General features: G+C 42.2%; 47 protein-coding genes and 1 pseudogene (1 of these 48 running past the window's edge). 22 read left to right on the plus strand and 26 right to left on the minus strand.

Going from position 1 to position 57,671, the window contains the following annotated elements:
• The 5 genes and pseudogenes from V7L07_RS21925 to V7L07_RS21945 form a co-directional block, all read left to right on the plus strand.
• Nucleotides 1-123: pseudogene (locus V7L07_RS21925) on the plus strand (photosystem II D2 protein (photosystem q(a) protein)); the annotation flags it as partial.
• Nucleotides 107-1,498 carry a photosystem II reaction center protein CP43 gene (gene psbC, locus V7L07_RS21930; RefSeq protein WP_335061000.1) on the plus strand — a complete coding sequence of 464 codons (1,392 nt, stop codon included), beginning with the start codon at nt 107-109 and terminating at the stop codon, nt 1,496-1,498. The pseudogene V7L07_RS21925 and the gene psbC, both read left to right, overlap by 17 nt.
• 187 nt (nt 1,499-1,685) lie before the next feature.
• Nucleotides 1,686-2,579, plus strand: coding sequence for a DUF1963 domain-containing protein (locus V7L07_RS21935; protein WP_335061001.1), 894 nt, complete (start codon nt 1,686-1,688; stop codon nt 2,577-2,579).
• Between the two features lie 231 nt (nt 2,580-2,810).
• On the plus strand, nt 2,811-3,110 hold the full coding sequence (locus V7L07_RS21940; RefSeq protein WP_335061002.1) for a Uma2 family endonuclease: 300 nt from the start codon (nt 2,811-2,813) through the stop codon (nt 3,108-3,110).
• A 213-nt stretch (nt 3,111-3,323) separates the two neighbouring features.
• Nucleotides 3,324-3,455, plus strand: a complete 132-nt coding sequence (locus tag V7L07_RS21945; RefSeq protein WP_335061003.1) for a hypothetical protein — start codon at nt 3,324-3,326, stop codon at nt 3,453-3,455.
• A gap of 135 nt (nt 3,456-3,590) precedes the next feature.
• On the opposite strand, the gene V7L07_RS21950 is transcribed toward V7L07_RS21945, so the two are convergent.
• Nucleotides 3,591-4,427, minus strand: a complete 837-nt coding sequence (locus tag V7L07_RS21950) for an SWIM zinc finger family protein (RefSeq protein WP_335061004.1) — start codon at nt 4,425-4,427, stop codon at nt 3,591-3,593.
• 999 nt (nt 4,428-5,426) lie between these two features.
• Nucleotides 5,427-10,115 carry an SNF2-related protein gene (locus V7L07_RS21955; RefSeq protein ID WP_335061005.1) on the minus strand — a complete coding sequence of 1,563 codons (4,689 nt, stop codon included), beginning with the start codon at nt 10,113-10,115 and terminating at the stop codon, nt 5,427-5,429.
• Nucleotides 10,116-10,261: 146 nt separating this feature from the next.
• Here V7L07_RS21955 and V7L07_RS21960 point away from each other — a divergent pair, with 146 nt between their 5' ends.
• Nucleotides 10,262-10,807 carry a GNAT family N-acetyltransferase gene (locus V7L07_RS21960; RefSeq protein WP_335061006.1) on the plus strand — a complete coding sequence of 182 codons (546 nt, stop codon included), beginning with the start codon at nt 10,262-10,264 and terminating at the stop codon, nt 10,805-10,807.
• A gap of 101 nt (nt 10,808-10,908) precedes the next feature.
• Nucleotides 10,909-13,065: a polyribonucleotide nucleotidyltransferase gene (locus tag V7L07_RS21965; RefSeq protein ID WP_335061007.1), complete on the plus strand. Its 2,157-nt coding sequence runs from the start codon at nt 10,909-10,911 to the stop codon at nt 13,063-13,065.
• A gap of 172 nt (nt 13,066-13,237) precedes the next feature.
• Here V7L07_RS21965 and V7L07_RS21970 read toward each other — a convergent pair whose 3' ends face one another.
• The 5 genes from V7L07_RS21970 to V7L07_RS21990 form a co-directional block, all read right to left on the minus strand.
• The gene (locus V7L07_RS21970; RefSeq protein ID WP_335061008.1) at nt 13,238-14,470 is read right to left on the minus strand and encodes a DUF1501 domain-containing protein; all 1,233 of its coding nucleotides are present in this window, start codon (nt 14,468-14,470) and stop codon (nt 13,238-13,240) included.
• A 544-nt stretch (nt 14,471-15,014) separates the two neighbouring features.
• Nucleotides 15,015-16,550, minus strand: a complete 1,536-nt coding sequence (locus V7L07_RS21975; protein WP_335061009.1) for a DUF1800 domain-containing protein — start codon at nt 16,548-16,550, stop codon at nt 15,015-15,017.
• A 4-nt stretch (nt 16,551-16,554) separates the two neighbouring features.
• Complete coding sequence (locus V7L07_RS21980) at nt 16,555-16,998, minus strand: Spy/CpxP family protein refolding chaperone (protein WP_335061010.1); 444 nt, start codon at nt 16,996-16,998, stop codon at nt 16,555-16,557.
• A gap of 12 nt (nt 16,999-17,010) precedes the next feature.
• The gene (locus V7L07_RS21985) at nt 17,011-17,358 is read right to left on the minus strand and encodes a hypothetical protein (RefSeq protein WP_335061011.1); all 348 of its coding nucleotides are present in this window, start codon (nt 17,356-17,358) and stop codon (nt 17,011-17,013) included.
• Nucleotides 17,355-17,951 carry a sigma-70 family RNA polymerase sigma factor gene (locus V7L07_RS21990; protein ID WP_335061012.1) on the minus strand — a complete coding sequence of 199 codons (597 nt, stop codon included), beginning with the start codon at nt 17,949-17,951 and terminating at the stop codon, nt 17,355-17,357. Before V7L07_RS21990 ends, V7L07_RS21985 begins: the two co-directional genes overlap by 4 nt.
• Nucleotides 17,952-18,136: 185 nt before the next feature.
• On the opposite strand from V7L07_RS21990, the gene V7L07_RS21995 reads away from it, so the two are divergent.
• Complete coding sequence (locus tag V7L07_RS21995) at nt 18,137-18,388, plus strand: hypothetical protein (RefSeq protein ID WP_335061013.1); 252 nt, start codon at nt 18,137-18,139, stop codon at nt 18,386-18,388.
• Between the two features lie 298 nt (nt 18,389-18,686).
• On the opposite strand, the gene V7L07_RS22000 is transcribed toward V7L07_RS21995, so the two are convergent.
• Entirely contained in the window at nt 18,687-19,364 is a 678-nt protein-coding gene (locus V7L07_RS22000) for a DNA-3-methyladenine glycosylase family protein (RefSeq protein ID WP_335061014.1), read from the minus strand.
• 439 nt (nt 19,365-19,803) lie between these two features.
• Nucleotides 19,804-20,889 (minus strand): bifunctional DNA-binding transcriptional regulator/O6-methylguanine-DNA methyltransferase Ada, encoded by a 1,086-nt coding sequence (gene ada / locus V7L07_RS22005; protein WP_335061015.1) that lies wholly within the window; start codon nt 20,887-20,889, stop codon nt 19,804-19,806.
• Nucleotides 20,890-21,268: 379 nt separating this feature from the next.
• Between ada and dnaN the strand changes: the two genes are divergently transcribed.
• The gene (gene dnaN, locus V7L07_RS22010; RefSeq protein WP_179067702.1) at nt 21,269-22,432 is read left to right on the plus strand and encodes a DNA polymerase III subunit beta; all 1,164 of its coding nucleotides are present in this window, start codon (nt 21,269-21,271) and stop codon (nt 22,430-22,432) included.
• 256 nt (nt 22,433-22,688) lie between these two features.
• On the opposite strand, the gene V7L07_RS22015 is transcribed toward dnaN, so the two are convergent.
• Nucleotides 22,689-23,129, minus strand: coding sequence for a hypothetical protein (locus V7L07_RS22015; protein WP_335061016.1), 441 nt, complete (start codon nt 23,127-23,129; stop codon nt 22,689-22,691).
• A gap of 1,021 nt (nt 23,130-24,150) precedes the next feature.
• Here V7L07_RS22015 and V7L07_RS22020 point away from each other — a divergent pair.
• Nucleotides 24,151-25,662, plus strand: a complete 1,512-nt coding sequence (locus V7L07_RS22020) for a hypothetical protein (protein WP_335061017.1) — start codon at nt 24,151-24,153, stop codon at nt 25,660-25,662.
• A gap of 132 nt (nt 25,663-25,794) precedes the next feature.
• On the opposite strand, the gene V7L07_RS22025 is transcribed toward V7L07_RS22020, so the two are convergent.
• The 3 genes from V7L07_RS22025 to bchH all read right to left on the minus strand — a co-directional run bounded on the left by V7L07_RS22025 (nt 25,795) and on the right by bchH (nt 29,948).
• The gene (locus V7L07_RS22025) at nt 25,795-25,980 is read right to left on the minus strand and encodes a type II toxin-antitoxin system HicA family toxin (RefSeq protein WP_335061018.1); all 186 of its coding nucleotides are present in this window, start codon (nt 25,978-25,980) and stop codon (nt 25,795-25,797) included.
• Nucleotides 25,980-26,201, minus strand: a complete 222-nt coding sequence (locus tag V7L07_RS22030) for a type II toxin-antitoxin system HicB family antitoxin (RefSeq protein WP_114082620.1) — start codon at nt 26,199-26,201, stop codon at nt 25,980-25,982. The genes V7L07_RS22025 and V7L07_RS22030 overlap by 1 nt, the downstream gene beginning before the upstream one ends.
• A gap of 66 nt (nt 26,202-26,267) precedes the next feature.
• Nucleotides 26,268-29,948: a magnesium chelatase subunit H gene (gene bchH / locus V7L07_RS22035; RefSeq protein ID WP_335061019.1), complete on the minus strand. Its 3,681-nt coding sequence runs from the start codon at nt 29,946-29,948 to the stop codon at nt 26,268-26,270.
• Nucleotides 29,949-30,079: 131 nt separating this feature from the next.
• Here bchH and V7L07_RS22040 point away from each other — a divergent pair, with 131 nt between their 5' ends.
• Nucleotides 30,080-32,179, plus strand: coding sequence for a hydantoinase/oxoprolinase family protein (locus tag V7L07_RS22040; protein ID WP_335061020.1), 2,100 nt, complete (start codon nt 30,080-30,082; stop codon nt 32,177-32,179).
• A gap of 165 nt (nt 32,180-32,344) precedes the next feature.
• Here V7L07_RS22040 and V7L07_RS22045 read toward each other — a convergent pair whose 3' ends face one another.
• Nucleotides 32,345-33,112: an SDR family oxidoreductase gene (locus tag V7L07_RS22045; RefSeq protein WP_335061021.1), complete on the minus strand. Its 768-nt coding sequence runs from the start codon at nt 33,110-33,112 to the stop codon at nt 32,345-32,347.
• 213 nt (nt 33,113-33,325) lie between these two features.
• Here V7L07_RS22045 and V7L07_RS22050 point away from each other — a divergent pair, with 213 nt between their 5' ends.
• Nucleotides 33,326-34,891, plus strand: coding sequence for a hydantoinase B/oxoprolinase family protein (locus V7L07_RS22050; protein ID WP_335061022.1), 1,566 nt, complete (start codon nt 33,326-33,328; stop codon nt 34,889-34,891).
• A 383-nt stretch (nt 34,892-35,274) separates the two neighbouring features.
• Here V7L07_RS22050 and V7L07_RS22055 read toward each other — a convergent pair whose 3' ends face one another.
• Nucleotides 35,275-36,096 (minus strand): alpha/beta fold hydrolase, encoded by an 822-nt coding sequence (locus V7L07_RS22055; protein WP_335061023.1) that lies wholly within the window; start codon nt 36,094-36,096, stop codon nt 35,275-35,277.
• A 55-nt stretch (nt 36,097-36,151) separates the two neighbouring features.
• Complete coding sequence (locus tag V7L07_RS22060) at nt 36,152-36,544, minus strand: carboxymuconolactone decarboxylase family protein (protein WP_094350326.1); 393 nt, start codon at nt 36,542-36,544, stop codon at nt 36,152-36,154.
• 648 nt (nt 36,545-37,192) lie between these two features.
• On the opposite strand from V7L07_RS22060, the gene V7L07_RS22065 reads away from it, so the two are divergent.
• Nucleotides 37,193-38,710 (plus strand): galactose oxidase-like domain-containing protein, encoded by a 1,518-nt coding sequence (locus V7L07_RS22065; protein WP_335061024.1) that lies wholly within the window; start codon nt 37,193-37,195, stop codon nt 38,708-38,710.
• A 61-nt stretch (nt 38,711-38,771) separates the two neighbouring features.
• Nucleotides 38,772-39,704 (plus strand): hypothetical protein, encoded by a 933-nt coding sequence (locus V7L07_RS22070; RefSeq protein WP_335061025.1) that lies wholly within the window; start codon nt 38,772-38,774, stop codon nt 39,702-39,704.
• Between the two features lie 73 nt (nt 39,705-39,777).
• Here the strand turns inward: V7L07_RS22070 and V7L07_RS22075 are convergent, their stop codons facing one another.
• Together V7L07_RS22075 and V7L07_RS22080 are read right to left on the minus strand one after the other, a co-directional pair.
• Nucleotides 39,778-40,989: an aspartate aminotransferase gene (locus V7L07_RS22075; protein WP_334780288.1), complete on the minus strand. Its 1,212-nt coding sequence runs from the start codon at nt 40,987-40,989 to the stop codon at nt 39,778-39,780.
• Nucleotides 40,986-42,179, minus strand: a complete 1,194-nt coding sequence (locus tag V7L07_RS22080; RefSeq protein WP_335061026.1) for an iron-containing alcohol dehydrogenase family protein — start codon at nt 42,177-42,179, stop codon at nt 40,986-40,988. The genes V7L07_RS22075 and V7L07_RS22080 overlap by 4 nt, the downstream gene beginning before the upstream one ends.
• A gap of 346 nt (nt 42,180-42,525) precedes the next feature.
• On the opposite strand from V7L07_RS22080, the gene V7L07_RS22085 reads away from it, so the two are divergent.
• Nucleotides 42,526-42,666, plus strand: a complete 141-nt coding sequence (locus V7L07_RS22085; protein WP_335061027.1) for a hypothetical protein — start codon at nt 42,526-42,528, stop codon at nt 42,664-42,666.
• Between the two features lie 200 nt (nt 42,667-42,866).
• Here V7L07_RS22085 and V7L07_RS22090 read toward each other — a convergent pair whose 3' ends face one another.
• The 5 genes from V7L07_RS22090 to V7L07_RS22110 form a co-directional block, all read right to left on the minus strand.
• Nucleotides 42,867-43,388, minus strand: a complete 522-nt coding sequence (locus tag V7L07_RS22090) for a Ycf51 family protein (protein ID WP_335061028.1) — start codon at nt 43,386-43,388, stop codon at nt 42,867-42,869.
• A 273-nt stretch (nt 43,389-43,661) separates the two neighbouring features.
• Complete coding sequence (locus tag V7L07_RS22095; RefSeq protein WP_335061029.1) at nt 43,662-43,793, minus strand: hypothetical protein; 132 nt, start codon at nt 43,791-43,793, stop codon at nt 43,662-43,664.
• A 74-nt stretch (nt 43,794-43,867) separates the two neighbouring features.
• Nucleotides 43,868-44,386: a hypothetical protein gene (locus V7L07_RS22100; RefSeq protein WP_335061030.1), complete on the minus strand. Its 519-nt coding sequence runs from the start codon at nt 44,384-44,386 to the stop codon at nt 43,868-43,870.
• 288 nt (nt 44,387-44,674) lie between these two features.
• Nucleotides 44,675-46,099 (minus strand): O-antigen ligase family protein, encoded by a 1,425-nt coding sequence (locus tag V7L07_RS22105; protein ID WP_335061031.1) that lies wholly within the window; start codon nt 46,097-46,099, stop codon nt 44,675-44,677.
• Nucleotides 46,081-46,923, minus strand: coding sequence for a hypothetical protein (locus V7L07_RS22110; protein WP_335061032.1), 843 nt, complete (start codon nt 46,921-46,923; stop codon nt 46,081-46,083). The genes V7L07_RS22105 and V7L07_RS22110 overlap by 19 nt, the downstream gene beginning before the upstream one ends.
• 144 nt (nt 46,924-47,067) lie before the next feature.
• On the opposite strand from V7L07_RS22110, the gene V7L07_RS22115 reads away from it, so the two are divergent.
• The 6 genes from V7L07_RS22115 (at nt 47,068) to V7L07_RS22140 (ending at nt 55,512) form a co-directional block, all read left to right on the plus strand.
• Nucleotides 47,068-48,156, plus strand: coding sequence for an NAD(P)/FAD-dependent oxidoreductase (locus V7L07_RS22115; RefSeq protein ID WP_335061033.1), 1,089 nt, complete (start codon nt 47,068-47,070; stop codon nt 48,154-48,156).
• Nucleotides 48,157-48,662: 506 nt separating this feature from the next.
• Nucleotides 48,663-49,040, plus strand: coding sequence for a hypothetical protein (locus V7L07_RS22120; RefSeq protein ID WP_335061034.1), 378 nt, complete (start codon nt 48,663-48,665; stop codon nt 49,038-49,040).
• Between the two features lie 514 nt (nt 49,041-49,554).
• Nucleotides 49,555-50,379 carry an SIMPL domain-containing protein gene (locus V7L07_RS22125; protein ID WP_335061035.1) on the plus strand — a complete coding sequence of 275 codons (825 nt, stop codon included), beginning with the start codon at nt 49,555-49,557 and terminating at the stop codon, nt 50,377-50,379.
• 297 nt (nt 50,380-50,676) lie between these two features.
• Nucleotides 50,677-51,708: a 1-acyl-sn-glycerol-3-phosphate acyltransferase gene (locus V7L07_RS22130; protein WP_335061036.1), complete on the plus strand. Its 1,032-nt coding sequence runs from the start codon at nt 50,677-50,679 to the stop codon at nt 51,706-51,708.
• A gap of 84 nt (nt 51,709-51,792) precedes the next feature.
• The gene (locus V7L07_RS22135) at nt 51,793-52,251 is read left to right on the plus strand and encodes a hypothetical protein (protein ID WP_335061037.1); all 459 of its coding nucleotides are present in this window, start codon (nt 51,793-51,795) and stop codon (nt 52,249-52,251) included.
• A gap of 69 nt (nt 52,252-52,320) precedes the next feature.
• Nucleotides 52,321-55,512, plus strand: coding sequence for a HEAT repeat domain-containing protein (locus V7L07_RS22140; RefSeq protein WP_335061038.1), 3,192 nt, complete (start codon nt 52,321-52,323; stop codon nt 55,510-55,512).
• On the opposite strand, the gene V7L07_RS22145 is transcribed toward V7L07_RS22140, so the two are convergent.
• From V7L07_RS22145 to rppA, 3 genes are all read right to left on the minus strand, one after another.
• Nucleotides 55,496-55,684: a hypothetical protein gene (locus V7L07_RS22145; protein WP_335061039.1), complete on the minus strand. Its 189-nt coding sequence runs from the start codon at nt 55,682-55,684 to the stop codon at nt 55,496-55,498. The genes V7L07_RS22140 and V7L07_RS22145 overlap by 17 nt on opposite strands.
• Before the next feature lie 340 nt (nt 55,685-56,024).
• A complete protein-coding gene (locus tag V7L07_RS22150; protein WP_335061040.1) occupies nt 56,025-56,657 on the minus strand; it encodes a Uma2 family endonuclease in 633 nt (210 codons plus the stop codon).
• A 238-nt stretch (nt 56,658-56,895) separates the two neighbouring features.
• Nucleotides 56,896-57,594, minus strand: a complete 699-nt coding sequence (gene rppA / locus V7L07_RS22155) for a two-component system response regulator RppA (RefSeq protein ID WP_335061041.1) — start codon at nt 57,592-57,594, stop codon at nt 56,896-56,898.
• Between the two features lie 76 nt (nt 57,595-57,670).
• Here rppA and hisG point away from each other — a divergent pair, with 76 nt between their 5' ends.
• Nucleotide 57,671, plus strand: partial view of an ATP phosphoribosyltransferase gene (gene hisG, locus V7L07_RS22160; RefSeq protein ID WP_335061042.1) — a 1-nt sliver only. Its footprint extends 644 nt past the window's final position; just 1 of its 645 coding nucleotides falls inside the window; the start codon is cut by the window's right edge — 1 of its three bases falls inside, at nt 57,671; the stop codon falls past the right edge of the window.

The following is a 57,671-nucleotide window of genomic DNA, read 5'->3' on the forward strand; positions in this document are numbered from 1 at the left end:
ACCTTCTATACCAAAAACATTTTGCTGAACGAGGGTATCCGCGCTTGGATGGCTCCTCAAGATCAACCCCACGAACAATTTGTATTCCCTGAGGAGGTATTACCACGTGGTAACGCTCTCTAATAGACCAAATATCTTAGGCGGCGCTGGACGCGACCAAGAATCCACTGGATTTGCTTGGTGGTCTGGTAACGCACGTTTAATTAACTTATCTGGTAAACTGCTGGGCGCTCACGTTGCCCACGCTGGTTTGATTGTATTCTGGGCTGGAGCGATGACTTTGTTTGAAGTCGCTCACTTCATTCCTGAAAAGCCCATGTACGAACAAGGCTTGATCTTGTTACCTCACCTCGCCACTCAGGGCTGGGGTGTTGGTGCTGGTGGTGAAGTCATCGACACCTTCCCCTACTTTGTTGTCGGCGTACTCCACCTCATTTCCTCAGCCGTCCTTGGCTTTGGTGGTATTTATCATGCCGTTCGTGGACCAGAAACCTTAGAAGAATATTCTTCTTTCTTTGGTTACGACTGGAAAGACAAGAACAAGATGACCAATATCATCGGGTTCCACCTGATTATTTTGGGATTCGGTGCATTGCTGTTAGTGCTAAAAGCAATGTTCTTTGGTGGATTGTATGACACCTGGGCACCAGGCGGAGGTGATGTTCGGATTATTACCAATCCAACATTGAACCCAGCAGTTATCTTCGGTTATGTAATCAAGTCTCCCTTTGGTGGCGAAGGCTGGATTGTTAGCGTTGATAACTTGGAAGATGTCGTCGGTGGTCACATCTGGATTGCCTTTATCTTAATTGCTGGTGGTATCTGGCACATCTTCACTAAGCCTTTTGCTTGGTCACGTCGTGCATCCATCTGGTCTGGTGAGGCTTACCTCTCCTACAGCTTGGGCGCTCTTTCACTGATGGGCTTCATCGCCTCCATCTTTGTTTGGTTTAACAACACCGTTTATCCAAGCGAATTCTTTGGCCCTACTGGCCCAGAAGCTTCTCAAGCTCAGGCTTTAACCTTCTTGATTCGTGACCAACGCTTGGGTGCTAACGTCGGTTCTGCCCAAGGCCCTACAGGTCTAGGTAAATACCTAATGCGCTCTCCAACTGGTGAAATCATCTTCGGTGGTGAAACCATGCGCTTCTGGGATTTCCGCGGCCCTTGGTTGGAGCCTCTACGTGGCCCCAATGGTCTTGACTTGGAAAAAATCAAGAATGATATTCAGCCTTGGCAAGCCCGTCGTGCTGCTGAATACATGACCCACGCTCCTCTGGGTTCTTTGAACTCTGTGGGTGGTGTGGCTACTGAAATTAACTCCTTCAACTACGTATCTCCTCGCGCTTGGTTGGCAACTTCTCACTTCGTACTAGGATTCTTCTTCCTAGTTGGTCACTTGTGGCACGCTGGTCGCGCACGGGCTGCGGCTGGTGGTTTTGAGAAAGGAATTAACCGTGATACTGAGCCAGTGATGTTTATGAACGACCTAGATTAGGTTGTAAGGTTTATTTCATCACTGACAATTAAATGATTTAGAGGCTCTTGCATAAAAGCAAGGGCTTTTTTATTGATCGCGCTTATCCACAGGAAATCTAGGCAGCATCCTGGTAATTTTTTCCTGAAAATCACCTAAGCGTTTAAGATATTGGCTAAAATAAATTGACTTTTTCATAGAATTAGGCGTGGTAAAAAATCAGCTGAGTGACCTGAAGCGACAAGCGTGGAAACCGATTATTCTAGATGGGGAAAGCACTTTAGACGCTTCTAAAACTTCTGGTAAAGTCTGGTTTTTTAATGGAGAGACTTGGCCTGTCTGTCCTAATTGTCAAAACCCAATGAGGCTGGTTCTTCAGTTAAATCTTCAGCAGTTACCTGATAGCCTAGAAGAAATATTTGGCTCTGGTCTTCTTCAGCTTTTCTGTTGTGAAAGTAACTTTGAAATAAAAACTGGGAGCTTTACTTTAAGAGAGCCTATGGGAGGCTATTCTGATAGAGTTATATGTATAACTGCTTATGAAGATGAGTTTAGTGAGACAACAGTTATAGAAACATCAGAACTCTCTGAGGAAGAATCAGAGTTAATTCCTGGCAATCCAGAACCGATCCTTGAAGAGTTAATAGATACTTGCTGGATGCAAGCTTGTAAAGCATTTTCAACATCTCAGGTTATTAGAATCATTCAACCGAAGGGCGAAGTAAATCATGTTGAAGTTCCCGATATGGAAAAGACTTTTCCTACTAAGTTGATTGTAGGTTGGGAAGAAATTGAGGATTACCCCTGCCCTGATGAAGCAGAACAATATGGGATTTTACTAAGTGATGAAGACAAGGTTTCGAGTGAATTTATTTTATTAAACAATGTAGGAGACAAATTGGCAGGTTGGCCCTGCTGGGCACAAAATATTGACTATCCCAAATGTCCTTTGTGTAAACAAAAGATGGATCAGTTTATTTTTCAGCTAGAGGAGTGCGAAACCACAAATTTTCCTTACCCGCATTCTGGTCTGGGTGTAGGGTATATCGTGCAATGCTCAACTCACAAAAAACAAGTCGCTTTTTTTTGTCAATTCACCTAATAGGGTAAAACTATCGATACTGCTTTTTGCCCTCATGCTAGATATTATCTTAGCTACGGTCGCGCATTTTAATAAGGAACAATGTTTAAACTTTGTTTCACCCACGGGGGGCAAGGTTTTAAACCAATATTCATCAAAGAACCGTACAGAACTCATGCTGAATTCTGACTCCTGAATTCTGACTCCTGAGTTCTGAATTCTTCTTTATAAAACATTCTGGAGGTCGTAACAATGACAGTTGCCAAAAACCGGGCAGACCGAATAATGCTTTATGACATTAGCTGGGAACAGTTTGAAAATCTTCTAAAAGACTTGGGAGAGCATCGGGCATCAAGGTTAGCTTACGATCGCACTACCTTAGAAATTATTACACCTTTACCAGAACACGAACATTACAAAGAGGTAATTGGCGATTTGGTCAAAGAAATCGCTGATGTGCTGGATTTAGACTATGAAAGTTATGGTTCGACTACCTGGAAGCGAGAAAGCCGAATGGCAGGGATAGAATCAGATAATTGCTTATATTTCTAGAATGAAGCTGCGATTCGGGGTAGATTGCATCTGGATTTGAGACAAGATCCACCGCCTGATTTGGCACTGGAAATTGATGTTACCAGTAAGTCTTTAAATCGTTTTCCCATTTATGCCCGCCTGGGAGTACCAGAACTCTAGTGTTATGATTCCGGTGAACTCAAGATTTATCTCCTGCAAAATGGGGAATATGTTGAGTCAGAAAAGAGTCTGGTGTTTCCTACTTTAGAAATTAAATATTTGCCGAAACTGATTGAGCAAAATCGGGCAAATGCTAGACGGGCAATTCGTCAGGCGGTTCGGGAATGGGTGATAAAAGGGGGGAAGGGTGAACTACACAGTTAACATAATACAATTTTGGATTTTAGATTTTAGATTTTGGATTGGGAATCACCTTCTCTATCTGGGTTCTATTAATCCATCTGTCGTAATCATTTTTCAATTTAGTATAATTTACGAATTACGAATTACGAATTATTATCAACTTCCTCCCACATTCATCGCTGTTAAAAAAGCCTTTTGACTCACATCTCTGTAAACTGTATTTAAATACTTCATTACCACATCACTCGAAGTTGAATTTACTGCGCTTTCCTCTTCCTTTGCAAGGGGGATTGCTCCTAATACATCTAATACCGTCTCACTCGTGGATGGCGCAATAACTACTAAGGATGACTCTAGTGGCTCATTATATTGCCAAAAATAATCAATTTTTACCGAGTATTTGTTATTAGGAATTGACTGTTGAATATCGGGCGCTTCTGTTGTATTAGGTTTAATCTTGGCACTACGTAATTGGCGTAAATCGCTGATAATCTGCTCTTTAGTACGTCCGCGCAATTGAAATAGTACAAAGGGGTCTTCACTGAAGCGATCGCCTAACTGATAGTATATCGCACCAATGTGTTTACAGGGATTTGCTTTATCAGGACAAGAGCATTTACTCTGGACATCAGCAAGGGTAAATGGAAATATCGAAAGACCATTAGCTGTGAATACTTCTTCTATATTTTGCGGCATTTCTCCTGCCAGTAGCTTGGCAGCAAAAATTGCCCTTTGGGACATGGTTTCAATTACATAACCCCATTGCTCATCAGTAAATGGTTCAAGGGAAAGAGAAACTTTATAAGGTTCGACTTCACTACCTTGCACCCTAGCCAATACTTTCGCACCTTTAAATTCGATGCTGAGAACATTTCCTTGACGAGCATAATTTCTTGCACGTTCCAAACGTTTTTTAAACCGATAGGAATCTAGCAAATCTAGCCATTGTTGTGACCACCATTCTCGACTTGCTTGAAGAGTATAATTGGTCATGGTTGCTTAACTCAAAGTAAAAGGAACTGGAGATTGAGGATTGGTAAAAAAAACCGTAGGCATCGCACTTCTTAGGCGAACAACTATTACTTTACCCTGTTTTTGTCCTTTACCAAGAAGTATTGCCCTTTAATCTCAACCCCAGCCATCAGAATCCATCAACATTGCCTCAAGGATTTAAGGATTTTTGATCAGAGAGGTCATTTGATTTATCCACGCTTTGGAGCTAGAAGCACTAATGTCTGCGATCGCGGGTTTCTTGGTTACAAAAGTTATACTAGGGGATTTCCAAGAAATAAATTATCCAAATAAGAGAACTCCACAAAATAAATGATCCAAAACCCGTCATTGCGTTCGCGTAGCGTCTCGTAGATAGCGAAGCGAAGCAATCCCAACCCCTGCGATTGCTTCGATTCGCTTGCAATGACAACTGGGCATTTTTATTACTTGGAGTACTCTAAACGAACCACAGAGACGCAGAGAACACAGAGAGAAGAGAAATAGAGGGGATTTTTGTGTCAGTTTTGGGATATTTTTTATTTGGAAGTCCCTTATTAGCATGGGATTACCAAGCGGTACAGTTTGCGAGGTGTTATTTTTAGCATCTCGCATTCAATTTTGAGGTAAATCAAATGAAAGGGACGCAGAGTTTTGCTAAATATTACAAGATGAGATGTTGAGTTATGTATGGTGCGATCGCTAACTTATACTGGCTCACTAGTTATCGCCATTTTATTGTTCGTCACCCTGAATGTAGAAGCCGTTCTTACCAAGATTGAAATATTTCTCATCAACATTGCAGCATTCATAAGCAACGTTGTAATATTTCTCATCAACATTACAATATTCCTTATCAATATTGAAATATTTCTCATCAACATTGCAACATTCATAAGCAACATTGTAATATTTCTCATTAACATTACAATATTCCTTATCAATGCTGCAATATTCGTCATTAACATTACAATATTTGTCATCAACATTACAATATTTGGCTTATTCTGCATCTTCGTCAATTACTGCACTGCGATCGAGTAGTAGTAAGTTGCGAAGTTGGTCTGTATCCATTTCAGTCAACCATTCTTCACCAGCACCTACAACTTGTTCAGCCAATTGTTTCTTACTTTCAATCATGTCATGAATTTTTTCTTCTAAAGTGCCTGTGCAAACAAATTTATGTACTTGCACATTCCGAGTCTGACCAATCCGAAATACTCGGTCTGTGGCTTGATTTTCCACGGCTGGATTCCACCATCTATCAAAGTGGAATACATGATTTGCTCGTGTTAAATTCAATCCTACACCACCCGCTTTTAGAGAAAGAATCATAATCGGTGGCCCTTGCGGATCGTGTTGGAAACGGTCGATCATTTCCTCACGTTGTTTTTTACTGGTGCTACCATATAAAAAGAATATTTCTCGCCCTAGCTGTTTTTCTAAATAGGGTTTAAGTAATTTACCCCACTCAGCAAATTGTGTGAAGATTAAAGCGCGATCGCCTTCTGCTAAAACTTCTTCTAACATCTCTTCTAGACGCAGAAGTTTGGCTGAATGATGTGGTTCTAATGTCGCTTGTTTCAAGTATTGGGCTGGATGATTACAGATTTGTTTGAGTTTGATTAGTAAAGCTAAAATCATCCCCCGACGTTGCAATCCTTCCGCAGATTCTATCTCGACTAAAGATTGTTCGACAATTTGTTGATAAAGTGCCGCTTGTTCACCAGTTAAACCGCAAAATACGGTCATTTCTTGCTTATCTGGTAAATCTTGAATAATGTCGCGATCGCTTTTCAATCGCCGCAGTATAAATGGTTGCACTAATGAACGTAATTGACCCAAAGAAGCCGTATCACCATACTTTTCAATTGGCATGGCAAACCGACGCTGGAAAAATTGCTTATTGCCTAAATATCCGGGATTGAGAAAATCTAAAATAGACCATAATTCTTGCAGTCTATTTTCTACAGGTGTCCCCGTCAATGCAATGCGAAATGTAGCTTCTAATTGTCGTACTGCTTTTGACTGCTTCGCCTCTGGATTTTTCACATTCTGGGCTTCATCTAAAACTATTATCTGCCAAGAGACACTTTGCAATGACTTGATATCTCGATGAAGAAGCGAATAGCTGGTAACGATTAAATCGTGTTTTTTTACGGCTTCTAAAAACGCTTTACCTTTTGGACGCTTGTCACCGTGATATTGCAAAATTTTCAAGCTGGGTGCAAATTTATTGACTTCCCTTTCCCAGTTGCCTAAAACCGAAGTTGGGCAAACTAGCAGTGTTGGATTTTCGAGTGCATCCTGTTCTTTGAGATGTAGCAGAAAGGCGATAAATTGGACAGTGTTATGACAAATAATATTATTAGCGACAAAATTGTGATGTTCGCTAACTTCAAAGTCATAAACCCATCCCTCATAATCTATCTCTTCTATAGATTCAATCCGGCAATAAAATACCTCTTGATCGAGAAGATATTGCAAAGACTGTCTTGTTAAGCTCAACTGTTCTACATCTAGCTTGCTATATGCTGACAACGTTTGATTTGTCCATTTAGAAGGTTTTAGTAGCTGATATTGTTCTTGGGGTTCTCCACTAATCATGCGGCTCATCCCAGCTATTACTCGCTGTAAACTATCTCTAGAAAATTGCTGTGAGCCATTAATATAAACAGTGTTGTGCATCCCGAAATGCCGCAATGGTAGTCCCGTTACTCTGACTGTTTCAGTAACAATATCAGAAGCAGGAATTCCTTCAATATTTGTGTTGCTGACTAGTTGACAAATTTGCTCTAACTTACTCTGTTTTTCTGAATTATCGAAACCAATTTCTTGCAGAAATCTGCGAGCCGAATTTCCTCCAATTACACCAATATAGTAGGTGCGGAAAGTGCGAGTTCCATTAGTGGCACATTTCAGTTTGGGCGATATTCGTAACCAAATACCGAAGCGTCGCAACAGTGCAGAAAGTTGCTGAATTAGTAAAGCTGAAGCTGTAGAAATCTCAATACTCCGCATACTAAAAAGAACGGCAGACTCAGCATCGAAATAGTTTTGTAAAAATATCCGCACACTATCCAAATCTGCCTGCATGATGAAGGGCGGAATAGATTTTTCTGCCGATAGTTTACCCCAAACATAACCTTTAGCTTCTAAGAATTCCCGATAGGCTTGGCTATTAACTCGAAGAGAAGCAACTCTGTTAGGGAAAGTAGAGATATTAGGGCTGTTAATTTTGAGGTTATAGCGCTTTTGAATGCGTTGGCAAGTCTGGAGTAAATCCTCTAATACTCTGGTATCTTTTTGGGATATTGTGACTCTTCCCACATCGGGTAGTTCATGCCCTTCAGCAATCTGCCAAGCGAGAAACTTGACTAAATCATGGTCTTGTGGTTTTCCATTCCAAAGGGTTTTACCTGGTACACAAACGTAATCACCCACCTGTAAGTTATTTGTCCAACCTTTACTTGTCAGCAGTTTGTGACGATGAGTAATAGTGATACTATTACCATCTTCTAGAGTGATTTTTCGTAATTTTTCGCTAACTTGCTGCCGATACAACCGCCTGACATTAGCTTGGACAATTTTGCCTGTTGTTTCATCTATGGAATTAACTATTAATTCCTCTGTGGGGTTAGTCCAAAATCCTTCGCCGTCAAACTCTGTTTCTCCAGCGTGAGTTTTCCAGATTGTCTCGGCTGTGTGTAACAGTCCATTTACATTTACTAGAGTATCATTGGCTACACATTTACCAAGTCCCATATCGTCGGCGAGACACGCACCTAAGCCCCAACGTTCCAGGAAAGATAGCCAAGCAGCGCCTCGTTCTTGATAAGGTCGCAACTGCCCTTTAAAGCCTGCTGGTGTGGGCAAAGGTGCGATCGCTTGATTATTATTTAACGCCCCAATCAACTCTTGCAATGCGCCAGATGCGTCAAAACTAACCACTGGTAATTTTTCAATTGCCTGAGTATCTCCTGTACTCAGACGCAAAGCATCTTCCAGGGAAAGCGCCATTTGGTCTTTGCGGGTGGTAAAAAAAGTTTGGGCTGTTTTGATATCTTGGGGACGCAATTCTACCCACTCACCATTAATTTCCACTAGCGGACTATTTAAAGCCACAAGTTTATCAAACTCAGCTTTGGAAATAGTTTGTCCGCCAATTGCTAATTGCCATTGGAAATTTAGTAGACTCTGTAACCCTAAACGTCCTTGCTTTCCTTTTGGGGTTTCGGCAGTAATTTTTAAACCCAAACGGTTCGCCCATCCTTCCCGGTTCGCTAAACTGGGAGGCAAAATAACTCCCAAACCACTGTCTTCCAACCTCCAAGCTACAGCTTTGATAAACTCATAAGCTTGAATGGGGGTAAGACGAGAAGATTGGGGATATTCGGTTTCAAAGCTGGGTGCGATCGCTGGATACAACCGAGAAGCTACCCCCAAACCTCGTAAAAATGTTTCTTGTGGTTGGTCAATTGTGCGATTTTGATAAACTAATCGTTCAACTGGATTGTTCCAAATAGTTGCTGCATCCACTAAAAACTCTGGATCATCAGCCGCTTGCAGAAAATATGCCAATGTCCAATCGGTTTCGCCAGACTCAGGAGAACGCAGTTGAAAACAGGTACGATATAGAGTTTTAAGAGTTAATTGGGATTGTAGCGGCATAGTCCAGGCCTTCAATGCCGCTTCCAATCGTTCCACTTCAATGGCATCTGCGTTAACTGTATGAGATGCACTAGTTAACGCTTGCAACCACTGTCGCACCCCACCTGGTAAAGATGTAGGTTGGGAACCCACCATTTCTCGCACTTGGGCATCTATCGTACTGTTAAGAAATCCCAAAAGTAATTCTTGAGGTTCGATGGGAAAGTTTACATAAGATAGGGACTGGGGATTAGGGATTGGGGATTGGGAAAACTCTTCTCCAGTCCCCAGTCCCCAGTCCCCATTACCCAATCCCTCTTGATAAGTGCGACAAACCAACGGCATGGTTGCAGAAAATTTTTCTAGGCGGGTTCCATCTACAGCACTATCTACGAGTACTCGCCATTTGGCAGCAAATACACCATCTAATTGTCGGTCAATTGTTGGTAAGAACTTACATCGTGAGATTAAATCTAAACTCCAACGGGCAACTTGCGACCAAAAGCGTAAATCTCCACCTAAAAAGGCATCTTCACCTTCAGCAGCATTTAAGGGAACAGCAGCGAGAAATTTTACTGCTTCGCTAGGGTTGAGACAAAAACCCTCAACTTGCCACGGGTGTAAATATTGCGGGGAGTCTGTATTTTCCCCCAAGCTGGCAGAATGTACAGGGAAAATCGCTGTTGTTCCTTTATCACTGCCTTCTGGGATATAAGTTGGTAGGGCAATGATTTGAGAATGCGTTGGCAAACTGATTTCAGTGGCACTGGCGGCTTTGCGCGTTAGCGTAGCTCCTCCTTTGGAGGCTCGCCCAGTAGTTGCGAATGCAACTTGGGGTTTCTGGATAAAGTTGGTAATTGCCATATTCTGAGAATGCAGCCACTCACTCAACTCAACCGATGTCATTGCCAATGGATGTAGTGCTATCTCTCCAGATCCACTAGACTCTGAATTTACTCGTGGCGATCGCCAAGTTTCCCCCCAAATAAATAAACTACCATTCTGATTTTTTAGTAACCAATTACAGTGTAAAATCGCCATTTGCTAAGTACTCAGATTTTCCTAAAACTCAAGAATTAAAATTGCAACTATTCTACTTTCTGCATCTTCTCAAGAAGATTTATTGACCAAGTTTTGCATACAATAAATAATATTTAAGTAAATATTCCACATAAACATTGTTAAGAATGAATTTCCCCCTAATCAAAGTCTTAAAAAATGGCATATCAGTTGAACTGGATTATATGCATCCTCAAGAACAGGAGGTTGTCAGAGCCTTGCTCAATGTTGTAATTTCTGAAGGTAAAACCTATCCCCAAAAGCAACCTCTCTCTCCTACAGAATTTTCAGCTTACTGGTTAAGTAAGGATGCCTTTGTTGTCAGGACATCTGTTGTAGATCCTACACACAAGTCAAAAGAAATATTAGGGGCGTTTTATTTAAAGCCAAACTTTCCCGGTCGGTGTAGCCATATTTGCAACGCTGGTTTTATTGTACAACCTGAGTTACGCGGTCAGGGTTTAGGACGGTTCATGGGAGAGGCTATGCTTTCGATCGCAGCAAACCTGGGCTACGAAGCAGTAATGTTTAATTTGGTCTTTGAGACTAATATACCTTCAATTACACTTTGGCAGTCGTTAGGATTTGAGATTATTGGGCGAATTCCGGGTGCGGCGAAGCTAGATAATGGGCAGGTGGTAGAGGCGCTAATCTTGTATCACACTTTGGGTTGAATGACTTGTCTATCTTTGTATGTACTAGAAGTCAGCTATAGGGCATAAATGTTAGGATTGCCACAGAAAGAGAATAGCGAAAGAGAAGGAAAAAAAACTGAATGGCAGAAGTTGATAAGTCAATATCCTTCGATGGAAGGGATATTCGACTGAAAGTAGGCCTATTAGCTCCCCAGGCAGGTGGGTCGGTTTTGATAGAATCAGGGGACACATCCGTTTTAGTGACGGCTACGCGATCGCAAGCCAGAGAAGGCATAGATTTTCTTCCCCTTACTGTAGATTATGAAGAAAGGCTATATGCCGCCGGTAGGATTCCCGGCGGGATCATGCGGCGGGAAGGTCGCCCCCCAGAAAAAACAATTCTCACCAGCCGTCTTATAGACCGTCCCATGCGTCCTTTGTTCCCCTCATGGTTGCGGGATGACTTGCAAATTATTGCCTTAACGCTGTCGATGGACGAGTTAGTTCCACCCGATGTGTTAGCAGTTACAGGCGCTTCCATTGCTACCCTGATTGCCCAGATTCCTTTTAATGGGCCAATGGCAGCAGTGCGGGTTGGTTTAGTGGGAGATGATTTCATTATTAACCCCACTTATGCAGAAACCGAAGCTGGAGATTTGGATCTGATAGTAGCAGGTTCACCTTATGGCGTAATCATGGTGGAAGCGGGAGCCAATCAGTTGCCAGAGCGAGATATTCTTGAGGCGATTGACTTTGGTTATGAAGCAGTGCGGGACTTAATCAAAGCGCAGCAAGATTTAATTGCAGAACTTGGTCTAGTAATAGTGCAAGAAGCACCACCAGCAGTAGACCAAACGCTAGAAAATTATATCCGCGATCGCGCCAACGGTCAGATTAAGAAAATCCTGTCTCAATTTAGTTTGACCAAACCCGAACGCGATGCAGCTTTAGATGTCGTCAAGGATGAAATTGCCGCGACGATTACCGAACTGTCAGAAGAAGACCCCATTCGAGTTGCTGCAACTGCAAATAAGAAGGCACTTGGTAACACTTTTAAAGATATTACCAAACACTTCATGCGGCGGCAAATCATCGAAGATAACGTCCGCGTTGATGGTCGTAAACTCGATCAAGTGCGTCCGGTTTCTTGTTTAGTTGATGTCTTACCAAAACGAGTCCACGGCAGCGGCTTATTTAACCGCGAACTAACTCAGGTATTATCTACTTGTACTTTGGGTACACCTGGGGATGCTCAAAACCTCAACGATGACATGCAGCTAGATCAGCACAAGCGTTACTTGCATCATTACAACTTCCCGCCCTTCTCAGTCGGTGAAACCAAGCCAATGCGTGCCCCAGGAAGGCGTGAAATTGGTCACGGGGCATTGGCAGAACGAGCGCTAATCCCTGTGCTACCGTCCAAAGAACAATTTCCCTACGTAATTCGTATTGTATCGGAAGTACTTTCCTCCAACGGTTCCACCTCAATGGGTTCAGTCTGTGGTTCTACCCTCGCCCTGATGGATGCTGGTGTACCAATTCTCAAACCCGTGAGTGGTGCGGCAATGGGTCTGATTAAGGAAGGGGACGAAGTACGAGTCCTGACCGACATTCAAGGCATTGAAGACTTTTTGGGTGACATGGACTTCAAAGTTGCCGGGACGGATACCGGGATTACCGCCTTGCAAATGGATATGAAAATCTCCGGTTTGTCTTTGGAGGTGATAGCCCAAGCCGTCCACCAAGCCAAAGCAGCCCGGTTGCACATTCTAGAGAAAATGCTTGCCTGCATTGACACACCACGGACTGAAACCTCACCTTATGCCCCACGTCTGTTAACAATCAAGATTGATTCAGACATGATTGGTTTGGTAATTGGGCCTGGAGGCAAGACTATTAAGGGGATCACAGAGGAAACTGGTGCAAAAATTGACATCGAAGATGATGGCACCGTGACAATTTCGGCTGTGGATGAGAATAAGGCCAAGAGAGCCAGAAATATCATCCAAGGCATGACCCGCAAGTTGCACGAAGGGGATGTCTACGCAGGACGCATTACTCGGATTATACCGATAGGTGCATTTGTGGAATTTTTGCCTGGAAAAGAAGGCATGATCCACATTTCTCAACTAGCTGACTACCGCGTTGGCAAAGTTGAAGATGAAGTAGCGGTGGGCGATGAAGTGATTATCAAAGTGCGCGAAATTGATAACAAAGGTCGGATTAATCTTACCCGCTTGGGTATCCACCCAGATCAAGCAGCAGCAGCAAGAGAAGCTGCGGCGGTGAATCGGTAACTCGATTTGGGATTTTAGATTAGATTAAATCTAAAATCCGCGATGCCTACTGTGAAGGCATCGCCGTATGCTTCTCTAAATTAGTTGCACAATATTTATTAAGAGAAAGTAATCAGGATCGAATTGATGAAACTGATGCCTGTAAATTTTCTCAACGACTATGAATATAAATTTACTTGATAATTAATGCTACTTTCTCAGTAGAAACGTAATTTGGCAAGACGTAATTCAATTTTGCTTCGTTGAGATGCAGATGATCTGACAACACAGCAGAGATCACATTCCGAAAATCAGTAGTAATAGCCAAGTCCCTACCTTGGTAAAGTTGGGTTGTAGATAGACCAGGCCATTCACCGTAAACTTTACCACCGCGAATATTACCACCCAAAACCCACATAACATTCCCGTGACCGTGGTCGGTACCACCATCATCATTTTGCTTGACTGTACGACCAAACTCAGACATCACAACAATTATCGTATTCTGGTAAACGCTCCCCAAACCTGCGACCAAAGCGGCCAAACCCGAACCCAATTTTTTGAGGTTGCCAGCTAACAGTCCTTGAGTGCTACCTTGATTGACATGGGTATCCCAACCTCCCAAAGCCATAAACCCTAACTCAATTCTAGGGTCTTTGAGCATTAGTTGTGCCAATCGTTGGGCATCACTGGCGAAGCCATCAGGTAAAGGCGCGCCATTATTCGCCATTTTCATTTCACTATCAAGGTCATCCATGATCGCCTGACGCGCCATCCGTCCTTGGTGATAGGTCTGACTTAAGGCATCATTACCGTCATAAAGTTGGTCAAATGCTGCTGCTAATTGAGGACGATCTATTGGCAGAGGTCTGTTAGCATTTCTACCTGATGCTATGTTAGCTACAGCCATCCGTCCTGAAAAAATCCAGGGTGTTGTTTCTCCAACACTTACCGCTTGGATGGGTGTTTTTTGAGAAATCACCCCTAGTAAACGATTCATCCAACCATCCTGAGTATGTTTATCACCAGGGGTAGCGCTTTCCATGTATTCTTGAGCATCAAAGTGAGAACGAGTTGGATCGGGAGAACCACAGGCATGAACAAAGGCCAAACTCTTCTGTTGCCAAAAGGGCATCAAAGAATCTAATGCTGGATGTAAGCCAAAACGTCCATCTAAATCTATTACTCCCCCTTCCTTCCCTGGTTGGGGAATAGCAATTTGCGGTCGGGCTTGATAGTAGGCTGTCTCTGAGTAAGGAACCACGACGTTTAAACCGTCTACTGCTCCCCGAAGGAAAATTATAATTAAGCGCTTCTGGTCGCTGTTTGGGGTAGCGGATCTAGCTATCCAAGCATTGCTGCTTACTGCTGTGATTGCGGAAGCTGAAAAAATTCCACCTTGGATTAGGAAGTTACGTCTTTTCATAATTAAAATTACTAAGTTATGGCTGTTTCAAATTCGCTTCTATGTCTCAGCTAGAACTGCTATAGCAAGGGACTGGGGATTGGGGACTGGGGACTGGGTGAAAAGTCTTTTTGTGTCTAAGTTTTATCATCTGTTAATGTCCTGACCACCTTGGGTGTTGCTATATATCAACAACCTAGTTCTAAAGACCAATACCTTAGCCAAAAAAAGAGCCTTGTTGAAGAAGAATTCAGAAGTCAGAATGGGCTTCGCCCCGCTGCGCTAACAGGAGTCAGAATCAAGACGCGACCCTCGAATACTTGCTCTAAGCGTTGGCGCAGCCTCTCGTAGAGAAGCCATGCCGCAGGCTTTACGCTGCGCTACCGAAGACTCGCTATCAGTCGGGGATTCAGACCCGCGACTGATTGTTCGCCTTTGGCGTCTCCCCTTGGGAGAAAACTCGCTAACGCTGCGCTATCCACCAGTCGTACAAAATTCATTCTGAACTCTGACTACTGAATTCTGTTCGATAATTAATTTTTGGCAAAACTGGCAAAAACTGTAACTAACGATGCATAAATTCTGGGCTGCCCAAAATTAAAGCACTATGAATTTGAGGGGAACTAGAGGCGATCGCATTCTGCGTTTTCTTTGACAAAGAATTGCCCAATGTATTGGTTAGTTGCCAAGCATCTACAGGAATACTGGGAGACTTTTGTAAAGGTCTTTGCCCTGCGCCAATTTGCCCCCTCTGTTCTATATTTGTAGGGATGGCTGATAAGAGTAAATTTCCATTAGCGATCGCCGCAGCAAAACTGAGGCGGCGGTTCATTGCATCAGGGTTTAACCACACATCTGCTGTGTTTTTGTAACCATCTGGAGTTTGACAACCGTATAGAGGCATTGCCAATTGTTGCAACAGATTGGAGATTGGTTTTGTGTTCTCCACTTCCACACCTGTGGCTCGTACCGCAGAGATCGCATATTGATAGGGTGTTTTAAACTTGGCATTAAAGTTTTTGGCATCCCAGAATTCCTCGCTGTGGAATAGGGTGTTGAGAACCTCACGAATATTACCATCAGTGGCAAGATAGCGGTGTGTGAGATTGTTTACCAGATCAGTCGGGGGAAGATCGCTGACAAAATATTGAGCTATCTGATAGCTGATGTGACGTGCAGTTGCCGGACTTTGAGCCAAAATATCTAAAGCTTCCTCTCCTTGGGCTTCACCACCGCTTTTAATTGTGTGTCCCAGGAAAACTTTTTCGCTAAAATCATGAAGCTTTGGGTTGAAGTAAAATCCAAAAATATTATCTGTTTGCTGACCGGGGCGACTGAAACCCCAACCACTTAAAATCTTTGCCAGAGCAATCACATCTTGCTGAGTATAACCTCCATCTACGCCGAGAGTATGTAGCTCCATCAGTTCACGAGCATAGTTCTCATTCAAACCTCGGATATTACCTTGGGCATCGGGGCGGCTGTCAGCTCGATTTTGGAAGTTGTCCAGATAATACTGCATGGCTGGATGATGAGCTGTTGCCCCTAACAGGTCACGAAAGCGACCCAAAGTGTAAGGTCGAATCGCCTGTTGTTCATAAGCTCCCACCCAGAGGCGATCGTATCCTTTAGCAGCATCCACATTAAAATGGTTATACCAAAATTCCACCATTACTTCTTGGAGTTGTCTCTTACTGCTAGTTGCCTCTAATAATCGCGCTTGAACTGCCTGAACTAACACCTGTTGACCCCGCTTGTTGGCAGCTTTTATTTCTGACTGGGTGGGTTTTTTTCCTGGGAGATTAGCTGTGCCATATTCTAAGAGTCCCACTGGATTCAAGTGGAGAGCATCTAGCTGATTTAGTTGGTTGGTGAGACTTTCTGCTTCGGGAATCGAGTCGGGTGAGAGTTGCTCCTGAATGTATCGCTCTACACCCAGAGACTCTACTCTTTGCACATCTCCCGGACGAGGGCCAAAGCTAAGGCGATTAATTATATGTAATACTTTTGGGTCAACAGGTGTGGAGGCTGCATTACTAGGAAGAATTGACCCCAGTAATATCAACAGCAACAACACACAATACTTAGGATTTACATTCATAGAGTTAATTGTGCTGTGCGGGAGAATTTTTCTTATACATGCGATCGGCAAATTTCTGCCGTTGCTCTGGGTTCAAGATTTCCCGAATCGCAAGGGTATTTTCAAACTGGGTATCACTAAGCTGCTGCTTTAGAAGGTTAATTTGGTTATATTTACCCCGCACTTGTTCTTTAGTAGCTGTCCCTGCGATCAGATCGTGTAATTCCTGTTGCCCTTGACGGATTTCCTGTGATTTTTGGGCTATCTGCTGTTTAGATTGATTACGAATTTGCTTAATCTGTTGCAATTGCTGGGATGTCAAATTTAAATCCTTGAGCCATCCACCTGATTTAGCACGGGGGTTTTGGGCAATGACTTGCTGTGAAATTAAAGTTGGCTTGGCCAGAGCAATAGTGCTACCAAGGGCAATCATCGCCGCCGCCAAAATGGAAACACGACGGATTAACATCAAAGCGATCTCCTATTCAGTATCTAAGTCTGTAAAATGCCATACATCACTTTCTAGATGTTCGTTACTGACTGTACCTTGCCAATTGCTTTCAATAAAACCTTCCAATGTGGCAAGTTCAGCCGGACTTGATTGAGCCGATATAAATGCACGGTAGCCAACTATAGCAACTACTAATCCAGCAGCGAGAGCAGGCAGAACGAACCTCGGTCTTGAATAGTGACGTAAGGGTGCTTGAGGCCAAGCTTTCACCTGTTGTAAAATTTGTTGTTCTAAATCAGGTGAGGCTGGCGGAACATCTGGGCAATGTTGGTATAGAAAATTAATTAGCTCACGATCATCATTGGGGGGCTGAGTCATAGCTGCACCCCTTGGTTTTGGAGAAATTGACGCATGGCAGCACGAGCATGAAATAGGCGTGACTTGACTGTTCCCAGGGGAATGTCGAGAATTTGTGCTACCTCTTTTTGAGGTACTTCTTCCAAATCATGCAAAACCAATATCGTGCGATGGTCAAAACTTAGGTTTGCTAGTCCCCGTTGCACAAGGTCTTGATAATGCAGATTCATTAACTCTGGGGCTTCCTGTTGGGTAGGAGTTTTTTCACTGAGAATCTGTAATTGAGTTCGCCTTTGAACATCTGCCTGTCGCTGGTCATAAGCGACGTTCCAAGCGATTCGGTACAGCCAGGTAGAGAATTTTGCTGTTTGGCGAAACTTGGGCAATCCTTTCCAGGCTTGCAGAAACACTTCCTGCACCACATCGTCGAGGCTGGCAGAAGTACAGAGTTTATAGAGGATTGACCTGACTCTTTGCTGATGGCGACGGTAAAGCTGACCATAGCTTTGGGTATCACCTCGTAGGCATTGCTGTACTAGATAACTGTCAGATTCGCTTTCTAATTCACCAATCAATTGATTTGCTTTTGAAACCTTGGCTGGTACAACTAACACCTGAGGCGTTCTCCTCTATCCGTTTCGTTGCTTGTATTTATTAGACCGGATGAATGGGAAAAAGGTTCAAATCAGATCCACGCCACACAATGAGCAATTAAGAATTGGTCTGCCCTAATTGAACCTTTTGTGAAAGGAAGAAGTCTAAAGCTATAGATTTCTGGTTCAATCAAAGGTATGTCTTTATGAACATGAAAAGAATTCTCTCATCTTGTTTGTTAGGTGTTTTGTTAACTTCGAGTGTTTTAGCAGACCGTGCATCTGCTCAAGTAGAAGTCATTCTAGGAAACAATCACCGACATGAGCGGCGCGAACGAGAACAAGAGAGGCTGGCTTTGTTACGTAGAGAGCGTGAACAACGTGAGCGCCGTGAATGGGAACATAGACAACATGAAAAACGTGAATGGCGCTTAAGACATGAGTATGACTATCGCTAATAAATAGACTTTCTCATTCAGATGGGGTACAACGTTATATCGCAAGGTGTAGGGGCAATTCATGTAGCCGAAGGCTTCCCGCAGGGTATATTGGTGTCAACTTAAGCTGAAACTCCTTTAAAACCTCGTTTCCAGCCGAAGGTTGGAAATGCAACTCAAAAGCGGCTCTGCCGCCAGTAAGAGAGGCGCAGCCTCAAAGACGAGCGTTCCCAGTCTCCGACTGGGAACGAGGCAATCTCAAAGCTAGTTCTAGTCTTGCTTTCACGTTAAGTTAACACCAATGATTCATGAATTGCCCCTACGGGTGTACCTCACGTAAACGAGAACCGCTATAAGCAGAATTGGTATTACTTAGGTAGTAGTGCCATAGAAGTCTTGCTGCAACTGCTCGCCACGGTCGCCAGTGCTGTGTCATTGCTTCTAGTTGTGCTGGTGTTGGACGCGCCGCCAACTTTTTGAGTCGCTGTAAAGCGATCGCGATCGCTAAATCACCTTTGGGAAAGACATCAGGACGTTGCAGCGCCATCAGTAAATAAATATCAACTGTCCAGTCTCCTATGCCTTTGAGGCGCTTTAACTCAGTTCTGATAGTAGTTTCATCCATTCTTGCCAGCTTAGTTAAGTCAAGTTGACCAGTTGCGATCGCATTCGCCAATCCACGACAGTATAGAATCTTTTGCCGACTAAATCCAATCCCTTTTAATTGAGCATCATCCAATGTCAGAAAGTTTTCTGGCGTCAGAGTTACAACAACCCCACATAGTCTGGTAAATACAGCCTTTGCTGCTGCTAAAGAAACTTGCTGTTCCAGAATTATGCACAGAAGCGTTGCAAAACCCGGTTCTCTTGACCATATTGGTGGAGGTCCCAGCGTCTCTAAAATCCCAGCCAAATCGCTGTCAAGATTGGCAAGCACCATTAGACCACGGGTCAGACTTTCTTCAGTCAATGATTCTAGTTCAGGTGTTTGAGTCATCTTTGAAAAGGGGATTGGGGACTGGGGATTGGGAAAGAATTCTTGTAATCGAGGACTTACGCAAAAATTACTAAAAAGCTTAATTTATCGAACCAGCATTATCTGCAAGAGGCTTCCGTCAACACGCAGCAAAAAAATTGTAGGTTGGGTGGAGGCTTTGCGTAACCCAACGTCCTGATATCTGTTGGGTTGCACTCTGCTCCACCCAACCTACGTCTCATGCACAATTTTTTTGCTTGCCACGCCACTACATATACTTAGATTTTTTCAGGAATCAAATCGGAAACTAATGAGAATTACGTCTAATGTGAATTAACTTGTGAAACCCTTGTCATCTCGTCAATGGTTTAAAACACTTTAATTTTGACCGACCCCCAAAATCCCTATGGGACAAGGGATATTTTTAATTCACTCAGGTGTGAATTGTAATTTTTAATTTTTAATTCCCCCTTGGGGTTGATTCTTGTGTGAGCAGTTTTTGTTTGCGTTCAATTCCCCAATGATAACCACCAAGACTGCCATCACTCCGCAGTACACGGTGACACGGTACAATCAACGCTATCGGATTAGCTCCACAAGCATTTCCCACTGCGCGGACTGCTTGGGGTTTGGCAATATCACAGGCGATATCGGTATATGTACGCGTTTCACCATAAGGAATTTTTTGTAATGCTTGCCAAACCTGTTTCTGAAATGCTGTACCACGGACATCAAGTGGTAAATCGAGATGTATCTCACCTCCTGCAATAAAGTCGAGGATTGTTTGTATCCATTCCTTGTGTGTGCAATCATCACGGATGATGTGCGCTTGATGAAATTCCTGATTCAAGATGTGTTCAAGCTTGTCTGCTTCATCACCTAGTTTAACGGCACAGATACCCTTTTCTGTTGTTGCCACAAGCAAATATCCTAGTGGACACGGAGCGATCGCATAGACAATACTAATTGTCTTTCCAGCTTGTTGGTAAGTCTTTGGTGTCATTCCCAGTTGTTTAGGTGCTTTCTCATAGAGTTGACTACTTGAACCATACCCTGTGTCGTAAACGGCGTGAGCAATTTCTTCCCCTGACTGAAGACGCTGTTTCAATCGTTGGCTACGCAGCGCATCTGCATATTGAAAAGGCGATACACCAATTATTTGCTTGAATCTCCTTTGTAAGTAACTAGAACTCATTCCCACTTGAGAACATAGTTCCGAGAGGGTTGGGATGCGATCGCCTTGTGCTTCAATATATCGACATACTGCTAAGACTTTGGCTGTGTTTGGAACTGTTTCAGATTGTGGTTGACAGCGCTTACAAGGTCGAAAACCTGCAATTTCAGCCTCTTGTGCTGATTGAAAGAAACAAACTTGATTGCGATTTGGTCGGCGACTAGGGCAAATAGGCCGACAATAAATGCCTGTAGAGCGAACACCATAAAATAGCTTACCTGCAAAACTGGGATCTCGATTTAGAACTGCTTCCCAGAGGGTTTTCTCTAAAAGTTGTGTCTGTTGTAATTGCATTGATATCTCTGCTGCCATTTCTGGTAAATCATTGGGCGATCGCTACGCACTAAACTTGATATAGGAGTTTGCAAGTAACTGAGGTACAAAAGAGTTTCTATCTCCTGCCTCAAAAAACGCCATAACACTAGATTAAGTCTATTGAAAAACTACTTTCTATCTGATTGTTGCGATCAAAGTTGGCTTAGTTTGGTGTAACTACGGTTAAACGATATTACATTCGATGCCTGTGGTGTTATCGTTGCGATCGCATTTAATTTCCGAGAATAGTTTATGATCGGGGACTCTCAAATAAAAAATATCCTGAGATAGACGAGATGTCTATCGTTTTTAAACAGGTAACACATCTATGAACAATAAGGGTGTTAGGATATCTTTCACCAGCTGAATCTGACTTATGAAATTAGTTTGCTCCCAAAGCGATCTCAGTACAAACCTCTCACTCGTCAGTCGTGCAGTACCTTCACGACCGACTCATCCGGTACTTGCCAATGTGCTGTTACAAGCGGATGCTGAAACTAACCAAGTAAGCTTAACAGCCTTTGATCTCAGCTTGGGAATCCGCACCAGCTTTAATGCTGAGGTATGGCAAAGTGGCGCGATCGCACTTCCTGCTAAATTACTTGTAGACATCACCTCTCGTCTTCCAGAAGGCGAAATCACTCTCGATGATGAATCAGCCCTTACAGGTGCAACATCCGGTGGAGAAGGCTTAATTGTTACACTCACACCCAAAAGTGGACATTACCAAGTCCGAGCAATGGGGCCGGAAGAATTTCCCGAACTACCTGTAATTGAAAATACCGAAGTAATCCATCTCACCACCACCGCATTAATTGAGGGATTACGCGGCTCATTATTTGCTACCAGTGCTGATGAAACCAAGCAAGTACTGACCGGAGTGCATTTAACAGTTAAACAAGATACCCTAGAATTTGCAGCTACCGACGGACATCGCCTTGCAGTAGTAGAAACTAGCAACGAGCGTCCTTTGGGTGGAACGACTCAACTAGAAGTAACAGTACCAGCTAGAGCATTACGCGAACTCCAACGAATGCTAGCTCATAGCGCCTCATCAGATGAACCTGTAGCTTTATATTTCGATCAAGGTCAAGTTGTGTTTGCATGGCAAAATCAACGCTTGACTAGTCGCACATTAGAAGGGCAATATCCTGCTTATCGACAACTAATTCCCCGCCAATTTGAGCGACAATTGACCATTGAACGGCGACAATTTGTCAGCACTTTAGAACGGATTGCAGTACTAGCCGATCAAAAAAATAATATTGTCAAACTGAGTATTGATAGCGAAGCCCAAGAAATTACTTTATCTTGTGAAGCTCAAGATGTTGGTAGTGGTAGAGAGTCAATGCCGGCACAGATTTCTGGGGAGAATATAGAAATTGCTTTTAACATTAAATATTTGATGGAAGGCTTAAAAGAGTTACCATCTTCCGAAATTCAAATGCATTTAAATCAAAGCCTAACGCCAGTGATTTTTACACCATTAGGTGGTTTGAAAATGACTTATTTAGCTATGCCGGTGCAACTTAGAAGTTAAAAAAATGGTATAACCTTGACAAATGCTTTAACATTTCCAAGGGGGGATTAAGCAGGGTGGTTTCATAATTGGATTTTACCATACTCAGTGCTGAGTGCTGTATATGGATAGCGGGGCGTTTAGCCAGTGCTGAGTAAAGAAGATTGAATACTCAGTACTTTTGCACTATGGTAAAAGCCCCGCGCCTTGTGGGCGTCTTTCATCTCAGCACGGGCTAAACGTCCCGCTACCGCTAACGGAACTCAGCACTCTTGATTCAACTCACGATCGCACCCGACACCCCATTTATATATCCATTTGCAGAAGAAAGCTTCACAGAATCGGCTGTTAAAGAATTGGTGGGTTTGGAATTACCTAGTACACTTCGCTTCTTCTTGGTATTACCTCGTCTAGCACCACCCGCCATCTGGTATTCTTGGCTGGTTTTACCGTAACGGCTGCCAACTCCTAGTAACATTTTTTCTGACATCGCTATTACAGCCTTTTCTGCGTTATTCACATCATCTGTGAGTTTGTCAATGGTAGATAATGCGGTGTTGTAGGCAGCAAGCTTAGACCGGAGATCGTTAATTGTTATGGTGTAAGCTTCTATAGTCAATCCTTCACCAAAGTCAAGTTCTACACTGATAGATTGCAAACTTTCAATCCGGCGATTGGCTCGTTCTAAAACGATGGAATTTCTTTTACGACGTGCCATAATGCATCTCTGCTACGAGGTTAATAGTACTGTTTTATACTAAATATTTTTGATTGTCATGGGAAAATATCGCAAATCAATTGCGTAGGCGTAGCCCGTCGTAGACATTGCACCTCGAAAAAATTAGTTGATTTTACTTAGATTATGTTTTATTTTAAGTATTGAATCAATTAATAAGTTGATTACAACAATTGCTGCAATGATTTAAGCCTTTCTTATACATGAAAGAGTATTTGTTGCAAAGCATTAAACAATTGCTGCAACGGCTTATATATTTGTAAGAAAGACTTAAGCCTTTCTTATACATAGAAGAGTATTTGTTGCAAAGTATTAAACAATTGCTGCAACGGCTTATATATTTGCAAGAAAGACTTAAGCCTTTCTTATACATCAAGTAATATTAGCTGCAAAGGTTTAAATTTTCACAGCCTCAAGCGTAAGAGCGATCGCTTTTGCTTGTTGTCTGAGATAATACCTCTTGCATAAATCAAAAATAAAAACCTCAAAAAGACAAAGTGTTGCTTTGTCTCCCCTCCCCAAAGCATCGGCTACGGTGTACATACAAGTCAAAAAAGCTTAATTTCCAATTGTTCTGTTATTTATGAAAAAAGTGAAGTTTCAAAGCCTCACCCCCTTGTGGGCAAAAGAATCCTTAGAGGATGTTTGTAAAGTCTCAATTCATACTAGCCCTGGCGACTAGAAGTCGGCGGCTACACGAGACTTTACCTGCCTACGCAGGTTAAAAACCCTTAATTTTTCTTAGTCCACGGAAGTGGACTAAGTTTTGTGTAGTAGCGAATTCTATGAGACTGTTGGCGAATTAATAGGGGGTTATTCTTCATTACTCTAATTTCAGTCTGTTTCAACGGACTTGAGGTATTAGCCCGAAATTTATTTCAGGGCGGGAATGCAACGCCAAACCAATGTTTTAGGGGTGAGGGGTCAAACCCACCGTGAATTGACCAACAGTCTCATTCTATTCGCCCAATACTTTTCAAACATCCTCTAGGAGTAAATTTTTATGATTAATCTTCCTAAATTAAGTAAAATTGACTTTTTAGTTTTAATTTCTATTGTCGTAATTGGTTTGATGCATTTACCTTTTCCATTTTCAGGAGATCAAGCACTATTTACAACAGGTGCTTTAGAGATGCAACAAGGAAAGGTACTCTATCGAGATTTTTGGGATTTGAAGCAACCTGGAATTTATTACTTTTATTTTTTAGCAGGAACTTTATTTGGGTTTAATGAGATTGGCATCCATATCTTTGAACTTATTTATATGGTGTTTTTCTCTATCATATTGCAACTGACTCTAAAAACCTATTTTCGGCATCAGATAATAGCAAGCTTAGTACCTTTGTTAACGGTTGGTGTTTACTATATTTCTTCATATCATCGGCAATTTACCCAAGTAGAAGGACTAGTTGGGTTTCCTTTATTCTTATGCCTTTGGCTAACTTACGAATCTTTTAGTTATGAAGGAGAGCAAAGATTTATTAAACTTTTAATATCTGGTTTTATGGGTGGGATTGTCCTGATATTTAAATTAATATTTTTGCCCATCCTGCTTTGCTTTTGGCTAACTGTCTTGCTACATTCTATATTGATAAAACATCAAAACTTTCAAAAAATATTTATTGAAATTTTCTTGCCAATTTTTATCGGAGTTATCTTACCTCTTCTGGTCGTTTTCAGCTACTTTGCCGAGGTTAATAGTTTATCAATTGTATATAAGACATTTTTTGTATATCCTGGTCAAGTGGTTGCTAATGGTAAATTTAATATATCTAAGTTACTTTTTGGAACAGCATGGTTTTTAAAGAATTTTATCACTTTAGTTTTAATAGCTACTGTTGCAGTCAATGTATCCTTGCGTAAAGATAGGAATTTATTGACTTTGCTACTTGTTGTTTGGTTTGTTTTCGGGCTGATTGTTATTGTTTTACAAACTAGGTCACTCTGGAGCTACCATTATTTACTATTATTTGTACCTACAGGTATTTTAGCAACGAAAGGGTTAGATATATTATGGCAGCCTTTAAAACAATTAAGTTCACCACTAATTAAGATTCTGGTGTCATTTTTGTTTTTATTACCTTTATTATTAAATTTTCAATTCAAGACTGTTGCTTTAGTGAAGAATAATTTTGCTTTGACTGAAGATACACGATTTAAATATCAGACTGTATTTCGAGAAGACTATACATCACTGCGTTCAGAAGTTGATTTTCTTTCTCAACCAGGAAATTTACCTGGTAAGATTTTTGTTGCTGGCGACCCTTCTATTTACTATTTATCTGGTCGTACTCAAGCAACATCCCTAAATGCCTGGTCACTTGAGTTTTTTCTGCCTGAGCAATGGCCACAACTTCTACAGGAGTTAGATTTATCTAAGCCTCCTTATATATTTCTTAGTGATAACTATCAGCCTCTTATTAAACAAGAGTTTCCCAAGATTATAGAATTGATTGAGAAAAGATATCATCTATTATCCAAAAGTAATGATGGTATTTGGTATATTTTGAACTAACAAAACTGAAATTATGCCTCGTTCCCAGTCTCCGACTGGGAATGCTCGTCGTTGAGGCTCCGCCTCTCTTACTGGCAGCAGAGCCACCAGGAGCAGCATTTCCAGCCGGAGGCTGGAAACAAGATTTTAATACTATGGTGGGGATATATCCAAATCTTTGCGAATTTTAATAACTAGAACATCAACAATCTCAGTATGCCTTGGAACTGCGGATGTTCTATTGTTTGATGGGTTGTAATAAATTGTATGCCTTCCACCCTCTCGAAGAAACAAACAGCCATTCTTTTCCAAATGGCGAATCAATTCACGTCTTTTCACTATAATTTGACAGTAATCTGTTCACGGACGACATCTTTACCGGAGAGTTGTTGCTCTGCGAGTTCCCGATTTGATATTAGAATCAACTCTATCGCTTCCCGTAGACTTTCTCTAGCTTCTTCCAAAGTTCTCTCTTGGACATTAGCACCGGGTAACTCCTGGACGTAACCGATATACCAATCGTCTATCTTTTCAAATACAGCAGTAAAAGAATTTTCCATATAATTTGTTTGCTCTTGAATATTACGAGACATCAAATACTGACGCACACTAATGTACCCAATTCACTAAACCGTCACACCCTCCAACTCCTCATCTGTCAACTCATACAATTGGCGCAATTTATCTAACTTATCACTATCAGCTTCCCAGAAACCGCGCCCATGTGCCTCCAACATTCTGCCTAAAATATTGCGAAAAGCTTCAGGATTTGCCTTACGTAATTTATCCGCCATCTCTGCATCTAACGCATAAGTATCTGCCGCTTGGTCATAAACCCAATCATCGGTAAAATCAGCAGTACCACCCCAACCAATCAACGCCGTCATCCGTTGGGAAATTTCAAAAGCACCACCAGAACCTTGATTCGCCATCGCTTGCGCCCATTTGGGATTTACCAATTTGGTGCGATATTCCATTCGCAACAAATCATCTAAATTGCGCGGTGTGGTATCCTTCGAGAAACTTTCCACAAAGCTAGTTGTAACCTTCTTACCGCCTTGCTTTTCTGCCGCCTTTTTCAAACCGCCCGTATTGGCATAATATTCTTGAATATCAGTTAAACCATATTCTACCGAATCGATTTCTTGAACAATGCGATCGCTAGTTTTTAACAAAGTATTCAACACTTCCGGTCTAGCTTGACCTTTATCTTCTCTCCCATAGCTGAATACATTGCGACTTTGCCAAGTATTCCCCAACTCCTCACCAGATTCCCAGTTCCCATCAACCACCCGATCATTTACCAAAGAACCAAAATCACCCGCCGGATTAGAAAACAATCTCGCTGATGCATTTTCCACACCTTGGGCTTTTAAAGCCAAAGCGTGTTTTCTAACAAAATTCTGATCTTCCGATTCATCAGCATCAGCCGCCCGTTGAAATAAATCATCCAACAATTCGATAATATTGACAAAACTATCCCGGAAAATGCCAGATAAATTACCCAACACATCAATCCGGGGATGTCCAACCTCAGCCAACGGCTTCAACTCATAACGAACAACTCTACCAGTTCCCTCCTTAACAGGTTCAGCCCCCACCAACTCCAACAGAATGCCCAAAGATTCACCCTTAGTTTTAATCGCATCCAATCCCCAAAGCATCACCGCCACCGTTTCAGGATACTTCCCATATTCCTCCAAATGCTGGGCAATAATTTTTTGACCAATTTCCCGTCCCCGTTCATACGCCGCAGGTGAAGGCATCCGATAAGGATCTAAAGCATGAATATTTCTCCCAGTCGGCAAAACCCCAGCCCCATCCCTTAACAAATCCCCCCCCGGCGCAGGCGGAATATACTCCCCATTCAACCCCCTTAACAAATTTGTCAACTCATCCGTAGATTGCATCAACAAATCCCTTATTAGCCTTTCTTCTTCGCGTCCTTCGCGCCTTCGCGGTTCGTCCCCAAAATAAGCCTCCAAATACCCCTCCAACTCCTCCTCACTCGGTTTTTCCCCCAAAGTATGCAACCCAGAAGAAAACAACCGATTCTCTAAAACCTGCAAATATCCATACAACTCCACCAAATAATCATCAAAAGCATGACCACTAAACATCCGCACATTCTCAGGAGTAAACGCAATCCCCAACCTCTTTGCATCCGCAAACGGACAATCGGCATCCAACCCAGAGTCCACAATTTTCTTACAAATCCCTTCCTTCAAAACATAATTCTTTTGCGGATCTTCCCGATACTCCGAAATCAAATCCCGCAACGCCACCAATTCCTTATACAAACCTGCGCGCCCATAAGGCGGTACATTATGAGAAATCAACACACCATAACCGCGACGTTTTGCCAACATCGACTCAGACGGATTATTCGCCGCATATATATATAGATTAGGCAAATTTCCTAACAAAATATCCGACCAAGAATAACCCGTATTCCCCAACGGAGAACCAGGCAACCATTCCACTGTCCCATGCATTCCAAAGTGAACTAAAGCATCAGCTTCAAACTCATTTTGCAACCATTTATAATAAGCCGCATATTGCGGATGAGGCGTTAAATCTCTTTCAAACATTAAACGCATCGGGTCGCCTTGTATCCCCAAAGGTGGTTGTACACCTATCCAGACATTTCCTAATTGCACACCACCAATCTGAAATTCCTCGCCATAAGTTTTAATACCAGTTCCCGTCAAAGATTTCCATTGTTTTTCAATACGCGAGGTTTGCAGATATCCCAACCATTTTTCTAGAGTACGGGCGCTAACGGATGCGGGGATATTTTTTGTATCATCAAAAGATTCATCCGCTTCTTTTACCCAGCGAATCAATTCTTCGCCATCTTCTGGTAAATCCCCGACGGTATAACCTTGTTCTTTGAGTGCGTGGAGAAACTTCAGCAAACTACGCGGTACATTTAATAATGCAGCCGTCCCCACAGCACCATAACCCGGTGGGAACCCATATAATATAATGGCAATTTTGCGTTCCGAAGTAGGTTTTTGCCGCAAACTCACCCAAGTTTTTACCCTACCAATTAATCGCTGCACCCGTTCGGGAACCAGATAAATATTTTCGCCCACCAAACCACCGAGGGGAACGGTATCAATAGCGCCATCTAATTCTGGTAAGGCGTATAATACTACACTTTGCAATCCGCCGATACCTTGGCGTGTCCATGAGGAAATATCTTGAATTAATAGTGGTGCAGCAACAATATAAGGTACATTCTTGGCAGTGAGGATGCGCTTTGCTACTTCTATTTGGCGGCCTCCTTCCATTGAACCAGCCGGGCCACCCACGAGAGGAAAGCCAATTGTAGAGACGATCGCATCTACTTTAACTGCTTCACTAGAAAGTGAGGGAGTTTCTATATTGCCTAGTTGTCGTTGCTGAATTTCATAGTCGGTTGTCATTAAATCTCGTACTGCTACGTGTCCTTCTACGCCGTTGATGAAAATAGGCAAAGGAATTAAGCCGGCTTTTTCAAAACTGCGAATTAGTTGGGGAATGTAGGATTGTTTGGTGATGACGTGTTTGCGGTAGAGTAAAATTCCAACAACTGGTTTTGTAGCTTTAGATCCCCCCAACCCCCCTTTGTAAGGGGGGCTAGGGGGGATCTTCTCATACCATTCCAGATATGCTTTTGGCGATTCAAAAAATCCTTGATAGTCGGGATGGAGTAATCCGATGTTGGGGGTTTCGACTAGCGGGGGAATGTCGCCGACTTTTAAACTTAAGTATTTTTCTGCTAGTGTCCAGAATAATGAAGCGACGTTTTCTGAACCGCCAGCATTCCAGTAACCATAGATAATTAACCAGTTACGTAAGTCTTGGACTTTTTGCACTGGCACGTATTTTAGTAGTTTGGGGCCAATTTTTAAGAAGCTGATGTAACCAGCCAGTTTGTCTTCTTCTCGTCCGTTGCTAAATTTGTCGAGGATGAATTTAACTGGTTTGGGCATTCCTTTGGGTTTGTCGCCAATGGCAAAGTCACCCAGTTTGGTTAAACTCATCAATTCTAAGGCTGACTCAAAGACTAGACGGATGGGAATTTGGGAAATGCGATCGCGTAACCACACAACCTGGTCATAATCAAATAGTAGGCTACCGAAAAACACATCAGCGTCATGCAGTGCTGCTTCTACCTCAGCACGTTGACTGGTAAGATCGCGATCGCTAAATACCCGAATATCCAACTGTGGACAGCGAGAGTTAGCCAAAAAAGCTGCTTTTCTATACAAGTCCGCGTTGAACGATTCAAACCCAGCAATCAAGACGATGCGTTTCATGCCTGTAAGCTACGAAATATTTCTTTACTTAAATTTTAGATGCAATCTCTAGATTTTGTGCGCCAGTTGCTTGCAAACTGCTGTAAGTTCAAAAATAAAATCGGATGCGATAGTGTCGAGGAAATAGAGTCATGTTGAAGGTTTTTGCTGACCGTGGTGGCACATTCACAGATATTGTTGCTGTTACTAATAATCAAGCAATTATAGATAGACTCTTAAAATATCCTGAGCGTTTTTTAATTGTGACTCTGCCCAATCAGCAATGGATTATAGTCTATAAACTACTTTCAGAAAATCCCGAACAATATCAAGATGCAGCTATTCAAGGTATTCGGGATATTATCGGTATTGCTAATAATGAACCTATTCCAACTCAATTGGTAGAAGTTGTCAAGATGGGGACAACAGTAGCGACAAATGCGCTGTTAGAAAGGAAAGGCGATTGCGTTGTTCTTCTCATCACCAAAGGCTTTAAAGATGCGCTAAGAATTGGCTACCAAAACCGTCCTAACATCTTTGCCCGTCATATCGTTTTACCAACAATGCTTTATGAACAGGTAATTGAAATAGATGAAAGGTATGATGCTAACGGCAATGAGTTAATCCCTATAAATATTGAACAAGTCAAAAGTGACTTACAAGCAGTTTTCCATACAGGAATTCGGAGTTGTGCTATTGTTTTTATGCACAGCGATCGCTATCCCGAACACGAAAAACAAATAGCCCAACTTGCCTTAAAAATCGGCTTTACTCAAATATCCGTCTCCCATCAAGTTAGTCCCTTAATGAAGTTGGTTAGCCGAGGGGATACAACAGTAGTCGATGCTTATTTAACTCCTATTTTGCGCCGTTACGTCAACCAAGTAGCGAGTCAGTTACCTGGAGTCAAATTAATGTTTATGAAATCTGACGGAGGTTTAGTTACAGCCGAGCAATTTCAAGGAAAAGATAGTATTTTAAGTGGCCCGGCTGGCGGTATTGTTGGCGCAGTTCAAACTAGTAAAAGGGCAGGTTTCGAGTTAGTTATTACCTTTGATATGGGAGGGACAAGTACAGATGTCGCCCACTTTAAAGGAGAGTATGAACGACAACTAGATTCAGAAATAGCTGGGGCACGGATGCGAGTTCCTGTATTAGCAATTAATACTATTGCGGCTGGAGGTGGTTCAGTTCTATTTTTTGATGGTTCTAGTTATCGTGTTGGCCCTAAATCTGCTGGTTCAAATCCTGGCCCTGCTTGTTATCGACGTGGCGGGCCATTAGCGGTTACTGATGCCAATGTAATGTTAGGTAAAATTCACCCACAATATTTTCCCTCGATTTTTGGTATTGATGGCAATTTACCTTTAGATAAAGATATTGTTATTCAAAAATTTACCCAATTAACTCAAGATATTCAAGCCGCTACATTAAATGATTGTACTCCCGAAGCAGTAGCCGCAGGATTTATTGCGATCGCAGTGGAAAATATGGCGAATGCAATTAAAAAAATTAGTCTGCAACGCGGTTATGATGTTAGCCAATATGTGCTTTGTTGTTTTGGCGGTGCTGGTGGGCAAGTTGCTTGTTTAATTGCCAATACTTTGGGAATGAAAAAGATATTTCTACATCCGTATGCTGGCGTTCTCTCTGCTTATGGAATGGGATTAGCTGATGTGCGTGCAATTAGAGAAGGAGGAGTTGAACAACGTTTAAATCAAGCATTAATTCCTCAATTACAGCAGTTAATGGCATATTTGGAAACTCAAGCTAGAAGTGAAATAGATGAGACACTGAGTCAAGTAGAAGTAATCCAAAAAGCTAATTTAAAATATGAGGGTACTAACTCTACATTGACAGTTAATTTTGCCAATGATGTGGTACTGATGCGACAAGAATTTGAGACTGAACATCAATTTCGTTATGGTTTTATTCAATTAGAGAAAAACTTAATTATTGAATCCGCTTCAGTGGAAGTAATTCAGAAAATGGATACTCCTGAAGAACCTTTAATAATTCGTACTCGCCATTTAGATGAAGATCCCGTATCTGTTGAGACAGTAAGGATGTTTACTGCTGATAGATGGTATGATACTCCTGTTTATCGACGGGAAGATTTACAACCGGAAGATATTATTAATGGCCCTGCGATCGTTGTGGAAAAAATTAGCACAATTGTAGTTGAGCCTAACTGGCAAGCGAGATTAACTACAAAAAATCATCTAATTTTACAGCATCTATCAACAGGCTAGAGATAAAATCTGTCTAATACCAATTCTGTATGAAGATGCACAGAATATTAAACGAACCGCCAAGTACGCCAAGAGCGCCAAGAAGAGAGAATTACTTATTTAGTGCAGCTTCACATTAAATTGGTATAACAGTGTTAACGCTAAAAATTAGAATTGAAATAGAAATCAAAAATGGGCGAGGTATCCACCATCAACCGCTAAAATCTGACCAGTGATATAGGATGCAGCTGGAGAAGCAAAGAAAACGACAGCACCAGCAATTTCTTTTGGATCTCCCCAACGACCAAGGGAGGTTCGTTTTTCCAACCAAACGGCGATTTCTTTATCGGCAACCACATCTGCATTGCTCTCAGTCGCGAAAAAACCCGGAGCAACACCATTGACAGTTATTCCAAACATTCCCAGTTCAGCAGCAAGAGCGCGAGTTAGTGCTTCGAGTCCACCTTTGGCAGCAGTATACACGGCATCGCCTGCACCTGCGATCGGGCCAGCGATTGACGTTATGTTGATGATTTTTCCTTCGCCATTCTTAATCATCAGCTGTGCTGCTTCCTGGCACAGATTGAAGGAAGCAATAAGATTGGTGTCGATTAACCGACGCGCCGCATTCATTTCAAATTCCAAAAAACTGCGGCGATCGCGCATACCAACATTATTTATGAGAATATCCAGATGCCCGTATTTTTCTCGAATTTCGCTGAACGCTTTTTTAACGGCTGCTTCATCTGTAATATCTAATTGCAATGGCAAAGCTGATCCGCCAACTGCGGTTACAGATGCAACTGCACGATTTAGCTTTTCATGGTTCCGCCCATTGATAAGAACAAAAGCGCCAGCACTCGCAAGTGCTTTGGTGATTTCTAATCCTAATCCTTGCCCTCCTCCAGTAACTAGGGCAATTTTCCCATCCAATGAAAATTCAGGTGGTGTCACAGCATTTTCTTTCTGAGTTCATGCCTTAATAATTTATCACTTTCAATACAGGAGTTGCCTGAAAAAAGATTATATTCTCATCACTATGATCAGCATATTTACCAAAATATACGCTAGAGCTAATAATTTTTAAAACTGGTGTAAAGTATAAGATTTATAAACATTTACCCATTGAAATTTTCATATTTATCAAATTCAAAAATATTAATCAAAATGCACACAACATCTAAACCCGATCCCATTCGCTTAGAAATATTTAAAAATCTCTATCAATTTATCGCCGAACAAATGGGAATTGTGTTACAAAACACAGCCACATCAGTGAATATCAAAGAAAGGCTAGATTTCTCCTGCGCTATTTTTGACTCATCGGGATTACTAGTAGCAAATGCCCCACATATTCCTGTACATTTAGGCTCAATGAGTGAAAGTGTCCGCAGTTTAATAAACGATAAAGGCGACACCCTAAAACCAGGAAATGTTTATCTATCTAATAACCCCTATAACGGCGGCACACACCTTCCTGATGTAACTGCAATTACCCCTGTATTTTTAGAAAGTATTGAAAATACTCTATTCTCCACTCCCCTATTTTTCGTTGCTTCTCGCGGACATCAAGCAGATATTGGTGGAATTACTCCCGGTTCAATGCCTCCCCACAGCACCACAGTAGAAGAAGAAGGAATTCTTTTTGATAATTTCCTCTTGGTTGAAGAGGTAAATTTTCGAGAAACCGTAGTCAGACAGCACCTCTCAAATCATACTTATCCTGCTCGTAAACCTGACCAAAATCTAGCAGATTTCAAAGCCCAAATTGCTGCAAATGAACGGGGAGTTCAAGAACTTTCTAAAATGGTTGCACAATACGGAATTGATAATGTTCAAGCTTATATGACATTTGTGCAAGCTAATGCTGAGGAGTCTGTGAGACGTGCGATCGCAGTTCTCAAGGATGGCTCATTTACTTATAAAATGGATAATGGGGCACAAATTCAAGTTAAAGTAACGATTCACCCAGAAAACCGTAGTGCTACCATCGATTTTACTGGGACTTCTCTACAACTAAATAGTAATTTTAATGCTCCCAAAGCTGTAACTCAAGCAGCAGTTTTATATGTCTTTCGTACTTTAGTTGATGATAATATTCCTCTCAATGCTGGGTGTCTTAATCCTCTAGAAATTATTATTCCGGTTGGCTGTATGCTCAACCCAACCTATCCAGCCGCAGTAGTCGCAGGTAATGTCGAAACTTCTCAAACCATTGTGGATGCTTTATATGGTGCTTTGGGTGTTATGGCTGCTTCCCAAGGAACGATGAATAATTTTACTTTTGGTAATGAGCAATATCAATATTATGAAACTATCTGCGGCGGTTCTGGCGCAGGAAGTGATTTTGATGGCACTGATGGTATTCATTCTCACATGACTAACTCTCGTTTGACCGATCCAGAAGTTTTAGAAACCCGTTATCCTGTACTTTTAGAAAGCTTTAGTCTTCGTCCCGATAGCGGTGGCAAAGGGAAATATTCGGGTGGTAATGGAGTTGTTCGCCGCATTCGATTTCTAGAACCGATGACAGCTAATATTCTCTCTAGTCATCGGCTTGTTCCTCCCTTTGGATTAAATGGTGGGGAAGCAGGGAAAGTAGGACGCAACTGGATACAACGTCAGAATGGAATTGCAGAAAATTTAGACAGCACAGCAACAGTAGAAATGAAAACTGGGGATGTTTTTGTGATAGAAACTCCTGGCGGTGGTGGATTTGGTAAATTCTCTTAGTTAAACCTCGTCTACCTTGAGAACGGTAGTTTTGTAGGTTGGGTGAAGCGATAGCGTAACCCAACTTAACAATTCAAAATTCAAAATTCAAAATTCAAAACATTTCAGATGGGGATTTAGCGAGAAACGCGGTCTTGGGCTTTGCCCAAGTGGAGCGATTTCTCAAGACAAACCCCGACTGAAATGGGTACTACATCTAGATGTAGGGGTCTTAAACCCCTTAATTTACGATAAAATTTGGTGGTAATGTTGGGTTGCGTTTCACTCCACCCAACCCACATAAATATATCTTTTAAAAAACTCTAGGTTTCAACATAGATGAGGTTTAGTATTATTTGAGATTCTCAAAACAGGGTTTTAGGAAGTAATCTAAAATCCAAAATCTAAAATCTAAAATTGCTATACGCTGGCTTCAACTTCCCTAGAAAATCGAGCATAGCTGAAACCACATTATCCGGCGACTCAATCAAGAAGCCATGACCACCACGTTCGATAATTACAAGTTCAGCATGGGGAATACCTTGAGCAAGTTGCTGGGAAAATTTAAGCGGGGTGAGAATATCTTGTTTACCAACCATAACTAAGGTAGGACAATGAATTTGTTGGAGGCGGTCTATTGTGTCACTGCTGAGAATGGCTTGGCTGTGATGATAAAGTGAATGAGTTGCAGGTGGGAAAGGATATCTGATCGCAAATTCAATCAGACCTTCGATCATGTCAGGAATTGAGTAGAAAGCATCTGTAAATATCCAGGGCAATATGACTTTTTCATAAAGTTTTAGGTCTACATTACTAGGAAGTTCGCCCCAAGTCTCGATAATGCTGTTGAATAAGGCATCACCCTTTGCCAAAGATGAAAGTAGCATCAGACTTTTTACCTTTTCAGGGTGTGCTAACACTAGCTCTTGGGCTATCTGACTACCCATTGAATGCCCTGCTAGATGCACTTGATCAATTCCGATGCGATCGAGTAAGGCTGCAACATCACCAGCCATCTGCTTCAGACTATAGGGGCTTTCGGGAGCAGAACTTCTCCCCATACCTCGGTTATCCAAGCGAATGACTTGATACTGCGAAACCAGCGATGGCATAATCAGTGACCAATAAGCATGATCGCAAAGAAAGCCAGCTATTAATAGCAAAGGCTCACCCGTTCCCTTAATGTCGTAGAACAAATCAATCCCGTTAATCTGAACCTTGGGCATAGTAAATAATTCTGCTAAACCTTATTTTTAAACAGGGATAGACAAGGCTCAACTCCTACGTCTTGAATTTCTCATCCACCGGAATTTGATAGCCATTGGCGAGGCGATTGGTCATATTGGCTGTAGCTGCGATCGCCATTAGTTCCCCGAACATAGTATCATTCATACCCTTGGCACGTGCTGCTGCTGTGTGCGAAGCGATGCAGTACTCACAGCCATTGGTTGCACTCACAGCAATATAAATCAGTTCGCGCATCAGTGGATCGATCTCACCAGGGCTAACCATCACTTCCTTTAAGGCTTGCCACGTTCGTTGTAGTGTGGGTGGATGGTTAGCTATCGCTTTCCAGAAGTTATTAATGTAGTCATTCTGACGTGTAACGCGGATGTCGTCATACACTGCACGTACTTCGTCGCTGGCTTCTTCGTATTCGATCAGCTTAGTCATGTTTTAATTCACTCTAGACAATTATGAGGCAGGGGTCAGCAGTAAATAGTCATCACACTTTATCGTAAATTAAAGGATTTAAGAACCTGCAATCTACATGTAGCACCCATTTCAGTCGGGGTTTGTCTTGAGAAATCGCTCCACTTGGGATGCATCCCAAGACCGCGTTTCTCGCTAAATCCCCCGTTAGCGCTAGCGTAAAGCCTTCTCTACGAGAGGCTCCGCCAACGGCATGGCAACGCTATGAGCGACGGAGGAGCGTCAGTTGCTACAACGCTCTTAACTTATGGCTTGGCACTTCTCTTCTCTACGAGACGCTACGCGAACGTCTGAAATTTCTTTAATTTTGAATTTTGAATTTTGAATTGTTAATAGTATCCTTCTGAGGCAGATTTTGCCTGTGTAGCCGCGATTTTCAATCGTCGAGGCAAGTAATAAATTAGACTTTTCAAACAACCTCTTAGCAGGTCGGGAAGCACTATATTCAAAGCTTAATTACTATTGACACAACGGATTTTACTTTAGCTTGTTATAAAAAACATCATATCTTAACACTCAATGAGCCTAAAGAAGAAGTAGATATAAATCTATCAAGATGATGACTAAAAGAACAAAAGTCAAATTTACGTAGGAATTATTGTAAATAAAATGACTCAACCTAATAATCAGACTACCCTTCTAGAGGAAACAGATTCAGGGACTCTCATAGCTCAGGCTGGCACCGCAGGAAACACATGGCAAGTCTTGTCGTATAAAGCCCCAATCCTACCCATACATGCCGCCCTATTTCATACTGGTAAAATATTATTTTTCTGTGGCTCAGGTAACGATCCTAGTCATTTAAATACTCCATACAAGAGTGTGTTATGGGATGTAAATGCGGGAACTTTTATCTATCAAGCGCCTCCATTGAATAGTAATAATCAACCTATTGACCTTTTTTGCGCCGGTCACTCCTTCACCCCCAATGGGATGTTAATGGTTGCGGGTGGAACTCTGCAGTACGATCCATTTTATGGTTTACCCAATGCTCTGATGTTTGATCCCATTGCTGAAAAATGGATCAACATGCCATCAATGAATAATGGCCGCTGGTATCCTACTCTGTTAACACTAGGCAGTGGTCGGATATTAGCCGTGTCTGGCCTTGGTATAGATGGCAACCTCAACCAACAACCAGAAATTTATTCTCCAACATTTGCAAATGGTTGGAACGCTTTTCCAAGAACTAGCGCCTTACCGCAATACGCGCAGCTATTTCTACTAAGTAATGGAAACGTCTTTTATTCCGGTGCTCAAATGGGTGGCACTTCAGTGGCACCAAGGATATTAACCCTGCCAGGGACATTTACACAATCCATTACAGAACAAGTGGTGCCAGGGTTGCAATTCCCAGATTGTGGTAATCAAGCTGCCAGTGTGCTTTTACCACCAGCACAAAACCAATCAGTAATGATTATAGGTGGGGGTAATACTACTTCTAGTACTGAGGGTAATACTAGTCCTAATGCGGCAATAAACAGGGTGAATATTGCCTTGCTAAATAGGCCTAACCCAACTTACTACCCGTCAAGAAATCTACACTATGCTCGGATGCATCTGAGCGCAGTTTTATTACCCGATCGCACAGTGTTTGTTTGCAATGGTAGCCAAATGAATGAGAACACAACACAATCAATGCTGCCAGCAGAAATCTACAATCCAGTCACAAATACCTGGACAGTAGTAGCTAAACAAAATGTCCCCCGCGTATATCACTCGGTAGCCTTGCTCCTACCAGATGGTAGGGTAGTCACAGCTGGAGGGAACCCTCAACGGACTGTCGATGAACTGCGATTAGAAATCTACAGTCCTGCCTACATGTCGCGATCGCGACCAATTATTCAGAGTGCCCCTCAAGCATTGAGCTACGGGCAGCAATTTACAATTCAGACACCCCAAGCTGCGAATATTCAATGGGTTAGTCTGATTAAACCAATGGCACCTACCCATTCCTCCGATACAGAACAAAGGTTAGTGGATGTACCCATTAATTTTAGGAATGCCACTTCTCTCAATGTCACACTAACAAACAATCGAAACATCGCACCACCAGGCTGGTACATGCTTTTTATTAGTGACAATAATGGCACACCATCAGTAGCAACCTGGACGCAACTATCTTAGCCTTACCTGTTTATATTCACACTGCTACCTAATAAAAGTCATTAATTCTAGGAAGGGAAATATGGGTTACAAGCTCTCACGTCGCCAGTTTGGGCAGTTGGTACTTGCTGGAACTGTAGTCTCTGGGTTTAGTTATCTAACTAACAAAGTCTTGGCGCAAACACCGAGTTTAAATATTGTCGGTATAGGTTCTACCTCTATCCCTACTGATCCAACGGCTATTCCAGAAGTAAAGGCCACTGAATCATATAACGCTCACCAAAACAGTGTAACCACAGATATTAACCGTGTAGGACTTGTTTTGCGATACTTAACTACAGGAAGTACTCAAGTAATTGCAGATAACGGTAAGCCTTTATTAGAATCTAATGAAATATTGAATGGCTTTACTTCTTTAAGGGATGGCACACTTGTTGTAGCCATTACTCCTGTTACGACTAGTAGGAGAAAAGCGACACCTACTCGCCTGATATTTTTGGGTGGTGCGTCTGTAAAAACTTTGAGAGTCTCAGGACTTAATGAGAATCAACAGCTTGGGAGCTTGCTAGGCACTAATGATGGGCGACTCATCGGTTTAGTAGGTAAGAAGAACGGTACACCACCGATCACATTGGTAGATATTGATCTTCAAACAGGAGTCATAAGTCCTCTTAGTCAGATTACAATCCCGAACGATGAGCGGGTTAGCAATCTAGCTGAGTGCCCAGATGGAAATTTCTATACGTCTTTACTTGGATTGAATGGTGAAACAAGTCTGGTACAACTAGGCTCAAATCAAGAAAAGCCGATTGTACTGGCACAATTGAAAGTTGATGGTCAAGCATGGAATAATGGCTTACAAAACTTAGTTTGCTCTGGAACAGGGCAACTCCTCGCCTTTGGAGCTATGAGGTATAAGCCACCTAATGCTGTGTATAGCATCGATAAAAAGAGTGGAAACATGACTCGGCTAGAAAACTTTGATGTTACCCAGATTGCGCTTGCTCGTGGTTAAAAGGAATTGAGTTAGTAGCTAGCAAAAAAGTGCCAAGCCCTCAAAGTAATACGAGGGCTTTCTATTGCGATCTCTATTGTGAAATCGAGGCTACAGCTTCCGGTTGATAGCGGATGCCTGCTTGCTTAAAGCGATGTAAAACTTCACCCAAGCGATCGCAGTCGGCAATCAAACTGATCCTGACGTAACCCTCACCTGCAACCCCAAAGGCATTACCTGGAGTCAAAACAACACCAGTTTGCTGCAACACATTCAGAGCAAAATCTGTGGAACCAACGCCAACGGGACATTTTACCCAAAGATACATTGTCGCCTTGGTTTTGGGGATATCCCAACCCAACTCCCCTAACCCATGAATCAGGAAATCACGGCGGGTGCGGTAGCGTTGTTGTACCTCGTGTAAATACACATCTGGCAGTTGTAAAGCTGTTTCGGCTGCTGTTTGTAAGGCGGCAAAAATACCGTAATCCAAGTTAGTTTTCAGTGTCCGCAAACCTTGAATTACATGGCGATTACCCACCACAAACCCGACGCGCCAACCAGCCATATTGTAGGTTTTAGATAAGGTGTGAAATTCCACACCAATATCTTTCGCACCAGGAATTTCTAACAAGCTGGTGGGTTGATAACCATCAAAAGCTAACTCGGCATAACACAAATCATGCACCAGCAAAATTTCATATTTACGGGCAAAGGCGACGATTTCTTCAAAAAATTCGCGGGGGGCAGTGGCAGCAGTGGGATTACTGGGATAGTTGAAATAGAGTATCTTTGCTTGTCTTGCAACCTCGTCAGGAATGGCAGCTAAATCAATTAACCAGTCATTCTCTGGTTTGAGAATCAAACTGTGGATTTTGCCGCCTGCGATCGCCGGTCCCCGAAAATGTGCGGGATAAGCGGGGGAAGGAACTAGAACTAAATCACCAGGGTTAACGTAGGCGAGTGCTAAATGGGTTAATCCTTCTTTAGAACCCAGCAGTGGCAAAGCTTCGCTATCGGGATCGAGAACCACACCATAACGGCGATGATACCAGTTGGTGATGGCACGGCGGAAACTAGCTGTGCCCTCAAAGGGCGGATAACCGTGATTAGCGGGATCTTTCAAAGCAGCGATCGCCGCTTCTACAACTGGTGCTGGTGTTGCACCATCGGGGTTTCCCATACCCAAATCAATTAAATCTAACCCTTGTTCCCGTGCTTTAGCTTTGAGTTCATCTAAACGGGCAAATACATAAGGTGGTAGTTTTTGTATGCGTTCTGCTGGGACAATCCAATTTAAACTCATTCTTCAACCTCGTCACTCATTCCCTTGGGCGAAACTCGATTTGTCGTATCTCTACTATCTATAGGTGCAGTGGTAGAAACCATTGCTGCCATCAACTGTTCCAACGCGACTTTAAACGGTAGTCGATGGATGTCAGAATTAGGAATTAGCGCAATTTCGGCGGCTGTTTGCAACTCGCCTAATGTAATATTGCCCAATCCCAAATCACTTAATTTTTGGGGTAGTCCAATTTCTGTGTAGAACTTTAACAACTGTTGTCGTGCTGATGCTGCTAATTGATTCCCTTGGAGCATTTCTTCTAAACGCAGTTGCACCAAAATCCCAAAAGCAACTTTTTCGCCATGAATACTACCATGCCCTGAAATATGAGTTAAACCGTTATGCACGGCATGGGCGGCAACTGTGCGACACTGCGCCCCTCCAAGTCCCCCAACTACCCCAGCGAGTAAAACAGTTGCGTCTACAACTTCTCGCCAAACTTCACTACCTGGTTCTTTTAGGGCGGCGGCTGACTTTTGCAAGAGGATATCTCGCAAAACTCGCGCTTGTTGCACTGCGGCAATAATTAAAGTGTCTTGCAAATGTCCACTGCTAACTGAGGCTTCATACCACTTAGCGATCGCATCACCAATTCCGGCTATTAAAGTATGTTGGGGTGCAGTTTTAATTAAGTCATAATCGAGAATCAGTAAGTCGGGACAACGAGATAACCCAACATCATACAGAAATGCCCCATCTTCCGAATAAATATTCGACAAGGCACTCCAAGCTGCACAAGTAGCCCCGGAAGTCGGAATTGTCACCACTGGCAACTTTAACTGGTGCGCGACTAATTTCGCTGTATCTAAGGCTTTGCCGCCACCAACACCGATAATTACATCAGCTTTATGTTCTTTCGCCGTTTTCTGTAAAGATTTCAGACTAGCTTCGCAGCAATCTGCACCATAAGAAGCTTGAACAGTATGTAGTTGTTGCGCTTCTAAAATGGGTTGTAAATTTTCTTGGCTGATGGCGAGAGTAGACTTACCTGCCACAATTAAGGGACGACTTCCTAAATAGGCGATCTCTGCTGCGGCTGCTTGCAACACCCCAGAACCACGGATTACTTTTGCAGGGGAAACTGTCAGCGTCAATAATGAACTAGAGGTTTGAGTAGACAAAGAAGGTTGAGTAGAGATTTTATTGGACATATAATCTAGTTTGCCAAAACCTTGATATTTCTTAATTAAATAGACTGGTAATCAGGGATACTTGTTGCCAACCTTACACTGACTCATCTACATTTGAGCCAAGTAATGAAATAGACAAAGCCCATTGCCGACGACTGATTGAGTAGTTTGACGACGTTGCTTGAATCTATAAATGTCCATTAACCTGAAATTCCGAACTATCAAAGTTTTGAATAACTGTATAACTAATTAACATTACCATTGTCAGATTCTCAAGAAAAGCAATTGAGAATTGATAATGTGTAAGTGGTCATGCTATTTGATGGAATCCTGAGCTACAGATACATAATTAGGGGTGTGCGACTATATGCCGCGACAACTGATTGATTTACCGCAAAGACTTGTGAAAATGGCAACAGTGGTAATTAGGACAACAACTAACAAATCACAACTGTCAGTACCCATTACCTGCACGCTGATTAACCTTTTACCACAGTATAACCACTAAAGTGTGAATATCTTAATCTAAAAATAACCATTAATGTATCAGTAAATACAAAATAAATTTTGTCATCCTGATAACAGGTAAATTAATTTTTTCTCTGGGAATTGGGCATTGGGGATTGGGCATTGGGGACTGGGGATTGGGGACTGGGAATTAGGAAGAATTTCTCCTCCTCTGCTCCCCTGCTCCCTGCCCCCTACTTCTTAAGCAGTCGGTTTTGGTAATTGGGCGAAATTTTCTGTGTAAATTTTGACTGTTACTGGGGAATTTTGATGAGAAACGAGCGATCGCTTGACCTCTCCCAAGTAAACTGGTACAGAAATCCCTTTTTCTGGGTGGATAATGGTACGGGCGCGAACTGTCAAATTTTCGTCTTCTCGTGTACCAGAACGACCATAAGAAAAGAGATTACTAGCTGCTTGACGTAAAGTTGCTTCTAATTCTGTGGGTGTAATTTTGGGTGATGTGGCAATCACCGCTTGCGTTGACCCATTGTCATAAACTAGAGTGTAACGTACTGACCCTGGAATCACAGTCCGACTCAAGGGCACTATTGAGAGTGCAAATAAACCACTAGTCAGCACCACCATAAAACCAGTCGCACCCACCAGCCGAAAGCGAATGCCCCATTTGAGAACAAAAGCCAAAAATGTTAAGGCAGCAAATACTAGGGTAGCTATACCCATCCATTGGGTGTATTGAAGAAAGTTAGCTGTTGTGAGCATAAGATTGGTTAGTGAGGTGTCTTTTCTGCGTTACCGACACACCCATTTTACCGAGAGCTTACACCGATTATTTGTGAGATTGCATAGTTCTCCAAGAAAAACGTAGCCAAAGCTTATAACCATAGCTAAAAAACACATCATCACTCCGTTAGAAAGTAATGCAATTTTGTTCGGTTGTAGTGAATAAAGCTAGGAAAGAAATTGCTTACAGCAGTTTTCATGTATTGGAACCACATCTGTCATAAGGGCACACCATTGCTCATTGGTGGCAACTTAAGCTGAAACTCCTTTAAAACCTCGTTTCCAGCCTCCGGCTGGAAATGATTCTCTTGGCGGCTCTACCGCCAGCAAGGGAAGCGGAGCTTTGAGGACGGCATTCCCAGTCGGAGACTGGGAACGAGACATGTATTTGATTTTATCTTAGTCCGCGGAGGCGGACTTTGCCTGTGTAGCCGCGAATTCCATTCGCCAAGGCTTTTCTAGAAAAGTATTGGTTCACCAGAAACAATATGGGAATTTTGAGATATCTGCAACCTAGTTTGAATACTATCAATGATTGCCAACCAATCAGCATCTCTGTTCCATTTTGAGTCAATCCGGGTTTTAGTCGCCGCGTCGTAGAGATTACAAAAAACCACATTCTCTTCTCCAGCAGTTGCAGCGATAATCAGGGGCTTGGAAAAGTCTTGGACTAGCGATACAGCTAACAAAAAACTTTTGGCAAAGTTCGTTTCTATTCCAGTCCTAACAACATAAATTTCATCCGCTCTAACAACGATATCTAATTTAATATTGTCCTTATCTTTAAATTCTTTTGTCGTTAATTTAAGTTCGGATATATAACCAGTTAGTCCTTTCTGTTGTACAGGAATAGTCATTTTATTATTGATATCATAGTTATACCAAAGATATGACTCTCCACTTAATTCTCCTTTCTTCACATATAAATAGATAGGTTCTGGCGGGTTACAAAGACCTAGTTTAACTTCAGTAACCATGTTTTACATTCCTTGATGAAAGATAAAAATTTTTCAGAGATACTGTAAAATTAAATATTTTTTAAATTATGTTTAACCAAAGAAAAATAATAAATATACAAAAGGGCATCTACAAGAGATGCCCGTCATGCAGGAAAACCCCAAAGGGTTGTCCCTACACCTTCCCAACAATCAGCAACAGTGACTAATTAGGTATTAGTCACACTCACAGTCACAGACGTGAATATAGCAATATTAGTAACTTAAAACGCTAGATGTCCCCAGTGCATACACTGAAAAAACTCATAGCTAATTTTGATGAGATCCCAGCCTGTCTTTTTGACTATAGCGATCTATTACTCCACAAATGGCAGCCACAATTAACCATGAAAGCGCATTCAAACGAAAATCGAAGAGGGTGACATCTACTGTATTTAATAAAATCCACCCACTAAAAGCCAGAAGATAACTGAAAAATATCAATCTGTCCCCTGTATTTAGATATTTTGATTTTTGCAGTAATTGGACACCTGTAATCAAAATCCAAGCTAGTAAGCCACAAAATAACAAAGCATTGAGAAAACCAGTTTCAGCAGATAACATCAAAAACAAGTTATGGGGATGACCCAAGGGAATCTGCATCTTTGCGTTGTAAAGTGTACTAAAACTGCGTAATCCCCAGCCAGTCAAAGGATGTTGTTGAGCTAAAGACCAGGCAAACTCCCACTGAGTTTTTCGCATCAAAGCGACTGGTCTATCTGGATACATATCGTCATTTAACCTAGCCCAAAAGAATGCAGGCACTACCCAGCGAAAAATGTGAGCGACTGGTGAGGGAGCAAAAGCTGCCAAAAGCACACTAGAAACGATCGCAGCAACGCCACCGACAAGAATACGCCAACCTTGGTAGAGTGCATAAGCTAAACAGGCAAAAATAGCGATCGCCCATCCGTTACGCGAGTTGGTGAAAATCAAAGCAATGAAATCCGCAATTACCGCTACTGTGAGGAAGAGAAAGGGGACTGGGGATTGGGGGTTGGGGACTGGGGACTGGGGATTAGGGATTGGGGACTGGGAAAGCAGAGGAAAAGTTGCAGTAAGTCTTTCCCCTCTGCCCCTCTGCCCCTCTGCCCCTCCGCTCCTCTGCCCCTCTGCCCATTGTTCAAGCCACAACCCTAGACCAAGGATGAAAACTATTGTTAGATAAGCTGCGAAGGTGTTAGCGTGCAGGAAAAATGAGGCGATACGACCTGGGGGGTTTCCTCCTGGTCTGACTGTCCAACTCAACACAACCCACAAAATCTCGAACTTAAAACTCCAGCCTAAAAATAACTGTCCGAAGCCGATAATTACTACTGGCATGGAACCGATTACCAAAGCCCAAGCCATTTGCCGCAATTGGGCAAATGTTTGAATTAGAGCGCTATGGGCAGCGAAAAGTAAAAAGAATGGTAAGAAATTAAATAAGCCGAGGAAAGCTGCTGTTTTTTCTTGGGCAAAGCCAGCACTTACAATCAGCAACACACTCAAAAGGGCAAATCCCCAGTTGATGGGGCGGCGATTAATTTTGCGGGATTGTTTCAGCCAAGTGATTAATGAAACAAAACCTACAGTCACAGCCCCTACTAAAGGACTCAATGGGAAGATTAACAGTGCCCATAGAGAGTAGTTCCAAGAAGATTGCCAACGAGATTTGAAATAGTCAAAAACCTTGTTCAAGCTGGCTCCCAACATTCCTCGCGAGTGAGGCGAATTTGAGCTAAGGCAAAGATAGTAGGGATGATTCGACCATAGTTAGTAGCGATCGCTCTCCATCCTAAATCCGCAAAAAACCAAGTCCACATGATTGGCCCAATTACAGCAAACATCGTGCGGGCTGCCCCATAACGAGCTGCACTCACTGTCATACCCCGTTGCGCCATTTGCATTGCTACATAGCTTTGGAATTGCGTTGCAGCTGCTTCTGAGCCTGTAATTGCCGCTTGTTTGGCTACTTCATAAGTAGCAAAGTGGATGGCAAATTGACGGGCAATTTGCTTAAGTACAAATGGCTGGAGAACAGCAGTAACGGCGATCGCACTACCGCCTTTGAAAAGCAACCCCAAGGGGTCAGGCTGCAATAAAAGTGGTAGCGGTTCTTTTAGTTCTGATGTGATCAGGTGACGCTGCACCCGAAGAGTCAATTTCTGTTTTTCCTGTTCAGGTAATTTTTTCCACACCTGTCCTAGTAGATGTAAAAATACTTCTGCTTCTAAATCAATAGTTGCCAGCTGATTAGAATAGGGAATTTTTAGATACTTACATACTTGAACTAACGCTTGTCGGTAAGTTACCTGGCCTGTGCGTCCCCGTAATACCGTCACCCCATCTGCCGCCAAAAACCGGAAGCGGCCCTCTAGTGAATCTAACCAAGCTTTGCGGTCTTGGCTTTGAACTTCGATGGGTTCGGGTGTGTGTACATAGTCTAGGGGATTGAACTTACGACTAAATAGAATTGCCGTTAAGTCTTGCAATTCTTCTTCGGTCGCTAACTCTAGCGCCGCCCTCATTTCATCCAATTTCCCATCCTCCCTTCCGTGCAGCTTTCTGTACCTTATTCTACTATTAGCTTTCAGCAGTCATTAGTAATAATTTTGTCCTTTGATGATAACGAATAACTAATGACCAATAACTAATAACCAATGACTAGGGACTATTGACTCATGACTGATATTGCAGTAATTGGTGCCGGAATCGCCGGTTTAGTCTGCGCCCAGCAATTAAGTCAAGCTGGATATTCGGTGGTAGTGGTGGAAAAATCGCGTGGTTTGGGAGGAAGACTAGCTACACGCCGCCTGCATGGAACTTGGGCGGATCATGGGGCTTGTTACCTGAAGCCAAAGGGTGAATTGTTGGGACGTTTTGTGGAAATCTTGCGATCGCGCCATATCCTCGAAATCTGGACAGAGGAAGTTTACGAACTCACAGCAGGCGCTTCTATATCTGAACCTAAAAACCTCAGTCCGCGTTATGTTGCGCCTGGGGGAATGAGTGCGATCGCTAAATCACTCGCTCCCGGTTTAGAAATATTACTGAATCAGCGTGTCATTGCTATTACTCCAACTCCCGAAAATAGTTGGTGTCTGACTCTGGAATCTAGTAACGAAGAATTAACTGCCAAAGCTATAGTCCTTGCCATTCCTGCACCCCAAGCTGTGATGCTATTGGAACCTTTGGGTGAAAATGTATTTGATGCAGTTTTTCTTGATAACTTGCGTTCTGTAGAATTTTATCCTTCAATTAGTGCGATCGCTGGATATCCTTCTACATCCCAACCCCTCCCCCAGTGGAGAGCTTTAACTTTTGTAGATGATGCTGATTTAGCATGGATTGGTTTGGACAGTAGCAAGCGTCCTAACCCTCAACAACCACATTTTGTATTGCAAAGTAGTGCTGATTTTGCCCAACGTTATTTAGAATCAGAAAATTTACAACCTGCTGGAAAGATGATGTTGCAACGAGCAGCTGAATCTCTATCTCTTCCTTGGCTGAATACTCCCGAATGGATGCAGGTACATCGTTGGCGTTATGCCTTTCCTAGCCATCCTTGGCACGAAGCTTTTTTGTCTGCTGGAACTCCTTTACCTTTAGTTTGCTGTGGTGATTGGTGTGGCGGCAATCTTGTAGAAGGTGCGATGCTTTCTGGATTAGCTGCGGCTAATGAAACTAATAATCAGTTGCGTCATCTACCTTTAGACAATGTGAATTTTTTAAACATTTTTGCCCGATCTTTTAATCTATCGCTAGACTGATTTTGCACTATAGCAAGTCGCGATTTTTCTGACTTACTAAATCAAAGTGCAACCAGTAAGTTTTTTAGATAAAACAGCAAACTTTGCCGCAAACCTAAAAAGTGATGTAAATTACCAAAAAAGCTTAATTTCATGAAAAACTTGTTTCTCATTCAGGTTTTTTATTGCCGTTAACCTTGATCCCTTAGCATTGATGCTGCGTTTTATGTAGATTTCTGCCAAAAAGGCAGAAATTTGAAATAATTAGGATTATAAATATAAAACGTCGGTAGCTTGCCAGCTTATGGATGCTGTTTTAATAAAGTTATATTGTAAAAAAATATAAAACTACCTAAAATAAGCAAAGTCAAATGTCTGACATTTTACCAAGATAAAAGGCTAGTTTCAGGGTCTATTCCATCTATCAGTTGAATTACTTCTAACTGATTGTCATAACGACGTTGCCATCTAAAAAAGTTATTTTCTCCACCAAGCATTGACTTGATTCAAAAAGGAGTTTAAAAATCATGAAAACAGTAGTCAATTTAACACAAAAATCAGTAGTAGAAGAGATTGAAAGCGTTTTGGATACATATCCATTTCATCCATATCAACAAGCCTTTACGATTCCTGAGTTACGCCAAGAGCTAATTACTTTCGTCCTCAACCGAATTCCTTCTTTTTACAGCGTGATGTCTGACAGACAGATTCCGTTAGCTGAGGCTGAACAAGGAAGCTTGGCTTATTACAAATTGCCTCGTAAACCCTTAGAGCAGCAACTACATTTACAGAATTTGATTCACCAAGGCATTTGTTTAATCGTTCAAGAAAAGTCAGATTGGATTGGCAATCATCTTTGTGAAACAGTTGAACCAGCTTGTGAACCTTCTCACTGGTTTGGTTAATAGTTTTAACAAGATTTGGCTCTCTACTGAAATATAATCATGTCCGCAGTTAATTTTTGAATATTGAGCTAATCCCATGACTAAAGTCAGTGAAAAAGACGTGGGATTAGCTCAATATTTTTTGTGAAAGCGTAACCGACACTATACTAGGACTTACGCACTTTACACATTGATGTGAAAAGTCAGCTTGTTAAACTAAAAGTCTTACCCTGCCTCGTTCCCAGGCATAGCCTGGGAATGCGATCTAGTAGGCTCTGCCTACTTGTTTGACGGGAGGCAGAGCCTCTGATAAGAGCATTACAAGGCTCTGTCTTGTAACGAGAGGTATTCTACAGTTGGATGTCTTTATCAATCCGTAAGTTGTATATACGTAGGATTAGGGATGAAGATTAAAATAATTATTTCCTAGTCCTCAGTACCTTTTTTAGTCAATTATTTTTGATAAAGGATTCAGTATATTGCTCTTGAGGTGTAAACTTTGACAATTAGTAAGTTCAAAGGAAATTCCCAGGACATGAAAAAAATAACTGCTTTAATGCTGGTAAGTATGACCGTGACTGTTGGGGTGGGAGCATTAACACCCAAAGTCACCAATGCCCAATTATTTTACCCACCAGCCAGCGATCGCCATTCATTAATGGTAATCGGTCAAGGGGCAGTGAGAGTGCCAGCAGATACAGCGGATATTGAACTGGTACTCAGTAGCGGAGGTAGCAATGATGAGTTACAAACGCAACCATCAGCCTTTCCAGAAACTCGCCGACTATCTTCACTGACTTTACTCTTAAATGAAAAAACACCAGCAGAACCTTTACCAAACAAAAAATCTCTAACTAAAGCAACTCTCCAGCCTGTGGTAGATAGCCTAATTGCCAAAGGGATTAGTGCTGATAAAATTCAAGTGCAAATTAACACGAATTCTAGTCAAAACAACGCCAAGATATTGGTTAAACTGGAAAAACCAACACGCGATCGCATCCAGGAAATTGTTGCTACAGCAAACAAATCCACGAGCAAACTTGAAAATATATCTATTAAGAGTGTAGGTGTAGAGTACGCAGTCAATGACTGTCAGGCTTTGCAGAGTTCAGTTTATCAATCAGCGATGAAAGACGCTCAAAGCCGCGCTCAGGCTTTAGCAACAGCTATGGAAGTTAAGCTTGGAACTCCTTCTGTAGCCGAGCCATTTTACACATTATTTTATCCCTCATGTAGCTCTAAAACTGGAGTTACTTTGCCATCATTTGCTAGTTTTTTATTATCACCAGCTTATAATCCAGATGCCCCAGCAGAAGTAGAGATGAAAAAGGATATTTTTGTGACATATACAACCAAATAAGCATATATATTCAGTGTGTAGATGCATTGCACTTTAATTTATCGAAACAGAATTCAGGAGTCAGAATTCATTCTGAATTCTGTACGAGTGGCAGATAGCGCAGCATTAGCGACTCCGCGATAGCGAGTATTCGTACCCTTACAGGTAAGTAAGCTACGCTTTTAGCGTCTTTATTCTGACTCCTGTTAGCGGTAGCGGGGCGTTTAGCCCATTCTGAATTCTGAATTCTTCTTCAAGAATTTGGCATAATAATTACTGAAAAACCAAAATATTTTTACTGAATCATATTAAACTATTTTGATTAATCAACACTCCGAAAGTCTCTTAAACAGTCAACTGGAAAATGCACCAGGTAAAGGCTATATATTTAGCTGGTTTGATTGGTTTTGTCTTTGGTATCCTCCAGGCTGGTTAATTTTATTCAACCGCCATTGGCAGCACTATCACACCGATCCAGATGGTTGGAATTGGCTAGAATATGGATTATTTTTAATTCCTGGCGGATTTTATCTGGCGATTTTAAGTCGTTGGTTGCGTCTGGGTTTTCGTTCACCCCGAAAAGAAGTTGGTGAATTCGATCCCAAATATCAAGAAGCTTTTCGCTCCGAAATTCTCGCCCCCATCGTTAAATACTATTTTCGGGGAGAATTACAACAAGTTGAAAACTTGCCGCTAACAGGGCCATTGATTGTAGCAATGAATCACGCCGGAATGTGTTTTCCCTGGGACTTTTTGACCTTGGGTTATTTATTAAGTGAAGCCAAAGGATGGGTATTACAACCCATAGCAAGTACAGCATTATTTGAGCATCCTTGGGTGATTTGGTGGCTACCACCTAAATGGTCACAGGTTTTAGGTGGTGTGCGAGCCGAATTAGATGATTTTGAGGCGGCAATGGCTGAAGGTAAAATTCTTTTATATGCGCCCGAAGGTATACGCGGACTTGCAAAAGGTTGGAGAAGACGCTATCAACTACAAAAGTTTGATGTCAGCTTTATTCAGTTGAGCGATCGCTATCATATTCCCATTCTGCCAGTAGTTTGCATCGGCAGTGAATTTCTGCATCCTTGGGCTGTTAATTTCACCAAATTGCAACGACTAGTTAAATTACCATTCTTGCCTTTCTCGCCTTTGATGCTGGTCTTACTCCTGTTTCCCTCAATGGGAATTTGGGCAATGAGAACTCGTTTGCATTACTTTATTCAGCCTTCAGAATCAGCAGGATTAGATAACCACTCAAACAAAGGGCGTGCAGTAGCCTATCAACAGGCACAACAATTACGAGAAAAACTGCAACTTCAAATGAATCAGTTTTTGGGTAAATCTTAATACTACAAGCTGAAATATGTTGAGTATAAAAGGTTTCCGATGTGGTTCAATTAATGAAAACTGCTGTAAGTTTGTAGTGCATTTATGGAACCTGTGACACTGACGGCTGTTGTGAGTGCGATCGCCACTATACTTTTGACTAAGCCTCTAGAGAAAATTGGCGAAAACATTGGTGATGCTACATGGGCGCTAGGTGGTAAGTTAATAAAATTACTCCGCCAAAAGAATAAATCGCCATTACTGACCAATGCTGTAGAGGGAAATGAACCGCAGCGTTTAGATTATGGTCAAGCAGTGCTGGAACTAAAAGCAGCAGCAGAACAAGACCCAGAAATTGCTCAAGCAGTTGTGGAAGTGGAAGCAGCAGTCAACAACGACCAATCTGAGACTGCTAAGGAAATTCAAAAATTAGCAGATGAAATCAAGTCACAGCCCTCAGTTGTCAACAACTTTGCGAAGTTGGCAGAGAATCTTAGGATAGAAAAAACAGCAATGGTTGCCCAACAAATCAATAATACTGGGCCAATCACTAATAACTTCTGACTAAAGTCGTCTCAAGGGGAGGATGGGACAAAGTTAACTCCCGATAACTGGCGTGAAGTCTGCCGTGAAATGCTGGCAGAACGGCGAAAGCTGACTACAAATCCTCTGACATCAACTGAAGGAGTTGCCCTGCAAGTTGATGATGTTTATGTACCACTGGGATTAGTTGAGCGTAAAAAACAATCTAAACGTCAGGGTGATGTTTCTCCAGAACAAGGTTCAGAACTGTACAAGGAGATAGAAATCACCAAAACATTTGAGCATGATGCTTTTCTCGAAGAAGTTCTCAAACAGAAGAACACGCCTAAAAGTAAAGGTAAGCGAATTGCGATTATTGGCGAACCAGGCGCAGGAAAGACAACACTATTACAGCAGATTGCTGATTGGGTATCTCGTGAGATTAACCAGTCGATTGTCATTTGGGTATCTTTAGCAGATTTGCGAGGTCAGGAACTAAAATCTTATCTGTTTGAAACTTGGTTGACTCAGGTAGCTGAGAAAATAGGTAAAGCTGAATCCACTAAGCAACTGAAAGATGATTTTGTTGCTCTGTTTAATCAAAAGAATGTGTGGCTGTTGTTAGATGGGTTAGACGAAATGTCCGCATCTAATCCTCTAACAGAGATTGCACGGCAATTTCGTGAAGCAGGGTTAATTTCTCAAGCGCGGATTGTGCTGACTTGTCGAGTTAATCTGTGGGATGGCAGCATTAATGCACTTGATGATTTTGATACCTATCGCAGTTTAGATTTTTCTTATCCACAACAGGTAGAAAGATTTATTGACAATTGGTTCGCTGCTAATCCAGAAAAAGGAGAGCAGTTATGCACTGCCTTGAAAGAACCGGGTAAAGAACGCATTCAGGATTTAGTGAAAAATCCTCTGCGGTTGACGCTGCTGTGTTTGAATTGGCGATCAGGAGATGGCAAATTACCGGATACTCAAGCGGGACTCTATCAGCAATTTGTTGATGACTTCTACAAGTGGAAAAAAGATGAATTTTCTACAAACTCTCACCAGCGTCAGCAACTCAATATAAAGTTAGGAGAATTAGCTAAAGCAGCAATAGACAAAGAAGCAACCCGTTTTCGCTTGCGGCAGGATTTTGTTAATCGCTTCTTGGGAGATGCTGAGGATGAAAATTCGCTGTTGAAATTGGCACTAAATCGCGGCTGGCTGAACTGTATAGGGATAGATGAACAGAGAAAACCTGTTTACGCTTTCTTTCATGCCTCATTTCAAGAATACTTTGCTGCTAAAGCAATTGATAATTGGCATTTCTTTCTTAATCACGTTCCCAATAATCCCAGGCAAGGAACTTATCGCATTTTTGAACCCCAATGGAAACAAACAATATTGCTTTGGTTAGGACGAGAAGAAGAAAACCTCAAATGGCAAAAACAACAGTTTATTAATGCCTTAGTTAGTTTTAAAGATGGATGTGGCAATTGGAATAGAAAAGATATAGATAAAGGATTTTATGAATATCGCGCCTATTTTTTAGCCGCAGCAGGAATTGTAGAGTTTAAAGATTCTTATAGAGCCAATGAAATAGTAGCGCAAATTGTCAAGTGGGCAATTAATAATAGTGAGAGTTCAATCAGAGAGGAAGCTAAATCAGCACTGCAACAAACAGACCGCACAAATGCGATCGCCGCCTTGGTGCAACTGCTGCAATCAACAACTGTGTCTGACTACACCCGTTGGCAGGCAGCAGATATCTTAGGGAAAATCGACCCAAGCAATGAAAATGCGATTGCAGCCTTAGTGGAACTGCTCCAATCAACAACTATGGATGACTCCACCCGTAGGCAGGCAGCATCAAGTTTAGGGGAAATCGACCCAGGCAATGAAAATGCGATCGCAGCCTTGGTGCAACTGCTGCAATCAACTACTGTAAATGACTCCACCCGTAGGCAGGCAGTATCTAGCTTAGAGGAAATCGACCCAGGCAATGAAAATGCGATCGCAGCCTTGGTGCAACTGCTCCAATCAACTACTGTAAATGACTCCATCCGTAGGCAGGCAGTATCTAGCTTAGAGGAAATCGGCACTGGCAATGAAATTGCGATCGCAGCCTTGGTACAACTGCTCCAATCAACTACTGTGGATGACGACACCCGTAGACGGGCAGCATCTAGCTTAGGGAAAATCGGCACTGGCAATGAAATTGCGATCGCCGCCTTGGTGCAACTGCTGCAATCAACTACTGTGGATGACTCTACCCGTTGGCAGGTGGCAGATAGCTTAGGGGAAATCGACCCAGGCAATGAAATTGCGATCGCCGCCTTGGTGCAACTGCTGCAATCAAAAGATGTAGATGACTTCACCCGTTGGCGGGCAGCAGATAGCTTAGGGAAAATCGGTACAGGCAATAAATTTGTGATCGCCGCCTTGGTGCAACTGCTGCAATCAAAAGATGTAGATGACTTCACCCGTAGGCGGGTAGCAAATAGCTTAGGGAAAATCGACCCAGGCAATGAATTTGCGATCTCCGCCTTGGTGCAACTGCTGCAATCAAAAGATGTAAATGGCTTCACCCGTTGTCGGGGAGCAAATAACTTAGCGAAAATTGACACAGGCAATGCATTTGCGATCTTCTCTATTTGGGAGTCACTAGCAAACAGCTTAAAGAAAATCGGCACTGGCAATGAATTTGCGATCTCCGCCTTGGTGCAACTGCTGCAATCAACTAATCTGGATGACGACACCCTTTTGCAGGCAGCAGAGAGCTTAGGGAAAATCAACCCAGGCAATAAAATTGCGATCGCCGGCTTGGTGCAACTGCTGCAATCAACTAATCTGGATGACAACACCCGTGGGCAGGCAGCATATAGCTTAGGGGAAATTGGCACTGGCAATAAAATTGCGATCGCCGTCTTGGTGCAACTGCTGCAATCAACTAATCTGGATGACGACACCCGTTGGCAGGCAGCAAATAGCTTAGGGGAAATCGACCCAGGCAATGAAATTGCGATCGCCGCCTTGGTGCAACTGCTGCAATCAACGAATCTGGATGACGACACCCGTTGGCAGACAGCAAATAGCTTAGGGGAAATTTTACAGAATAATAACCATCGCTTTTTGGTAATCAAAGCTTTAAGTGGTTATTGGCGATTGAATGATGAATACTACGATTTAGCCTGGAAATGCGCCCAGGATATGCCTTACCACGAATTCTATCAAGCTTGGCATCAGCATAATGTTGCTACTCGTGCGATGCGAACCTTAAAGAAAATCCTCTTCACAAGAATAATTTAAGTACTTTTGCAGCAGCGACGTTAGAAATAAAGTTCCCGCGATCGCAACACCTTGTCAATTTGCTACCAAAACAGAAGCGGACGTTAAGAATAAAGTTGTTTTCGTTACCACAGCTTGTGCGATCGTTCACAACACAACTTGTTTGGTTCAGAATGCTTGTCCGTTTGTTCACAACACAACTTGTTTGGTTCAGAAAACTTGTCCGTTCGTCCACAACACAAGTTGTTTCGTCCAGAATGCTTGTCCGTTGTTACAGAAAACTTGTCCGTTCGTCCACAACACAACTTGTTTCGTTCAGAATGCTTGTGTTTTTGTGACAAAACTTATGTCTTCGTTCACAACGCTTAAACAAAACTTATCAATCAACAGCAAAATATAGCCATTCTCGTTTTGATGCTTGCTTGTGCGTCAACTTTTAGAGTTATGTCTTTCCCTCCAAAAATGGAATAATGAGGCTATTGTAAAGCGATCGCAAATAGCGATGTCTACGTCTACGCGCAATTTTACCAAACTTACGCACCTTGTTCAAATTCATCAATGGCTTGAATCTCATCTGAAATCTGAATGCATTTTTCTAATAAATCAATATTTAGTTCCAGCAATAATTCACTTGACGTAATTTGTTCATAGCCGTAAGTCTCTAAAAACTCAGACGGTGTTTCTTCCCGTAAGTGGTAAAGCCTGAGTCGATTGAATTGCCAAATCCAAACTTCAGCAACTCCTAAACGGCGATAAATTTCTAATTTATCAATACTTCCACTGGTGATGTTCACCTCAATAGCTAAATCTGGAATATTTTTCTGCTCGTAAAGCGAGTAACATTCATCTGGTTCAACCCCAGCTTGCTTGAGTTGTTTTTTAATTGTGGAACTCCCCATTGGGTTGAATCGAATTCGCTTTAAATAGAGATAGCGTTCTATCAAAATAGCCAAACGTTTTTTGATATTTTCATGTCTTATAGACGGCGACACAATTTCTAAGATTTCATCCAAATAGGTGACACGGTAATGAGAATTATCTTCTAGTTTGGCTAGTAAAGCTTCATACATTTGCCAGCTTACCCCACTAGTGATAAATTTTTCCTCTGGATCATCAATATCTGTAAGCTTTGGGTCGTCTAAAAGTTCTTTCAGGCTGATGACCATTATTTTTTCTCTCCTAGTAAAAATCAAATTACCGTTTTTTGGGTACTATCCATAACATAAAAATTAGGGTTTAAGCAAATAAAACCTCTTGCAAAAGTCCCTAACACCCACCCCCAACCCCTCCCCTTACCAAGGGGAGGGGAGCGTTTGCGTCAGCAAATGCGGGGTGGGGTTCTTTATTTTTGATTTATGCAAGAGGTCTATACTAAGCAGTGCCCAGTATACAAAAATTTCTTCGCTAAACTGACTCCACAGATGAAGCACCAAAACGATAGCCCTTACCATAAACTGTGTGAATCAGCGTAGTTTCTTTACCCACCTCAATCTTACGCCGCAGCAAGCGAATTAATGCCGCTATCACATTGCTACTGGGTTGTTCTTCCTCTTGCCACAAATTTTGCATAATCTGAGCATGAGTTAACAATTGTCCAGTGTGTTCCATAAAGTATTGCAACAACTGGCTTTCTTTCTGCGATAGCTCAATTATCCGTCCCTGACGATAGGCTACTTGATTGTCACAATCGAGTTCTAAATCAGCGACAGTTAGTCGTCCAGTGGTAGTCTCATAGATTTGGGAACCGGAACGACGCAATAAAGCGCGGACTCTGGCTAATAACTCTCGCAGTTCAAAAGGCTTAACTAAATAGTCGTCCGCACCAGCATCTAAACCTTCAACGCGGTCATCAAGAGTATCTTTAGCTGTGAGAAACAGCACGGGAGTGGTTTTGCTTTGGCGTCGCAATTCCTGACAAATCTCTAACCCGGTTTTTCCTGGCAGCATCCAATCTAAAATCAGTAGGTCATAACTGCCTGCTTGTGCCAGTTCGCTGCCAGATGTCCCATCATAAGCGGCATCTACAGCGTAACCCTCACGAGTTAACAAGCGACTCAAGGGTTGAGTTAGTTCAATTTCATCATCAACTAATAAAATTCTCATGCTGCTTGTGGTAAGCATATAGAGATATTCTCAATATTATTCAACTGTCGGAACGCCAAGGATACTAAGAAAAAGAA

Source organism: Nostoc sp. (genome assembly GCF_036916985.1).
Classification (GTDB): domain Bacteria; phylum Cyanobacteriota; class Cyanobacteriia; order Cyanobacteriales; family Nostocaceae; genus Nostoc.

Bases quoted from the DNA above. Each gene is read 5' to 3' on its own strand.
- V7L07_RS21940 (WP_335061002.1), top strand. From the start codon at position 2,811: ATGACAGTTGCCAAAAACCGGGCAGACCGAATAATGCTTTATGACATT.
- V7L07_RS21950 (WP_335061004.1), bottom strand. From the start codon at position 4,427: ATGACCAATTATACTCTTCAAGCAAGTCGAGAATGGTGGTCACAACAA.
- V7L07_RS21955 (WP_335061005.1), bottom strand. From the start codon at position 10,115: ATGGCGATTTTACACTGTAATTGGTTACTAAAAAATCAGAATGGTAGT.
- V7L07_RS21960 (WP_335061006.1), top strand. From the start codon at position 10,262: ATGAATTTCCCCCTAATCAAAGTCTTAAAAAATGGCATATCAGTTGAA.
- V7L07_RS21965 (WP_335061007.1), top strand. From the start codon at position 10,909: ATGGCAGAAGTTGATAAGTCAATATCCTTCGATGGAAGGGATATTCGA.
- V7L07_RS21970 (WP_335061008.1), bottom strand. From the start codon at position 14,470: ATGAAAAGACGTAACTTCCTAATCCAAGGTGGAATTTTTTCAGCTTCC.
- V7L07_RS21975 (WP_335061009.1), bottom strand. From the start codon at position 16,550: ATGAATGTAAATCCTAAGTATTGTGTGTTGTTGCTGTTGATATTACTG.
- V7L07_RS21980 (WP_335061010.1), bottom strand. From the start codon at position 16,998: ATGTTAATCCGTCGTGTTTCCATTTTGGCGGCGGCGATGATTGCCCTT.
- V7L07_RS21985 (WP_335061011.1), bottom strand. From the start codon at position 17,358: ATGACTCAGCCCCCCAATGATGATCGTGAGCTAATTAATTTTCTATAC.
- V7L07_RS21995 (WP_335061013.1), top strand. From the start codon at position 18,137: ATGAACATGAAAAGAATTCTCTCATCTTGTTTGTTAGGTGTTTTGTTA.
- V7L07_RS22000 (WP_335061014.1), bottom strand. From the start codon at position 19,364: ATGACTCAAACACCTGAACTAGAATCATTGACTGAAGAAAGTCTGACC.
- ada (WP_335061015.1), bottom strand. From the start codon at position 20,889: ATGGCAGCAGAGATATCAATGCAATTACAACAGACACAACTTTTAGAG.
- dnaN (WP_179067702.1), top strand. From the start codon at position 21,269: ATGAAATTAGTTTGCTCCCAAAGCGATCTCAGTACAAACCTCTCACTC.
- V7L07_RS22015 (WP_335061016.1), bottom strand. From the start codon at position 23,129: ATGGCACGTCGTAAAAGAAATTCCATCGTTTTAGAACGAGCCAATCGC.
- V7L07_RS22020 (WP_335061017.1), top strand. From the start codon at position 24,151: ATGATTAATCTTCCTAAATTAAGTAAAATTGACTTTTTAGTTTTAATT.
- V7L07_RS22030 (WP_114082620.1), bottom strand. From the start codon at position 26,201: ATGGAAAATTCTTTTACTGCTGTATTTGAAAAGATAGACGATTGGTAT.
- bchH (WP_335061019.1), bottom strand. From the start codon at position 29,948: ATGAAACGCATCGTCTTGATTGCTGGGTTTGAATCGTTCAACGCGGAC.
- V7L07_RS22040 (WP_335061020.1), top strand. From the start codon at position 30,080: ATGTTGAAGGTTTTTGCTGACCGTGGTGGCACATTCACAGATATTGTT.
- V7L07_RS22050 (WP_335061022.1), top strand. From the start codon at position 33,326: ATGCACACAACATCTAAACCCGATCCCATTCGCTTAGAAATATTTAAA.
- V7L07_RS22055 (WP_335061023.1), bottom strand. From the start codon at position 36,096: ATGCCCAAGGTTCAGATTAACGGGATTGATTTGTTCTACGACATTAAG.
- V7L07_RS22060 (WP_094350326.1), bottom strand. From the start codon at position 36,544: ATGACTAAGCTGATCGAATACGAAGAAGCCAGCGACGAAGTACGTGCA.
- V7L07_RS22065 (WP_335061024.1), top strand. From the start codon at position 37,193: ATGACTCAACCTAATAATCAGACTACCCTTCTAGAGGAAACAGATTCA.
- V7L07_RS22070 (WP_335061025.1), top strand. From the start codon at position 38,772: ATGGGTTACAAGCTCTCACGTCGCCAGTTTGGGCAGTTGGTACTTGCT.
- V7L07_RS22075 (WP_334780288.1), bottom strand. From the start codon at position 40,989: ATGAGTTTAAATTGGATTGTCCCAGCAGAACGCATACAAAAACTACCA.
- V7L07_RS22080 (WP_335061026.1), bottom strand. From the start codon at position 42,179: ATGTCCAATAAAATCTCTACTCAACCTTCTTTGTCTACTCAAACCTCT.
- V7L07_RS22085 (WP_335061027.1), top strand. From the start codon at position 42,526: ATGCCGCGACAACTGATTGATTTACCGCAAAGACTTGTGAAAATGGCA.
- V7L07_RS22090 (WP_335061028.1), bottom strand. From the start codon at position 43,388: ATGCTCACAACAGCTAACTTTCTTCAATACACCCAATGGATGGGTATA.
- V7L07_RS22095 (WP_335061029.1), bottom strand. From the start codon at position 43,793: ATGTCTCGTTCCCAGTCTCCGACTGGGAATGCCGTCCTCAAAGCTCCG.
- V7L07_RS22100 (WP_335061030.1), bottom strand. From the start codon at position 44,386: ATGGTTACTGAAGTTAAACTAGGTCTTTGTAACCCGCCAGAACCTATC.
- V7L07_RS22105 (WP_335061031.1), bottom strand. From the start codon at position 46,099: ATGTTGGGAGCCAGCTTGAACAAGGTTTTTGACTATTTCAAATCTCGT.
- V7L07_RS22115 (WP_335061033.1), top strand. From the start codon at position 47,068: ATGACTGATATTGCAGTAATTGGTGCCGGAATCGCCGGTTTAGTCTGC.
- V7L07_RS22120 (WP_335061034.1), top strand. From the start codon at position 48,663: ATGAAAACAGTAGTCAATTTAACACAAAAATCAGTAGTAGAAGAGATT.
- V7L07_RS22125 (WP_335061035.1), top strand. From the start codon at position 49,555: ATGAAAAAAATAACTGCTTTAATGCTGGTAAGTATGACCGTGACTGTT.
- V7L07_RS22135 (WP_335061037.1), top strand. From the start codon at position 51,793: ATGGAACCTGTGACACTGACGGCTGTTGTGAGTGCGATCGCCACTATA.
- V7L07_RS22140 (WP_335061038.1), top strand. From the start codon at position 52,321: ATGCTGGCAGAACGGCGAAAGCTGACTACAAATCCTCTGACATCAACT.
- V7L07_RS22150 (WP_335061040.1), bottom strand. From the start codon at position 56,657: ATGGTCATCAGCCTGAAAGAACTTTTAGACGACCCAAAGCTTACAGAT.
- rppA (WP_335061041.1), bottom strand. From the start codon at position 57,594: ATGAGAATTTTATTAGTTGATGATGAAATTGAACTAACTCAACCCTTG.